Origin of the sequence: Streptomyces sp. R35, from assembly GCF_041053035.1 — a bacterium.
Taxonomy (GTDB): domain Bacteria; phylum Actinomycetota; class Actinomycetes; order Streptomycetales; family Streptomycetaceae; genus Streptomyces; species Streptomyces lutosisoli.
The window spans coordinates 3,014,511-3,070,331 of record NZ_CP163440.1 but is presented as its reverse complement, the minus strand read 5'-3'; the positions used below and the strand labels follow the sequence as shown (position 1 = coordinate 3,070,331).

Sequence of the window (55,821 nt, the reverse complement as noted above, 5' to 3'; positions counted from 1 at the left end):
GGCCGGAGGCGGGCACGTACGGCGTCGGCCAGCCCGTCACGGCCGAACTCAGTGTCCCCGTCAAGGACCAGGCCTCCCGCGCGATCGTCGAACGCGCCCTCAAGGTCGACTCCACACCCTCCGTGGAGGGCGCCTGGCACTGGGTGGACGACAAGACACTGCACTACCGTCCCAAGGAGTACTGGCCGACGGACGCCACCATCGAGGCACACAGCAACCTCGCGGGCATCAAGATCGGCGAGCGCCTCTGGGGCGGCAACGCCAAATCCCTGAAGCTCACCACGGGCGACCAGCTCATCGCCGTCACGGACGCCGCCGCGCACGCCATGACCGTCTACCGCAACGGCCAACAGATCAAGCGGATCCCGGTCACCACCGGCAAGCCCGGCTTCGAGACCCGCAACGGCGTCAAGGTCGTACTGAGCAAGGAGTACCTCGTACGCATGCGCGGCACCACCATCGGCATCGCCGAGGGCAGCTCCGACTCGTACGACCTGCCCGTCTACTACGCCACCCGCGTCACCTGGAGCGGCGAGTACGTGCACGCGGCCCCCTGGTCCGTGGGCAACCAGGGGTACGCCAACGTCAGCCACGGCTGCACAGGGATGAGCACCAGCAACGCCGAGTGGTTCTTCAACAACGTGCGCGCCGGCGACATCGTGAAGGTCCAGAACTCCAACGGCAAGACCATGGACCCCTTCGGCAACGGCTTCGGCGACTGGAACCTCGACTGGACGAAGTGGCGCAACGGCAGCGCCCTGGTAGGCGGCATCCCCGACGGCCCGCCCCCGCAGGACAGGGCCAGACTGCGCCCCGAGTCAGTGTGAGCCGGACGCCCGCTCCCGCGCCCCGTCAGGGGCGCGGGGCTGTGACGTGTGCGGCTCCGCCGCGTGGGCGCGAGCAACCACAACCGGCCCGCGGACGCCGTAGAGCATGGCGCCCCGAGCTCTCAGGCGCCCAAGAGAGCCTTCGTACGCAGCAGAGAGGCCAGAGAGGCGGCAAACTCCACCGGATCCACCGGCAGGGTCACCGCCGCGTCCGCACGGCTCCACGTGGCCAGCCAGGCGTCCTGGGGCCGCCCGATGAGCACCAGCACGGGCGGGCAGTTGAAGATCTCGTCCTTGATCTGCCGGCACACCCCCATGCCCCCCAACGGCACGGCCTCGCCGTCCAGCACGCAGACGTCGATCCCGCCCTTGTCCAGCTCCGTGATGACGGCGGCAGGCGTCGCGCACTCGACGAACTCGACCTGGGGGACATCAGCGGCAGGCCTGCGCCCCGTCGCCAGCCGTACCTGCTCTCGGGTGTTGGAGTCGTCGCTGTAGACCAGCACCGTGGCGGTCGGCTGCATTGTTCCTCCGCGTCTTTGGTCGGGAACTCGTGGTACCGATGGCGCGGATGCTACTCCTCCGGACACCTCGTCAACACCGGTTCGGACACCGCTTCGATGGGCCATACGGGCTGGACACACCCCATCAACACTCCGAACGGCACCCCCCGGGGTGAGGGCGGGATAAGCGACCGACATAATGTCGGTCGTGGCGACAGCAACGACAGTAGAAACCGGGCACGCGCACCCGTCGGTCAATCGGCCGAACCTCACCAGCGTCGGAACCATCATCTGGCTGAGTTCCGAGCTGATGTTCTTCGCGGCCCTCTTCGCGATGTACTTCACCCTGCGATCGGTGACCGGGCCGGAACACTGGAAGGAAATGGCGTCCAGCCTGAACTTCCCGTTCTCCGCGACGAACACCACGATCCTGGTGCTCTCCTCCCTGACCTGCCAGCTCGGCGTGTTCGCCGCCGAGCGCGGGGACGTGAAGAAGCTCAGGATGTGGTTCTCCGTCACCTTCATCATGGGCGCGATCTTCATCGGCGGTCAGGTCTTCGAGTACACCGAGCTGGTCAAGAAGGACGGGCTCTCGCTCTCCTCGGACCCGTACGGCTCGGTGTTCTACCTGACCACCGGCTTCCACGGCCTGCACGTGACGGGCGGCCTCATCGCCTTCCTGCTGGTCCTCGGCCGCACCTACGCGGCCAAGAGGTTCACTCACGAGCAGGCGACCGCGGCCATCGTCGTGTCCTACTACTGGCACTTCGTCGATGTCGTCTGGATCGGCCTCTTCGCCACGATCTACATGATCAAGTAATCGGGCCCACCGCCCGAAACATCCAGAAGCATCGACGCTGAAGATCCTGACACCGGGGTAATCCGTGAAAAAGCTCTCCGCACGACGACGCCATCCGCTGGCGGCGGTCGTCGTCCTACTCCTCGCGCTGGCGGCCACCGGGGGGCTGTACGCCGCGTTCGCACCCGCGAGCAAGGCGCAGGCCGATGACACCGCCCAGTCCCTCGCCATCGACGAGGGCAAGAAGCTCTACGCCGTAGGCTGCGCCAGCTGCCATGGCACCGGCGGTCAGGGCACCTCCGACGGTCCGAGCCTCGTAGGGGTCGGCGCCGCGGCGGTCGACTTCCAGGTCGGCACCGGCCGTATGCCGGCCCAGCAGCCGGGCGCGCAGATCCCGAAGAAGAAGGTCATCTACTCGCAGGACGAGATCGACCTGCTCGCGGGGTACATCGCCTCGCTCGGTGCCGGTCCCTCGGTCCCGACGAAGAGCCAGGTCGACCCCGCGGACGGGGACATCGCCAAGGGTGGCGAGCTCTTCCGCACCAACTGCGCCCAGTGCCACAACTTCACCGGCAAGGGCGGCGCGCTGACGCACGGCAAGTTCGCGCCGGACCTGGAGGGTGTCGACCCGAAGCACATCTACGAGGCCATGCAGACCGGCCCGCAGAACATGCCGTCCTTCCCCGACACCACGCTGTCGGAGAAGAACAAGAAGGACATCATCGCGTACCTCGACGCGGTCAACGGTGACGACACCGAGAACCCCGGCGGTCTCGAACTGGGCGGCCTCGGGCCGGTCACCGAGGGTCTGTTCGCCTGGATCTTCGGGCTCGGCGCCCTGATCGCCGTCGCCGTCTGGGTCGCCGCTCGGACCGCAAAGGCCAAGAAGTCATGAGTAGCCAAGACATTCCAGAAGAGAACGTGCCTGCTGAGCGGGCCACCGACGAAGATGCGCACGGTCAGGGCGCGGTAGCCGTCGCGGACGAGACGAACCCGTTCGCGGACCCCGGTCTGCCGCCCCACGAGCACCGCATCCAGGACATCGACGAGCGGGCCGCCAAGCGGTCCGAGCGCGTGGTCGCCTTCCTGTTCACGCTGTCGATGCTGGCCACCGTCGCCTTCATCGCCTCGTACGTGGCGATCCCGAACGACAAGTCGATCTTTGTCTTCCCGATCGGGCACATCAGCGCGCTGAACTTCGCGCTGGGTCTGACGCTCGGTGTGGCGCTGTTCTCGATCGGCGCGGGCGCGGTCCACTGGGCCCGCACCCTGATGTCCGACGTGGAGATTGCCGACGAGCGTCACGCGATCTCGGCGGAGCCCGAGGTCAAGGCCAAGGTCCTGGCCGACTTCAAGCAGGGCGCCAAGGAGTCCGCGCTCGGCCGCCGCAAGCTGGTCCGCAACACGATGTTCGGCGCGCTGGCCCTGTTCCCGCTCTCCGGCGTCATGCTGCTGCGCGACCTCGGTCCGCTGCCCGGCACGAAGCTGCGCCACACGATCTGGTCCAAGGGCAAGCTGCTCGTCAACATGAACACGAACGAGCCGCTGCGTCCCTCGGACATCGCCGTCGGGTCGCTCACCTTCGTCAAGCCCGAGGGCCTGGAGGAGGACGACGAGGACTTCCAGACGCAGATCGCCAAGGCGGCCACGATGATCGTCCGGCTGCAGCCGGACAACATCAAGGACAAGCAAGAACTCGAGTGGTCCTACCAGGGGATCGTGGCCTACTCGAAGATCTGCACCCACGTCGGTTGCCCGATCTCCCTGTACGAGCAGCAGACGCACCACGTCCTCTGCCCGTGCCACCAGTCCACCTTCGACCTCTCCGACGGTGCCCGAGTCATCTTCGGCCCGGCCGGTCACCCCCTGCCGCAGCTGCGCATCGGTGTGAACGACGAGGGCTACCTCGAGGCGCTCGGCGACTTCGAAGAGCCCGTCGGTCCTGCATTCTGGGAGCGCGGATGAGCACTGCGACCACTTCCGACTCGCGCTCGCGCGAGAAGGCACCCGCCGGTGAGCGGGTAGCCGACTGGGCCGACGGCCGCCTGGGGATCTACTCCCTGGCCAAGTCCAACATGCGCAAGATCTTCCCCGACCACTGGTCGTTCATGTTGGGTGAGGTCTGCCTCTACAGCTTCATCATCATCATCCTCACGGGTGTGTATCTGACGCTGTTCTTCCACCCGTCGATGAACGAGGTGACGTACAACGGCAGCTATGTCCCGCTCCAGGGACAGCTGATGTCGGAGGCGTTCAACTCGACCATGCACATCTCCTTCGATGTGCGCGGTGGTCTGCTGATCCGGCAGATCCACCACTGGGCGGCGCTGATCTTCCTCGCCGGCATGTTCGTGCACATGATGCGCGTGTTCTTCACGGGTGCGTTCCGCAAGCCCCGTGAGGTCAACTGGCTGTTCGGCTTCCTGCTGTTCGTCCTGGGCATGTTCACCGGCTTCACCGGTTACTCGCTCCCGGACGACCTGCTCTCCGGCACCGGTGTCCGCTTCATGGAGGGCGCGGTCCTGTCCGTGCCGATCGTCGGCACGTACCTCTCGTTCTTCCTCTTCGGCGGCGAGTTCCCGGGCGGCGACTTCGTGGCCCGCTTCTACTCGGTCCACATCCTGCTGCTGCCGGGCATCATGCTCGGCCTGGTGGTCGGCCACCTGATCCTGGTCTTCTACCACAAGCACACGCAGTTCGCGGGCCCCGGACGCAGCAACAAGAACGTCGTCGGCATGCCTCTCCTTCCGGTCTACATGGCCAAGGCCGGCGGCTTCTTCTTCCTGGTCTTCGGTGCCATCGCGGCCATCGCGGCCATCGCTCAGATCAACCCGATCTGGGCCATGGGCCCCTACCGGCCGGACCAGGTCTCCACCGGTGCCCAGCCCGACTGGTACATGGGCTTCTCCGAGGGCCTGATCCGCTTCATGCCGGGTTGGGAGATCAACCTCTGGGGCCACACGCTCGTCCTGGGCGTGTTCATCCCGCTGGTGATCTTCCCGCTGGTGCTGGTCGCGATCGCGGTCTACCCGTTCATCGAGGCCTGGGTCACCGGCGACCAGCGCGAGCACCACATCCTGGACCGCCCGCGCAACGCACCGACGCGTACGGGTGTCGGCGTCGCGTGGATCACCCTGTACATGGGGCTGCTGATCGGTGGTGGCAACGACCTCTGGGCCACGCACTTCCACCTCTCGATCAACACGGTCACCTGGTTCGTCCGGATCTTCTTCTTCGTCGGACCGGTCCTCGCGTTCCTCATCACCAAGCGGATCTGCCTCGGCCTCCAGCGCCGCGACCGGGACAAGGTGCTGCACGGTCGTGAGTCGGGCATCATCAAGCGCCTGCCGCACGGTGAGTTCATCGAGGTCCACGAGCCGCTTCCGCAGTCGGCGCTGCACGCCCTCACGGCGCACGAGCAGTACAAGCCGGCCGAGATCGGCCCGACGGTCGACGAGAACGGTGTCGAGCGCAAGGTGCCGGGCACGCAGCGGCTGCGCGCCAAGCTCAGCGAGGGCTTCTACGGGGACGACAACCAGATCCCCAAGCCCACCGTCGAGGAGTACAAGGAGATCACGAGCGGCCACGGCCACCACTGATCCTCTGACCGATCGTCATTGATCGCCACGGCAAGAGCCCTCGTCCAGTGCATGGACGGGGGCTCTTTGCCGTCCCCGGGCCTGGATAGGGTGTTCTCATCCACAAGGAGTCCCACAAGGACCCACACAGAGTCCCTTTCCGGGGACCGACCCAGGAGCGGCTTATGAGCGCTGTGAACCCCGCTGGAGGCGACACCGCGGCGGGCCGTTCCTGGCCCGACGTACTGAGCGCGCTGCTCGCCGGGCAGGACCTGAGCGCCGGTGACACGGCGTGGGCCATGGACCGCATCATGAGCGGTGAGGCCGCGGACGCCCAGATCGCGGGCTTCCTGGTGGCGCTGCGGGCCAAGGGCGAGACGGTCGAGGAGATCACCGGCCTCGTGGAGACCATGTACGCCCACGCGAAGCCGCTGCACATCCCCGGGCCGGCCGTCGACATCGTCGGTACCGGCGGAGACCGGGCCAAGACGGTCAACATCTCGACGATGTCCGCCATCGTGATCGCGGGTGCCGGGGCGAAGGTCGTCAAGCACGGCAACCGGGCGTCGTCCTCGGCGAGCGGCTCGTCCGACGTACTGGAGCGGCTCGGCATCAACCTGGACCTGTCGCCCGAGCGGGTGGCACAGGTGGTGGAGGAGGCCGGGATCACCTTCTGCTTCGCGGCCAAGTTCCATCCCTCGATGCGGTTCGTCGGCGCGGTCCGGCGTGATCTGGGGATTCCGACCTCGTTCAACCTCCTCGGCCCGCTGACCAACCCCGCCCGGGTCACCGCCTCGGCGGTCGGCTGCTTCGACACCCGGATGGCGGGGCTCATCGCCGGCGTACTGGCCGAACGCGGCTCGTCCGCGCTGGTGTTCCGGGGTGACGACGGCCTCGACGAGCTGACGACCACGGCCACCTCCCGGGTGTGGGTCGTCCGCGACGGCAAGGTGACCGAGGAAGCCTTCGACCCGCGGGACGTAGGCCTTGAGATCGTCCCGGTGGAGGCACTGCGGGGCGCCGACCCCGAGTACAACGCGGGGGTCGCCCGACGGCTCCTGGACGGCGAGACGGGCGCGGTGCGGGACGCGGTCCTGCTGAACTCGGCGGCGGCTCTGGTGGCCCTGTCGCCTACCGACGTGCCCCTGGTGGACCAGCTGCGCGCCGGGATGGAGAAGGCGGCGCAGTCGATCGACTCCGGGGCCGCGAAGAGGACTCTTGAGCGGTGGGTGGCGGCCAGCAGCGCCTGAGCCGCCCCGCCGTACGCCGGCTCTTCCGCCGTATGCGATGTGATGCGGGGCGCAGTCCGGATCCTGGACTGCGCCTTGCGCGTCGAAGATCTTCTGGCAAGATGCTGTATCAGGTCATGAGTGACAGTCATGAGGCCCCGGCCGACTGTCCGGCAACCCTCCGTCCGTGGCGGGGTGCCCCGGGTGAAGACCAGGTCGTAGGCAGCGAGGTCTACGGCAAGCGCGGACCCCTCGCCACTCACTTGAGTGGATACAGCCCAGGGGTCCTGGTCGTTCGAGGGAGCCTTCTGTGAGCAAGCGAATGCGATAGGGCGTAGCGCCCCACTTCCGCGTACCCCTTTTCACCTTTTTCGCCTTTCCTGCGCTGAGCCGCCCGTACCCCGGTGTACCCGCTCGCGCAGCGATCCCGCCTGCCTCTCACAGGAGCTCGCCATGTCTGTCTCCATCGCTGCCGCCGACCAGACCGTTTGTGCCCCTCTGCCCGTTCTGGGGCGAGATGTGACCGTCCCGCTCGTCACCGGTGGCGAGGTCACCTACGCCGCGCTCGACTACGCCGCCAGCGCCCCGGCCCTGCAGCGGGTGTGGGACGACGTGGCGGCGTACGCCCCCTACTACGGCAGCGTGCACCGTGGCGCCGGCTACCTCTCGCAGCTGTCCACCGACCTGTTCGAGAACTCCCGCAAGACCGTCGCCGAGTTCCTGGACTGCCGTGAGGGCGACCAGGTCGTCTTCACCCGCTCCACCACCGACTCGCTCAACCTGCTCGCCGCCACTCTTCCGGCCGACTGCCAGGTCTTCGTCTTCGAGACCGAGCACCATGCGTCCCTGCTGCCGTGGAAGGACGCTCGGGTCACCTACCTCAACGCCCCGCGCAGCCCGCGCCAGGCCGTCGAGACGCTGGAGCGCGCCCTCGCCGACCGCGACCCCTACGGCCCGGCCCTCGTCTGCGTCACCGGCGCCTCGAACGTCACCGGTGAGCTGTGGCCGGTGCGCGAGCTGGCCGCCGCCGCACACGCGCACGGCGCCCGTATCGTCCTCGACGCCGCGCAGCTGGCCCCGCACCACCCGGTGTCCGTCCGTGACCTGGACGTCGACTGGGTCGCCTTCTCCGGCCACAAGCTGTACGCGCCCTTCGGCTCCGGTGTGCTCGCCGGCCGCTCCGACTGGCTGCGCGAGGCCGAGCCGTACCTCGCGGGCGGTGGCGCCAGCCGTAAGGTGTCGCGCCGTACGGACGGTGGCGTGGACGTGGAGTGGCACGAGAGCGCCGCCCGGCACGAGGCCGGCTCGCCGAACGTGATCGGCGTCTACTCGATCGCGTCCGCCTGCAAGGCCCTCACCGAGGCCGGCTTCGACACCCTCGTCGCCCGTGAGCAGCACCTGATCGACACGGTCCGCGCGGGTCTCGCCGAGGTCCCCGAGGTGCGCGTCCTCTCCCTCTTCGGTGACGAGGCCCCGCGGGTCGGCGTGATCTCCTTCGTCGTCGAGGGGTGGAACAGCTCGCACTTCGCCGCGGCGCTCTCCGCGGAGTACGGCATCGGGGTGCGCGACGGTCTGTTCTGCGCCCATCCGCTGGTGCGCACCCTCCTCGGCAGCGACCCGCAGACCCAGGGGGAGTGCGGTGCCCCCGAGGCCGCGCCCGGCGAGAAGTCCCTGAACGCCATCCGTGTCAGCTTCGGTGCGGGTACCCCCGACGAGCACGTCGAGCGCTTCGTCACCGCCGTGCGGGAACTCGTCCGCGACGGTGCGAAGTGGCAGTACCGCACGGAGGACGGCCGCTGCGTCCCCGCGGTCTGAGCCATCGGTTGGGTGTCGGCTGGTCTAAAAGATTGCGCAGTTCCCCGCGCCCCTAAAAGGGGCGCGGGGAACTGCGCAATCTTTTCAGCGGGGGTCTGGGGGCGCAGCCCCCAGGGATGGGACGGGTAGGGGCGGCGGGGGCGAGAACTAGTTGTCGAGGCCGATCGCGAACGCCGCCTCGAGGTCGTGCTGGGAGTACGTGCGGAAGGCGACGTGGGTGTCCGTGGCCTCGACACCCGGGATCTTGCTGATCCGGCCGGGGATGACGTCCGCGAGGTCGTCGTGGGCCTTCACCCGGACCATGGCGATCAAGTCGTACGTGCCGGTGACGGAGAAGACCTCGCTGACAGCGTCCAGCGCGGCGATCGACTCGGCGATCTCGGGGATCCGGTCCACGCTGGTCTTGATGAGGACGATCGCGGTGATCACGGCTGGTTCTCTCCCTCGGGGGCGGTCGCTGGGGCCTTCACTCTAGTCGCCCGGCCGAAACGCACCCATGCGTAGACGAACCCCAGCGAGAAGCCCACCAGGTGGGCCAGATAGGCGACCCCGGGGCCGGAGGTGCCGCGGCCCGCCGCCAGCCATTGCAGGGTGACCCAGAAGGGCAGCACCACCCAGGCGGGGAAGCGCAGCGGCAGGAAGAAGAGGAACGGGAAGAGACTGGTCACCCGGGCCTTGGGGAACAGGTACAGGAACGCGCCGAGGACCGCGGAGATCGCCCCGGAGGCGCCGACCAGGGACTGCTGCGAGGCGGCGTTGGCGGCGGCGTAGCCCAGCAGGGCGAGGTAGCCGCAGCCGACGTAGAAGAAGGCGAACTGGATGTGGCCCATGCGTTCCTCGGTCATCGCCCCGAAGACGTAGAAGAAGAGCATGTTGCCGAGGAGGTGGAGCCAGCTGCCATGGATGAACAGGGCTGTGGCGGGGGTCAGGGCTTCGCGCGGGGCTCCGCCGAAGAGCTCGGTGGGCACCACGCCCCAGCGCCGGAAGTAGGCCTGCTGGGCGACCAGCAGCTCGTCCCCGGTGCCGTACGCCGGATTGAGGCCCGACGCCGGGCCGATCACGAAGATCAGGCAGCACAGGGCGATCAGCCCGTATGTCACCGGTGCGGACTGGCTCCGCATCGCCCTGCCGACCGCCGTCATCGCGTTGCTGATCATGGTGCAGAGCATGGCGTAACGGGACCGATGAGCACAGACCGCCTCGCCGCCGTGGACGGCCGAGCGTCGGGTACCCGCCAGGCCTTAGGGTTACGAGCCACACGCACCGGGAGACTGGCGCTGGACGGACACTAGAAGGAAAGCGACTGCCACATGACGGTTCCCCTGCCGGATGCCAAGACTCGCTGGCGCTGCACGCTCTGCGGCAACCTCACGCGGTTCGACGTGACCCGCTCGTCGAAGGTCGTCGAGTATGTGCACCTCGACCTGGCCGGTGAGCCGAAGGTCGAAGAGCGCGAGGTGGTCAGTGAGACCATCGAGTCGGTGCGGTGCCGCTGGTGCAATGCCGTGGATCAGGTGGAACTCGTGGACAGGCCGGGCGCCGGCTCCTGAGGGAGCGGGCCCCGCACGGATATTGGGGTGACGGATGGTGGAGACCACAGGCGGGGAGCCGGACGACGGCACCGCTGAGGTGCTCGACCGTCCGCTGCCCGACGGCGTGCGCCGGCGGGTCGTACAGATCGTCTCCGACGGGTTCGGTGGGCTGACGATCGGTGAACTACCCGCCCAATTGCGGCAGTATGCCCGATTCACCCCCAGTCGGCGGGCCAAGTTCGCCGGTAACGCGATGGCGGCGGCCCTGGAGACGGAGCCTCTCTTCAGACAGCGCATCGCCGAGAAGCTGAGAGAGGCGCAACCGGAACTCACCGGTGCCCTCGACTCGGGCGCGCCGCCCCCGGCCGCGGATCCGCTGGACGTGGCGGCCGCGGCCTATGTGCTGCGCCCCACGGGCTGGGTGAAGCTGGTCGCCGCCGCGGGCGAGGAGGCCCTGCGGGCGGACGCCGAGCGTGCCGACGAGGAGAGCCGGGCCGAGCTGGAGCGGCTGCGCGAGGAGCTCGCCGAGGCGCGCGGACAGATCAAGGCCGAAACCGAGCGCATGCGCACGGAGTTGGAGGCCGCGAAGAAGGAAGCGGAATCGCTTCACCGCAAGCTGCGCGGGGCCCTCAGCGACGTCAAGCGCGGCGAGGCGGCCCTGCGTAAGCTCCAGGGCGAGATGGACACCGGCCGGGCGGAGGGGCAGGCCCAGGTGTCCGCCGCCGAGAGCGAGACCCGGCGGCTCAAGGCGCGGCTCGCGGAGGCCGAGGCGGCCCTGGAGGCCACCCGCAAGGCGGCGCGCGAGGGGCGCAGTGTCGAGGACATGCGTGTACGGCTGCTGCTCGACACCGTGCTGGAGGCGACCCAAGGGCTGCGGCGGGAGCTGGCGTTGCCGCCCGTGTCCGTGCGCCCCGCGGAGACCGTGGATGCGGTCGAACCGGGACGGATGACGCCAAAAGACATCGCCGCCCGGGCGTTGTCCGAAAACGATCCCGCGATCCTCGACCAACTGCTCGCGCTGCCACAGGCGCATCTGGTCGTCGACGGCTACAACGTCACCAAGACCGGCTATCCGCAGATGCCGCTCGAAAAGCAGCGGCTGCGGCTCCTCGGGCAGCTCTCGCAGCTCGCCGCGCAGACCGGCGCCGAGGTGACCTGTGTCTTCGACGGGGCCGAGCTGGCCGCGCCCGTGCTGCTCGCGCCGCCGCGCGGGGTGCGGGTGCTGTTCTCCAAGCCCGGCGTCACCGCGGACGAGTTGATCCGCCAGCTGGTGCGCGCCGAGCCGCCCGGGCGGCCGGTGATCGTCGTCTCCACCGACCGTGAGGTGGCCGACGGCATCGCCAAGGCGGGTGCGCGACCGGTCGCTTCGGTGGTGCTTCTCAAGCGCTTTTCGCGCGGCTGAACAGCGGCTTCCCATCTGGGCCGTAAGCCTCATAGGCAACGTAAGTCCCATGCGTAACGTCCAGGCGCAATGCCCGAATTGAGCCGACCTTCACGCAACGTAGTGTCAAACGCGCATTACTGCATGTGAGTTGTCGGCAAAGAATGCGCTCGGTGACCGAGATTTTTCCTATGAGGATTTGAACTGATCACAAGAAGGTCACTAGGGTCAGGCCTCGAACCTCCGCTCGGGTGATCACTCATTGGGAGTGACGGCGAAGGGGCACCGCCCGCTGGCGCATTCGGCAGGCGGCTGAAGGAAGAAGGAGCTCGCCTTCGTGGCGTCCCACCGTCGACCCAAGCAGCCGAGCCGCACCCGTGTGACCGTGCTCACCACCGCCGCCGCCGCTGCCGTGGCCCTCAGCGCGAATGCGGCCAACGCCGCGCCGAGCGAGAAGCTGAGCAAGAACGAGGTCAAGGCCAAGGTCGACAAGCTCTACGAGGAGGCCGAGCAGGCCACCGAGAAGCTCGATGGGGCCAAGGAGAAGCAGGACAAGCTGCAGAAGCAGATCAGCACCCTGCAGGACAACGTCGCCCGCGGCCAGGAAGAGCTCAACGAGCTGCGCGACGGCCTGGGTTCGATGGCCAGCGCCCAGTACCGCACCGGCGGCATCGACCCCTCCGTGGCGCTCTTCCTCTCCTCCGACCCGGACAACTACCTCGACCAGGCGTCCACGATGGACCAGCTGAGCGCTCAGCAGGTCGAGGCGCTGAAGAAGGTCCAGGAGAAGCAGCGTTCGCTCGCGCAGCAGCGCAAGGAAGCCGCCGACAAGCTCAAGGACCTCGCCGACACCCGGGCGGAGCTCGCCAAGAAGAAGAAGGAAGTCCAGAACAAGCTCGGTTCGGCGCAGAAGCTCCTCAACACGCTGACCGCCAAGGAGAAGGCGGCTCTCGCGGCCGCCGAGCAGGAGCGCTCCACCCGGGCCAGCGAGCGAGTCGACCTCGGCAACAGCTCGTCCGCCTCCGGCCGCGCCGCCGCCGCGTTCTCCGCCGCACAGACCAAGCTCGGCTCGCCCTACGTCTACGGCGCCTCCGGCCCCTCCTCCTTCGACTGCTCGGGCCTGACGTCCTGGGCCTACGCCCAGGCCGGTGTCACCATCCCGCGCACCTCGCAGGCGCAGGCCAACGCCGGTACGCGCATCTACTCGCAGAGCGACCTCAAGGTCGGCGACCTGGTCATCTTCTACGGCGACTACCACCACGTCGGCCTCTACGCGGGCAACGGCCAGGTGCTGCACGCCCCGCGCACCGGCACGGTCGTGCGCTACGAGGCGATCAGCAACATGACGTTCGAGTTCGGCGTCCGCATCTGACGGTTCCGGCCTCCGGATCTGACGTATGCCCCCTTGAAGCGACCCTTGCCACGCCGCCCAAACGGGCGAATTGCGGTAACTCCCGCTGACCCCACGCCCCGTCGGTGACCTGCGTCTCCGGCGGGGCGTCACTTTGTGTGCCCGCGGACGTCTTTGGCCGGTGTGTAGTCGCACGGCTACTGTCTGGCGCGTTTCCCCCGATTCCGGGGGACCGTCAGCGGAAGGGAGAGCGGCTACTCGTGGGGTCCCATCGCCGCCTTGCACCGTCCGGCTTCGACCGGGGCGCCGGCGTCGCCGGTATCGCGGTCTGCGTGATGTCCGCCGCGCTCGCGGCGCTCGCCGCGCTGCCGGCAGCCGCAGCACCGCAGGACGACACCCGGGCCGAGGTGGACCGCCTCTACGCGCAGGCGGAGAAGGCCACCGAGGCGTACAACAAGGCCGACGAGCGCGCCGACTCGCTGCGCGATGACGTCACCACGGCGCAGGACGAGATCGCCCGCCAGCAGGAGCGCATCAACACCATGCGGGACGCGCTCGGTTCGCTCGCCGGGGCCCAGTACCGGTCCGGCGGCCTCGACCCCTCGCTCGCGCTGCTGTTCTCCGACAACCCGGACGACTACCTCGCCAAGGCCGCCGCCCTCGACCGGATCACCGCCCACCAGGCCGGCGAACTCAAGGACCTCCAGCTCGCCATGCGCGACCTCGCCCAGAAACGCGAGGAGGCCACCGGCAAACTCGCCGAACTGGAGCACAGTCGCAAGGTCGTCGCCCAGAACAAGCGCACCGTCGAGCGAAAACTGGCCAAGGCGCAGGAGCTGCTCAACTCCCTGCCGTACGCAGAGCGCGCCGCCTACGACCGGGCGTCGCGTTCCGCGCGCGGCGACATGCCCGACCTCGGGGGCGCGGTTCCGTCCTCGGCGCGTGCGGCCGCCGCCGTTGCCGCGGCACGCTCGGCGCTCGGCCGCCCTTATGTGTGGGGTGCCACCGGGCCGAGCGGCTTCGACTGTTCGGGCCTGATGCAGTGGTCGTACGCGCGGGCCGGAGTCGGTCTGCCGCGCACCTCACAGGAACAGCGGTACGCCGGACGGCAGGTGCCGCTCTCCCAGGCGCGGCCGGGTGACCTGGTCACCTACCGCTCGGACGCCAGCCACGTCGGGATGTATGTGGGCAACGGCCAGGTGATCCACGCGCCCTACCCGGGCGCCCCGGTGCGCTACGACCCGGTGGGCATGATGCCGATCTCGTCCGTGACACGGGTCTGACCACCGGGCGAACCCGCCGTACGATCGGCAACATGGCTGGTCGAAGGCGTGCGTCGCGAGCGGGGCTCTCCCTGGTGCTGCTGCTTGCCGTGCTCGTCGGCTGTGGCGGGCGGGCGCCGTCGGACACGGCGGCGGCCGCGGTGCAGCGGGTGCTCGACCGGCGGGCGGTGGCGGTCCTCGACCGGGACGAGCCGGCGTACCGGGCAACGGATCAATCGGCCGCCGGGACCGCCGAGTTCGCGAACCTGGGTGCTGTCCCGCTGACGGCCTGGTCGTATCACCTGACCGCCCTCCACCGCTCCGGCGACCGGGCCACGGCCGACGCCGAGCTGCGCTACCGGATCAAGGGGTACGACACCGCGCCCGTCACCGCCGCCCGCACACTGAGCCTGACCCGCACCGACGGCACCTGGCGGGTCGCCTCCGACGAGCCCGCGAAGAAGTCGGGCGAGCAGCTGTGGGAGCAGGGGGCCGTGACGGTCGTACGGGGCGCGCACAGCCTCGTCCTCGGGGTCGGGCAGACCGGCGAGCGGCTGCGCGCGTACGCGGACCTCGCGGACCATGCCGTGCCCGCCGTGTCCCAGGCGTGGGGAACCGACTGGTCGCGGCACGTCGTCGTGCTCGTACCGAAGTCACTGGAGGGGATGGCGGGGCTGCTCGGCGCCCCGGCGTCCGGGTACCGGGGGATCGCGGCGGTGACCACCGGCGAGGCGGGGGGCTCGGCGAAGGCGCCCGCGGACCGGATCATCGTCAACCCCGACGCGTACGGCATCCTCGGCGGCTTCGGCAAACAGGTCGTGCTCACCCACGAGACGACGCACGTGGCCACCCGCGCCCACACCACGGCCGCCACGCCCCTGTGGCTCTCCGAGGGCTACGCGGACTGGGTCGGCTACCGCGGCAGCGGGCGGACGGCCATGCAGGTCGCGCCGGAGCTGGAGCGGGCCGTGCGGGAGGGGCGTGTCCCGGCCGCGCTGCCGGTCGACAAGGACTTCGGGTTCTCCGGGGACGCGGCGAAGCTGGCGCAGGCGTACGAGGGCGGCTGGATGGCCTGCCGGCTGATCGCCGACCACTGGGGCGAGGTCCGGCTGAACGACTTCTACCGGGCGGTGGGCGACCACGGGAAGCGGGCCGGGGCGGTCGAGGGCGCGCTGCGGGATGTACTGCATACGACGCCGGAGAAGTTCACGGAGCAGTGGCGGGCCTACCTCAGGGCTCAACTCGGCTGACGCAGCAGGGAGATCGCCTCGGTGAGCCATGCGCGTTCCGCTTCCCCGGTGGCTCGTGCCACCCGCAGGATGCCCTGGCGGAACAGGTCGTCCGTCTCCTCCGCGCGTACGGGTTCTCCGTCGCGGTAGAAGAAGCTCGCGGGGGTGGTGAGGAAGTCCAGACGGCGCTGCAGAACGGCCGCCTGCTCCCGGGGGTCCGGCAGGTGCCGCAGGAAGGCCAGGACCGTGTTGAAGCGCACCTGGTCGGTGATCTCGGCCTGCTTGGGACGGCGCAGCCGCTCCAGGAGGTCCTCGCGGCCCTGGCCGGTGAGCGACAGCATGCGGCGCGGGGCCGCGCTGCTGCCCGGCTCCGTGTGCTGACCGAGTTTGCCCGCCGTGACCAGCCGTGTGATCGCGGGGTAGAGCGCGCCGTCGCTCACCGGGCGGACATGTCCGTTGAGCGCTTTGATGCGCTCCTTCAACTCGTAGCCGTGCAACGGCTCTTCGGCGAGAAAGCCCAGGATCGACAGCTCCAGCATCCGGCTCCGCCCCTTCTTGAAGTCATCGTACGGGCATGGTACCTCTTATCGAGCTACCTCTAAACGAGGTAGCTCGATGCGAGATGGCTCGTATCGAGATCGCTTGCCCATCGAGGGAGCCCCTGTGAACGCCCATCGCAAGCAGCTCGTAGCGCTCGCCCACCCCGTCTACCTCTCGCTGCTCGCCTCCGTCGCCGCCGGGATCATCAACACCGTCTGGGTCTCCCGGCTCGGCGGCGCCGCCGTGGCCGCCGTCGCCGTCGCCACCAACACCGAGAACGTGCTGCTCGGCGTCGCCCTGGTCTTCGCCTCCGGGACGACCGTCCTGGTCTCGCACGCCAGAGGCGCACGGGATCCGGGAGCGGTCCGGGCGGCCGTACGCGGCGGATGGGCACTGTGCGCGGTGGTCACGCCGGTGGTCGCCGTGGGCGGATATCTGCTGCGGGAGCCGCTGGCCCGGCTGGTGCTGGGCGGCGACGGGCGCGCCCTGTCACTCGCCGTCGGGTACTTCGCGATCTCCCTGCCCGGCATCGCCGTCTTCTTCGCGCAGAACCTCGTCGACGGCATCCTGAAGGGCACCGGCGACACCCGCACCCCGATGCGGCTCGCCCTGCTGGCCAACGGTCTGATCCTCGGCCTCGACCCGCTGCTCATCCAGGCGTACGGCGTCCAGGGCGCCGCCGCCTCCACGGTGCTGTGCCGCTGCGTGGCCCTGGCCGTCGGGCTGCTCGCCCTGCGCAGGAACGCGCTCCTGCGCCAGGCGGCGGCCGTCCGGCCCGCGGAGGCCACCGGTGCCGCCCTGCGCAGGACCCTGACCACCGGCCTGCCGATGTCCGCCGACTTCACCGTCCGGCAGGGCGGGGCGCTGGTCCTGGTCGCCATCGTGGCCAGGCTCGGGGTGACGGCCGTGGCCGCGTACTCGATCGCCTACAAGGTCATGTACATCGCGACCATGGCGTTCTACTCGGTCCGGCAGGCCGCCTCGATCCACACCGCGCACACGCGGGGCGCGGGCGGGGACGAGCGGGGTGCCATCGGACGCCAGGCCGTGCTCGTCTCGGGAACGGTGGGCGTGCTCGCCGCTTCCCTGCTCGCTCTGCTCGCCCCCTGGATCATGCGGGCCTTCGGCGCCGGACCCGCGGTCGCGCACGACGGGGTCCTCTTCCTGCGCTGTATCGGCCCCTACCTGCTGCTGATGGCCTGCTTCATCGCGCTCGGCGGGGTCTTCGAGGGCAGCGGGGGAGCGCCGCTGCTGCTCCGGGTGACGCTGACCGGGACGGCGGTCCAGCTCCCGCTCGCCTATGCGCTGTCGGGGCTCGGGCTGCCCGGGATCTGCCTCGCACTGGCACTGTCCATGACGGTGCAGTGCGCCGTGCTGTTCGTGTGGGTCGGGCGGCGCCGTCAGGAGGACGCGAGGGTCTCCTTGGTGCGGGCGGCCTGAGAGGGGACCGTCGGGGCCGGCTCGGACACCGTGCTCCGCCACAGTTCCAGGGCGGCGAGCAGCGTGGCGATCACCAGCAGGCCGTTGCGGGCGAACAGCAGGGTGATGCCGAGCCGGTCGCTGGAGACCACGTGCGAGAACCAGACCGGGAACTCCAGCACGGTCACGAAGCACGCGGCCAGCACCAGACCGACCGGCAGCGCCATGCGGCTGCCGCGGAAGCACAGGCAGACGGCTGCGAGCCCGACCAGCCAGACCATGTACTGCGGGCTGATGACCCGGCTGGTGGTCGTGAACATCAGCACGGCCACGAACGCGGCGTCGGCCAGTGTGTGCGTCAGGAACCGCTTGGCGCACAGCCGCCACAGCAGCAGCCAGCCGAAGGCGACCGCGGTGAGCACCAGGGCCGCCGTGCTGACGACGTCGACGTACGGGCCGAGGAACTCCACGGAGCCGTAGTTGAGCAGTACCTGGCCGTCCCAGCCGTACTGCCGGGCCACATGGAAGACGAGGGAGCCGAGCGACTCGACCTCGGTGCCGCGGTCGCGCTGGAAGGTCAGGAAGGAGAAGGCGCCGGGCATCGCCACGGCGAACAGCACCGCGATCCCACCGGCGGACACCGCCGCCGCGGCCCACGCCCGGCGCCGGACGGCCCCGACGAGCAGCAGCACCGGCCACACCTTCACCAGCGCGCCGAAGCCCACGAGCATCCCCATCACCCGCGGATGGCGCGCACCGGCGAGCAGCGCCGCGACCGCGACCGCCGTCACCATCACGTCGTAGCGGGCGTACACGGTCGGCCCGAGCAGCGGTACGCCGACCACCCACACCCAGGCGCCGCGCAGACTCTTGCCGGAGCGCAGGCCCGCGTACTGGAGCAGCCCGAACACCACGAAGTCGGCGAGGAACGCCAGCACGAAGAAGGCCTGCGCGTAGTCGAGGAAGGGCAGCAGCGCGGGGGAGAGGATCGCGAGCGCGGCGGCCGGCGGGTACTGCCAGGTGACGTCGTCGAGTGGGAAGGTGCCGTGCTTGAGGACCTCGTACCAGCCCTGGTAGATCACCGAGACATCGCTCGTGACGTCCGGGCCCGGGAAGACGTACACCTTGAACACGAAGAGGAGCAGCATCAGCCTGGTCAGGCCCCAGGTTCCCACCAGTCCGAGCACTCCGAACGGGAACCTCTCCCCCCTAGAGCCCGTCATGCCCACCTGGCCTTTGTCCGTCCGGATGTCCGTCCGGAACTCATGTGCTGTGCCGCTTTCGATTTCGCGGTGCCATGATGTCGCGTAGCCCTGTGCGCGAGCCATCAAGCGCGGCCGTGCGGAGCTGTGAGTATAGGTTCGGTACTGTCGAACACGATGCACAAGACCCTGATCGTGACGAACGACTTCCCGCCCCGCCCCGGCGGCATCCAGGCGTTCCTGCACAACATGGCGCTGCGCCTGGACCCCGAGCAGCTCGTCGTCTACGCCTCCACATGGAAGCGCGGCCGTGAGGGCGCCGAGGCGACCGCCGCCTTCGACGCCGAGCAGCCCTTCACCGTCGTACGGGACCGGACGACCATGCTGCTGCCGACCCCGGGCGCCACCCGCCGTGCCGTGGGACTGCTGCGCGAACACGGCTGTACGTCGGTGTGGTTCGGGGCGGCGGCACCGCTCGGCCTGATGGCGCCCGCGCTGCGCAGGGCGGGCGCGCGACGGATCGTGGCGACCACGCACGGCCATGAGGCCGGCTGGGCACAGCTGCCCGCCGCGCGTCAGCTGCTCCGCCGTATCGGCGAGTCCACGGACACCCTCACCTACCTCGGCGAGTACACGCGCTCGCGGATCGCCTCCGCGCTGACCCCCGAGGCCGCCGCGCGGATGGTCCAACTGCCGCCCGGCGTCGACGAGAAGACCTTCCACCCCGGCTCGGGCGGCGACGTGGTCCGGGCCCGGCTCGGCCTGACCGACCGCCCGGTGGTGGTCTGCGTCTCCCGTCTGGTCCCGCGCAAGGGCCAGGACACCCTCATCCTCGCCATGCCGCACATCCTGGCCAAGGAGCCGGACGCGGTCCTGCTGATCGTCGGCGGCGGACCGTACGAGCGGGACCTGCGCAAACTGGCCTACGACACCGGGGTCGCCGACGCGGTCCGCTTCACCGGCGCGGTGCCCTGGTCGGAACTGCCCGCCCACTACGGCGCGGGGGACGTCTTCGCCATGCCATGCCGGACCCGCCGGGGCGGGCTGGATGTCGAAGGGCTCGGCATCGTCTACCTGGAGGCCTCCGCTACGGGCCTTCCCGTGGTCGCCGGCGACTCCGGCGGGGCGCCTGACGCCGTACTCGACGGCGAGACCGGCTGGGTCGTCCGCGGTGCCTCTGCCGAGGAGAGCGCCGACCGCCTTGTCACCCTCCTCGGCGACTCGGAGCTGCGCCGGCGGATGGGGGAGCGGGGGCGGGCGTGGGTCGAGGAGAAGTGGCGCTGGGACCTGCTGGCCGAGCGCTTGCGGGAGCTGTTGTAGCGCCTGATGGGGTGCCGCTTGGGGGCCTTTGGCGACTGCGGGTGAGTGGGGGCTGGTCGCGCCCACGCGGCGGAGCCGCATGATGTCACTGCCCCGCGCCCCTTTGGGGGCGCGGGGAACTGCGCGAGCAACCAGCCACGGACGGTCAGTCGCCCGAACGCCCCACGCCCCTACGGCGAGAAGGCGCCCCAGCCCAGCCCTAGCCCCGGTAAATCGCCTCGATCTCGTCGGCGTAATCCTTCGCCACCACATTCCGCTTGAGCTTCAGCGACGGCGTGAGGTGCCCCGACTCCTCGGTGAACTGCGAGGGCAGGATGCGGAACTTGCGCACCGACTCCGCCTTGGACACCGCCGCGTTGCCGTCGTCGATCGCGTCCTGGATCGCGGCGACCAGATCCGGGTCCTCGCGGAGCGACACCGCGGTCGAGCCGGCAGGCTTCCCGTGCTCCGCGGCCCAGCGGCCCAGGAACTCCTCGTCGACGGTGACCAGCGCGCCGACGAACGGGCGCCCGTCGCCGACCACCATGCACTCCGCGACCAGCGCGTGCGCACGGATGCGGTCCTCGATCACGGCCGGGGCGACGTTCTTGCCGCCCGCGGTGACGATGATCTCCTTCTTGCGGCCGGTGATACGGAGGTAGCCGTCCTCGTCGAGGGTGCCGATGTCACCGGTGTGGAACCAGCCGTCGGCCAGCGCCTCGGCGGTCGCGGCCTCGTTGTTCCAGTACCCCTGGAACAGGTGCTCGCCGTGCAGCAGTACCTCGCCGTCGTCGGCGATGCGGATCACGGAACCCGGCAGCGGCTGGCCGACCGTACCGATCTTCGTACGGTCCCAGGGGTTGAAGGCGGTGGCCGCGCAGGACTCGGTCAGGCCGTAGCCCTCAAGGACCGTGAAGCCGATGCCGCGGAAGAAGTGCCCGAGGCGCTCGCCGAGCGGGGCGCCGCCGGAGATGGCGTACTCGCCACGACCACCCAGTACGGCGCGCAGCTTGCTGTAGACGAGTTTGTCGAACGTCTTGTACTTGATCTTCAGGCCGATGGACGGGCCCGAGGGGGTGTCCAGGGCGCGGCTGTACGCGATCGCCGTGTCCGCCGCCTTGTCGAAGATCTTGCCCTTGCCGTCCGCCTGCGCCTTGGCGCGCGCCGAGTTGTAGACCTTCTCGAAGACGCGCGGCACACCGAGGATCAACGTCGGCCGGAACGCGGCCAGTTCATCGGTGAGGTTCTTGATGTCCGGGACGCAGCCGAGCTTGATCGGCGCCATCATCGGCGCGACCTGCACGAGCCGCCCGAAGACGTGCGCGAGGGGCAGGAAGAGGAGCACCGAACACTCGCCCGTACGGAACAGGGGGCGCAGCCGCTCCACGATGTTGCCGCACTCCGCGAAGAAGGCGCGGTGGGTGAGGACGCATCCCTTGGGCCGGCCCGTCGTGCCGCTCGTGTAGACGATGGTCGCCGGGTCGTCGGCCTTGGCGAGTGAGCTGCGCTCCTCGACGGTGGCGTCGCTGACGTCCTTGCCGAGGCGGCCGAGCTCGTCCACCCCGCCGCCCTCGATCTGCCAGACGTGCTGGAGAGCGGGCAGCCGGTCGCGCACCGACTCCACGGTGGCCACGTGCGTGTCCAGCTCGACGATGCAGGCGGTCGCGCCCGAGTCGCCGAGGATCCACTGCACCTGCTCCGGCGAGCTGGTCTCGTACACCGGCACGGTGACCGCGCCGGCGCTCCAGATCGCGAAGTCGAGCAGCGTCCACTCGTAGCGGGTACGGGACATCAGGCCGACCCGGTCGCCCGGCTGGACGCCGGAGGCGATCAGGCCCTTGGCGGCGGCACGTACCTCGTCGAGGAAGGTGGTGGCCGTGACATCCGTCCACGTGCCGCCCACCTTGCGGGCGATGACGGCTACGTCGGGATGCTGCGCGGCGTTTCTGCGGACGATGTCGGTCAGATTGCCGTCCGCAGGGACCTCGTACAAAGCCGGAAGGCTGAACTCGCGCAAGACTGCTGCTCCTCATAGGGCGCCGACGCCACGACTCTGTGTGATGCGACGGTGCGGTCCAAGGCTCGGGCAGGTACTCAGGACATCACTTGTTGAAATCCTGAGTACGACTGGACTGCCCGGACGTTACCCACCGGTACGGCCATTTAGATAGGGGGTCCCGGCGAGATGTTCCCTGCGTCACACAGGTTGGCGTTCCTTCGCGCAGAGTAGTCCACACGGTTACTGACTAGCCAGTAACCGCAGGTCCGACCGCCTCTATTCACGTTTGCCCCACAGGCTTACGCTTGATCGTCATGGCACCCACACCGGCCGGAAACCCGAGGACGCGCATTCATGTGGTCAGTGACGTGCACGGCAACGTCCGGGACCTGGCCAGAGCCGGCGACGGCGCGGACGCCCTGATCTGCCTCGGTGACCTGGTCCTCTTCATCGACTACGCCGACCACTCGCGCGGCATCTTCCCGGACCTGTTCGGCGAGGAGAACGCGGACCGCATCGTCGAACTGCGTACCGCCCGCCGTTTCGAGGAGGCCCGCGCGCTCGGCGCCCGGCTGTGGTCCGGCATCGGCACCGACCGGGGCGCCGCCATCGAGAAGGCGGTGCGCAAGCAGTACGCCGAGATGTTCGCCGCGTTCCCGACACCGACGTACGCGACCTACGGCAATGTCGACATGCCGACCCTGTGGCCGGAGTACGCCGGGCCCGGCACGACCGTGCTCGACGGCGAGCGGGTGGAAATCGGCGGCCGGGTCTTCGGGTTCGTCGGCGGGGGACTCCAGACGCCCATGCGGACGCCGTACGAGATCAGCGACGAGGAGTACGCGGCGAAGATCGAGGCGGTCGGCGAGGTCGACGTGCTGTGCACGCACATCCCGCCGGAGGTGCCGGAGCTGGTGTACGACACCGTGGCGCGCCGTTTCGAGCGCGGCAGCCGGGCCCTGCTGGACGCGATCCGCCGCACCCGCCCGCGGTACTCGCTCTTCGGCCATATCCACCAGCCGCTCGCCCCCCGGATGCGGATCGGGGCGACGGAATGCGTGAATGTGGGGCACTTCGCGGGGTCGGGCCGGCCGTGGGCCCTGGAGTGGTGAGCCGTCGTCCGCGGTGAACCCCAGGTGGGGTGATAGCGCCCGTGGCTGTGCGCGGTAGCCTTCACGCTGCACACACGTGCGCACCACCCTCCCTCACCGGACCGCATCTGGAGGAGCCACCGCGATGGCGGAACACACCAGCTCGAGCATCACGATCGAGGCGGCACCGGCTGACGTCATGGCGGTCATCGCCGACTTCGCCCGCTACCCGGACTGGACCGGCGAGGTGAAGGAGGCGGAGGTACTCGCCACGGACGAGCAGGGCCGCGCCGAGCAGGTGCGCCTCGTCATGGACGCCGGCGCCATCAAGGACGACCAGACCCTCGGCTACACCTGGACCGGCGACCACGAGGTCTCCTGGACCCTGGTCAAGTCCCAGATGCTCCGCTCGCTGGACGGCTCGTACATCCTCAAGCCCGCGGGTGCCGGTGCCACCGAGGTCACCTACCAGCTGACCGTCGACGTCAAGATCCCCATGCTCGGCATGATCAAGCGCAAGGCCGAGAAGGTCATCATCGACCGGGCGCTGGCGGGCCTGAAGAAGCGCGTGGAGTCGGGCGACGCCTGACCCTCCGGGGTGACGGCAGGCTCCGGTGGTGCGTCGGCTGCGGGCCGGTGGGGGCTGGTCGCGCAGTTCCCCGCGCCCCCGAAAAGCAGCGGAGCTGCGCCCCGGGTTCTTTCAGGGGCGCGAGGAACTGCGCGACCAGCCCCCACTCACCCGCAGCCGACGCACAACCGAACGGGGCCCATGGCGGAGCCCCAGGTACCGTTCACCCTCATGCGCACCATCCTGATCACCGGGCCCGGCGGCACAGGCCGTACCACCGTCGCGGCCGCCACGGCGTTGCAGGCCGCCCGCCAGGGCACCCGCACCCTGGTGCTCAGCGCCGACCGCACGGACACCCTGGGTGCCGTCCTCGGCGTACCCACCGGCACAAAGCCCATCGAGGCCGAGCCGAACCTCACCGCCTGGCGCCCCGACGCGGCGGAACGCTTCCGCGAAGATCTCACCGCCTTCCAGCAGCGCGCCACCACCGCCCTGGACCTGCTCGGCGCCTCCCGCCTGGACGCCGAGGAGGTCACCCCCCTCCCCGGCGCCGAGGAACTCGCCCTCCTGCGCGCCCTGCGCGACGCGGCGACATCGGAGACGTACGACCTCCTGGTCGTGGACCTCCCCCCGGCCCCCCAGGCCCTCGCCCTCCTCGCCCTCCCCGAGGAACTCCGCCGTTACCTGCGCCGCCTGCTCCCGCCGGAGCGCCAGGCGGCCCGCGCCCTGCGCCCCGTCCTCGGCCGGCTCGCGGGCGTCCCGATGCCCGCGGAGTGGCTGTACGAGACGGCGGCCCGCTGGGACCTGGAGCTGGCCGCCGTGGAGGCCGTCGTCGGGGACCGTGCCACGACCGTACGGCTGGTCGCCGAGCCGGGCCCGGCCGGTTCCGACGCCGTACGCACCGCCACCACCGCCTTCGCCCTGCGCGGTCTGTCCGTCGACGCGCTGGTCGCCAGCCGTGTCCTGCCCGGCGCCACGAACGACACCTGGCTGGCCGCCCTCGCCGCCCAGCAGCGCAAGGCGCTGGACGAGTGGGGGGAGACCTACGACCTGCACGAGGTCCCGCACCTCGGACACGACCCGCGCGGCACCGGCGACCTCGCCGCGCTCCCCGTGCCCGGCGTCAACAAGACGCCACCCCCGGTCGAGTGGCCCGTCGTCGACCAGCTGGCCGACGACGGCGTGCTCGTCTGGCACATCCCGCTCCCCGGCGCGATACGCGAGGAACTGGACCTCGTGCGGCGTGGCGACGAACTCGTCGTCACGGCCGGACAGTTCCGCCGGATCGTGCCACTGCCGTCGGCCCTGCGCCGCTGCACGGTGGCCGGCGCGGCGCTCCGCGAGGGCGAGCTGAGGATCCGTTTCGCGCCGGATCCCGGTCTGTGGCCGCGCACGACGTGACCGAGTCGCCCCCTCTGTGGCGGCGGACACGGTGAACGGTGTACCCCCGTTCGGGTAACGTCGAAGGCACGAAACGTAGGCAGGAGTCCGCCATGAGCGAAGAGCGCCCCACGTCCGACGCCGCTCAGGAGGACGTGGCTGACGAGGTGCGTGCCGAAGAGGCGCGCGCGACCGACGCCGACGCCTGGGCGAAGGCCTGTGCCGAGGATCTCGCGGCGGAGAAGGCCCGCCGCCGCGCCCAGCACGGCACACCGCCGGGCACGGCGGCCGAGGAACTGCGCAAGCTCGTCGACGCCGTCGCCGACAAGCTGTCCGGACTGAACTCGCCGCTCTTCGGCGCGGTCGCCTCCGGCACGGCCCAGCAGATGGTCAACCAGGTCGTGCAGCAGGCCAAGGCCGCCGTCGAGCCCGTGATAGAGCGCAACCCCGACGTGTTCGACCACCTCGCGGCCGCGGGCTCCGAGCTGCTCGCCGCCTACCGCTCGGCCGTCGAGGCCCAGGAACGGCGCTGGACGACCCGGGACACGGGCCCTCGTGACGAGGGGACCGGTCCAGGGGAACACATCGACTTGGACTAATGGCCCCTCGGGTACGGTTGGCCGTAGCGGGGCTCGACCGAAACTGAGGGATTCATGGGACTCACCATCGGCGTCGATATCGGCGGCACGAAGATCGCGGCCGGTGTGGTCGACGAGGAAGGCAACATCCTTTCGACGCACAAGGTGCCGACCCCCAGCACGCCGCAGGCCATCGTGGATGCCATCGCCTCCGCCGTGGAGGGCGCGCGCGCCGGTCACGACATCGTTGGCGTGGGCATCGGTGCCGCCGGATATGTGAACCGCCAGCGCTCGACGGTCTACTTCGCGCCGAACATCGACTGGCGGCAGGAGCCCCTCAAGGCCGAGGTCGAGGCCCGGGTGGGCCTGCCGGTCGTCGTCGAGAACGACGCGAACGCGGCGGCGTGGGGCGAGTACAAGTTCGGCGCGGGCAAGGGCCACCGCAACGTCATCTGCATCACCCTGGGCACGGGCCTCGGCGGCGGCATCATCATCGGCAACAAGCTGCGCCGCGGGCACTTCGGAGTGGCCGCCGAGTTCGGCCACATCCGCATGGTGCCGGACGGCCTGCTGTGCGGCTGCGGCTCGCAGGGCTGCTGGGAGCAGTACGCCTCCGGGCGCGCCCTCGTCCGCTACGCCAAGCAGCGCGCCAACGCGACCCCCGAGAGCGCGGAGATCCTGCTCGCCCTCGGCAACGGCACGCCCGACGGCATCGAGGGCAAGCACATCTCGGTGGCCGCCCGCCAGGGCGACCCGGTCGCGGTGGACTCCTACCGCGAGCTGGCCCGCTGGGCCGGCGCCGGTCTCGCCGACCTGGCCTCGCTCTTCGACCCCTCCGCCTTCATCGTCGGCGGCGGCCTCTCGGACGAGGGCGAGCTCGTCCTCGACCCCATCCGTAAGTCGTACAAGCGCTGGCTCGTCGGCGGCAACTGGCGCCCGGTGGCCGACGTGATCGCCGCCCAGCTGGGCAACAAGGCGGGCCTGGTGGGCGCGGCGGACCTGGCCCGGGAGCCCGACCCCATCATGTAAACGTCGGTGCGATGGACCCCGCGCCCCTTTGGGGGCGCGGGGAACTGCGCGACCAGCCCCCACCGGCCCGCAGTGAACCGACGACCTGATACCGCTCTCCCTGCGGAGCGCTACCGCGTATCTTGATCGCCATGCCGACCAGCCCTTCCGCCAGTCCGCTACCAGCGCCCCGCACCGAACCCGACGGTTCAGCCGTCATCCGGGTCCTCAGCTACAACATCCGCTCCATGCGCGACGACACCGCCGCACTCGCCCGCATCATCCGCGCCTGCGAACCGGACCTCGTCCTGATCCAAGAGGCCCCCCGCTTCTTCCGCTGGCGCAAGAAACTGGCAAGACTCGCGGCCGCCTCCGGCCAAGTCATCCTCTCCGGCGGCGCCACGGCGGCCGGCCCCGCCCTCCTCTGCTCCCTGCGCGCCACGGTCGAGCGCACCGAGGACGTCCTGCTCCCGCTCACCCCCGGCCAGCACCGCCGCGGCTTCGCCACCGCGGTCGTCCGCTTCGGGGGCGCCCGCCTCGGCGTCCTGAGCTGCCACCTCTCACTGCGGCAGGACGAGCGGTACGAGCAGGGCGGCATGCTCCTCGACCGCCTCGCGGGCCTCGGCACCCGGTACGCCGTCGCGGGCGGCGACCTCAACGACCGCCCCGACGGGCGTACCTTCAAGCGCCTCGCCGCCGCCCTCCAGGACGGCTGGGCGACCCACCCGTGGGGCGCGGAGAACACCTCCGCGCACACCCATCCCCACCAGCGCATCGACGCCATCTTCGCGACTCCGGGCGTGGAGGTCCTGGGGTGCGGGGTGCCGGTGGGTCTTCCCGGCGTGACGGAGACAGACCTGAGGGCGGCCACGGACCACCTGCCGGTCCTGGCCGCCCTCAGAGTGCCCGCGTCCTGAGGCGGAGGGTCAGACCACCGCGCCGCGCCCCGGATCGTCCCCGTCCTCGTCGTCGGTCTTCATACGTGCCACCAGCGTGGCGAAGCCGCCGACGAAGCCGCCGATGCTGACGGTGGCGAGCCACCAGGTCATCTCCCAGCCGAGGAGGACGGACAGCAGGAGCAGGATGGGTCCGCCGATGACGCCGAGCCAGGCGAACTTGGCGGTGGTGTCGGCCTCCGGCAGCGGCGGCGGCTCGGGCGGCACGAAGTGGCCCTCGTCGTCCTCGTCGAAGTCGTCCTCGGTGGGCTCGGGCGCCTGGTAGTCGCGCGGGCCCCCGACACCGGGCGCGAAGGCGATCGAGCTGCCGAGGGGCTTGCCCCCGGATCCGGACTCGGAGCCGGAGCTGGAACCGGCGTCGGATCCGTCCCCGGACTCGGCAGCGTCCTTGTCGCCCTTGCTGTCCCCGCCGCCGCTGTTGCCGCCGTCGCCCCTGCCGCTCTTATTGCCGCGGCCGGTCCCGTTGCCGCCGCGGTCGGTCCCGTCGTTCGTCTCCGGGTCGAGGAGGGCCAGGTCCTCGATCGACTTGAACGGTTTCGCTCCGGGCGGGTCCGGCGGCTCCTCGCCGTACCCGGCGACGATCGCCTGCCACGCGGCGTCCTCGTCGAAGGGCACGCTCTGCTCCTCCCCGAGAGTCGCGTCGAGAGGCGCGTCCAGAGCCGCGTCGAGAGGCTCACCGAGAGTCCCGTCGACGGACCCGTCGAGGGGCTCGCCGAGAGGTACGCCCTTCTCCTCGGAGTCGCCGCGCTCCGCGTCGTGCTCAGCCACCGGTGGCCGTCCCTTCCTGCTGACCCACCTGACCCGCGTCGGACTCCTTGCCGACACTGGGCGCGAGCCGGGCGATGAACGCGTAGCTCTCCTCGAAGATCCGGTCCGCGTCGTGGTCCAACGTCGCGACGTGGTAGCTCTGTTCCAGCAGGATCTCCGTCACGTCCGTGGACGACACCCGGCTGAGGACGCGCGCCGAGTCGGCGGGGGACACCACATGGTCCTGGAGGCTGTGCAGCAGCAATATCGGCTGGGTGACCTGCGGCAGTTCGGCGTCGACGAGCCGGCAGAGGTTCCGCATCGAGTGCGCGGCGTGCAGCGGCACGCGGTCGTACCCGACCTCGTCCGCACCCTCCTTCGCGATGTCGCTCACGATCCCCTTGGCCGACCGCACGAAGTGCCGGAGCACCGGGAGGGCGTGCGCGACCGGACCATGCACCTTGTTCAGCGGGTTGACGACGACGATGCCGCCGACCTCGTCACCGTGCTTGGCCGCCAGCCGCAGGGTCAGCGCGGCGCCCATGGAGAGCCCGAAGACGAACACCTGAGTGCAGCGGTCCCGCAGGGCGCGAAGCTCGCGGTCCAGCTCCGCGTACCAGTCCTGCCAGCCGGTGAGCTGCATGTCCTCCCAGCGCGTGCCGTGTCCCGGCAGCAGCGGCAGCGCCACGGTCAGGCCGCGCTCGGCGAGATACTCCGCCCAGGGTCGCAGCGACTGCGGGGACCCGGTGAAACCGTGGCAGAGAAGGACGCCGACCTGTCCGCCCTCGTGGCGGAACGGCTCGGCTCCCGGAAGGACCGGCACCTTCGGTCTCCTGTTCATGAGGCGGACAGAACGGAACCCCCGAGGCTTCGAGGCGTACTTCACCGTACGCGACCGCACTGACACCGACCAGGGTCGTCGGGTCCTTTGACGGTGCTCCGGGTTAAGGTCTGACCGACGACACAGGAGGCACTCGGTTGATCTACGGCGCTATGAAGTTTTCCATCGGAGGGCCACTGAAGCTCGCCTTCAGGCCCTGGGTGGAAGGCCTCGAGAACATCCCCGCCGAGGGCCCCGCCATTCTGGCGAGCAATCACCTGTCGTTCTCGGACTCCTTCTTCCTGCCCGCGGTCCTCGACCGCAAGGTGACCTTCATCGCGAAGGCCGAGTACTTCACGACGCCCGGCATCAAGGGCCGGATGACCGCCGCCTTCTTCAAGGGTGTCGGCCAGCTCCCGGTGGACCGCTCCGGCGCGCGTGGTGCGGGCGAGGCGGCGATCAAGAGCGGCATCGACGTCATCGAGCGCGGTGAGCTGTTCGGCATCTACCCGGAGGGCACGCGCTCACCCGACGGCCGCCTCTACCGCGGCAAGCCCGGCGGCCTCGCGCGCGTGGCGCTCGCCACCGGTGCGCCCGTCATCCCGGTCGCGATGATCGACACCGAGAAGATCCAGCCTCCGGGCAAGGTGATGCCCAAGCTGATGCGCCCGGGCATCCGCATCGGCAAGCCGCTGGACTTCAGCCGCTACAACGGCATGGAGCACGACCGTTTCGTGCTGCGCGCGGTGACCGACGAGGTCATGTACGAGATCATGAAGCTCTCCGGCCAGGAGTACGTCGACATGTACGCGACCGCCGCCAAGCGGCAGATCGCGGAGGCGGCGAAGGCCGACAAGGACGCGGAGAAGGCGGCGAAGGCCGCGCTCGCGCAAGCCGAGAAGCAAGCCGCCAAGGAAGCCGAGCAGGCGGAGAAGGAACGGTCCGGCTCCTAGGCGCGTCCGTCTGGACGTGCGGGAGTGGACGGGGCGGGGGAGCGCCCCGGAGGCGAACGAGCCATAAGAGGGGGGACATGGCGAAGCGCGAAAGAGTCATGAGGATGTCGGTCGAGCAGCCGCTGTGGCGTGCGCTCACCGCGTACCGCGTCCTGACCATGCTGTACGCGATCGGCCTGTTCGCCACCGCGTACGACAAGTTCACCCGCCCCTGGGTGGCGATCGCGTTCTACGCACTGCTGTTCGTGTGGACCCTGGCGACTCTGCCCAGGGTCGCGAACGCGGCCAGCTGCACCAAGCGGTTCCTCACCGCGGACCTCACCATCGCGCTGGCCGGCATCCTGCTCACCCGGGTCGCCGACGCCTCCTCGCGGATAGAGGCCGGCGGCCCGACCCTGCCGTCGATATGGACCGCCGGCTCCGTCCTGGCCTTCGCGATCAAGGGCGGCTGGCGCTGGGCCGCCTTCGCCTCCACGCTCGTCGCCGCCGTCAACATCGTCGAGCGCGGTGCCCCGACCCGCGACACCGTGCACAACGTGATCCTCGTCTGGGTCGCCTCCATCGCCATCGGATACGTGGTCGAGGTCGCCCGCGCTTCCGAGCTCACCCTCGCCCGCGCCCTGGAGATCGAGGCCGCCACCCGCGAACGGGAGCGCCTGGCCCGTGACATCCATGACGGCGTACTCCAGGTCCTCGCCATGGTGCAGCGGCGCGCCTCCGCGCTCGGCGGCGAGGCGGCGGAGCTGGGCCGGATGGCCGGTGAGCAGGAGGTGGCGCTGCGCACGCTGGTCTCGGGCGGCCTGGTGCCCGTCTCCCGGGTGTCCGAGGACGCCGCGCTCGGCGCCGTCGTACGAGCGGTGGAGGAGCCGGACGACGACGAGGGCTCGGCGGGCCCCGTCGACCTGCGCGCCCTGCTCGCCCCGTACGCCACGGCGCGCGTGACCTTCTCCGAGCCGGGCTCCCCCGTCCCGCTTCCCCCGGCCGCCGCACGGGAGTTGGCCGCCGCCGTCGGTGCCGCCCTGGACAATGTCCGCAAGCACGTCGGCGAGGACGCCCGGGCCTGGATCCTGGTCGAGGACGAGCCGGACGAGGTGGTGGTGACCGTCCGCGACGACGGCCCCGGTATCCCGGAGGGCCGGCTCGTCCAGGCCGAGGGCGAGGGACGGCTCGGGGTGGCTCTGTCGATCCGCGGCCGGCTGCGCGACCTGGGCGGCACGGCGGAGCTGATCTCGGTCCCGGGCCAGGGCACGGAGGTCGAGCTGAAGGTACCGAAGGTTTCCCGGGGGAAGGCGGAACGGCGATGAAGAAGACGGTGGAACGGCGATGACGGAGGTCAAGGACGTGGCTGGGCAGGCCCCGATCAAGGTCATGGTGGTCGACGACCACCCCATGTGGCGCGACGCCGTAGCGCGCGACCTGGCCGAGGCCGGCTTCGACGTGGTCGCCACCGCGGGGGACGGCGAGCAGGCGGTGCGCCGCGCCCAGGCCGCCGCGCCCGATGTCCTCGTGCTCGACCTGAACCTGCCCGCCAAGCCCGGCGTCCAGGTCTGCAAGGAACTGGTCGGCGCCAACCCGGCCCTCCGTGTCCTGGTCCTGTCGGCCAGCGGCGAGCACGCGGACGTCCTGGAGGCGGTGAAGTCCGGTGCGACGGGCTACCTCCTCAAGTCGGCGTCCACGGAGGAGCTGATCGACGCGGTCCGCCGCACAGCCGTCGGCGACCCGGTCTTCACGCCGGGCCTCGCGGGCCTGGTCCTCGGCGAGTACCGCCGGCTGGCCTCCGAACCCGCCCCCGCCACGGGCACCGACGAGCCCAGGGCCCCTCAACTCACCGACCGTGAGACCGAGGTGCTCCGGCTGGTCGCCAAGGGCCTGAGCTACAAGCAGATAGCCGAGCGCCTGGTCATCTCCCACCGCACGGTCCAGAACCATGTGCAGAACACCCTGGGCAAGCTGCAACTCCACAACCGCGTCGAGCTGGTGCGCTACGCCATAGAACGCGGCCTTGACGAGGCGTAAACCTCACGCACCCCTCGTTCGAGTGAAGCCTCAGGCGAGGACGACTGATCAACGCCCGCACAATTCACCGGAATTGACCTTCCGCACCATGCCGAAGTGACCTGGATCACTATTAGCGTGAGTTCCATCAGGCAACCGCGGCGAAGGGACTTTTCCATGCGGGTCGGAGTACTGACCGGAGGCGGCGACTGCCCCGGACTCAACGCCGTCATCCGGGGCATCGTCCGCAAGGGCGTGCAGGAGTACGGATACGACTTCGTCGGCTTCCGGGACGGCTGGCGCGGACCGCTCGAGAACGACACAGTCCGGCTGGACATCCCCGCCGTGCGCGGCATCCTGCCGCGCGGCGGCACCATCCTCGGCTCCTCGCGCACCAACCCCTTGAAGCAGGAGAACGGCATCCGCCGCATCAAGGAGAACCTCGCCAAGCAGGAGGTCGAGGCGCTCATCGCGATCGGCGGCGAAGACACGCTCGGCGTCGCCGCGCGCCTCACCGACGAGTACGGCGTGCCCGTGGTCGGCGTACCGAAGACCATCGACAACGACCTGTCCGCCACCGACTACACCTTCGGCTTCGACACCGCCGTAGGCATCGCCACCGAGGCGATCGACCGCCTGCACACCACGGCCGAGTCGCACATGCGCGTCCTCGTCTGCGAGGTGATGGGTCGCCACGCGGGCTGGATCGCCATCCACTCGGGCCTGGCCGGCGGCGCCAACGTCATCCTCATCCCCGAGCAGCGCTTCGACGTCGACCAGGTGTGTGCCTATGTGACCTCGCGGTTCAAGGCCTCGTACGCCCCGATCGTGGTCATCGCCGAGGGGGCGATGCCCAAGGACGGCCAGATGGTCCTCAAGGACGAGTCCCTCGACTCCTTCGGCCATGTACGCCTCTCCGGGGTCGGCGAGTGGCTGGCCAAGGAGATCGAGAAGCGCACCGGCAAGGAAGCCCGTACGACGGTCCTGGGCCACATCCAGCGCGGCGGCACCCCCAGCGCCTTCGACCGCTGGCTCGCCACCCGCTTCGGCCTGCACGCCATCGAGGCCGTCCGCGACGGCGACTTCGGCAAGATGGTCGCCCTGCGCGGCACGGACATCATCCGCGTCCCCATCGCGGAGGCCACGGCCAAGCTGAAGACGGTCGACCCGAAGCTCTACGAGGAGGTAGGCGTCTTCTTCGGCTGACACGCAAGCCCCCGACGACGGTCAGCCGCACACGGCGGCAAGGGGCCGGGTCGGGGGTGTCCGCCCGCAGCGGCTGGCGCGTCAACGCCGGTTCCTCGGAACCCAACCGATTCCGCGCCAGACCGAGGACGGATACCCCCGACCCGGCCCCGCCCCCCAACGATCCGCAGGCGAACAACCCCCAACCCCCCGTATATTCACCGGCACCAGACATTTCCGGCACAACCCCCGGAGGGCCCCGTGGAGATTCTCGCCTTCGGCGTCCAGTCCGACGAGAAGCCCCTGATCGAGCGGGCCTTCGCAGGACACCACGAGGTCCGCAGCCACCGGTGCCTCGATGTATTCCTCAACGAGGACACCGCTCCCATCGCAGCCGGCTACGAGGCCATCTCCACCAGCGTCAACTGCGGCCTGGGCCACCGCGTCCTGCAGACCCTGGCAGCCGGTGGCACCCAGCTGATCGCCCAGCGCTCCACCGGCTTCAACAACATCGACCTCAACGTCGCCGAGCGCGTCGGCATGACGGTCGCCCGGGTCTCGTACTACTCGCCCTACTCGGTCGCCGAGTTCGCCTGGACCCTCGGCATGGCCGTCAACCGCCGTATCGTGCGTGCCGCCACCCGCACCCGCGACTTCGACTTCCGGCTCGACGGCCTGATGGGACGCGACATGCACGGCCGCACCGCCGGCGTCCTCGGCACCGGCAAGATCGGCGAGGCGTTCACCCGGATCGCCCACGGCTTCGGTATGAACCTGCTCGGCTGGGACATCGCCGAGAACCCGGCCTGCGTAGAACTCGGCATGAAGTACGTCCCCAAGGAGCGGCTCCTCGCCGAGTCCGACCTGATCACCCTGCACGTTCCCCTGCTGCCGCAGACCGAGCGCCTCATCGACGCCGCCGCCCTGCGCGCGATGAAGGACGACGCGATCCTGGTGAACTCCAGCCGCGGCGGCCTCATCGACACCCAGGCCCTCGTCGCCGAGCTGCGCGAGGGCCGCTTCACGGGCGTCGGCCTCGACGTGTACGAGGCGGAAGCCGGGCTCTTCTTCCTCGACAAGTCGCTGGAGGCCATCGAGGACGACACCCTGGCCCGCCTCGTCACCTTCCCGAACGTGCTGGTCACGTCCCACCAGGCGTACTACACCGAGGACGCCGTGGGCCAGATCATCGACGCCACGGTCAAGAACGTCCTCGACTACACGGCGGGCCGCCGCTCGGAGAACGTGCTCGTCCCGCGCAGCTGACCCACCAGCTCCCGTACGATCGCCGCCCCGTTCAGCGTCAGTACCGACTCGGGGTGGAACTGCACCCCGGCAAACCCCGGCCCGCGCAGCGCGTGCACCTCCCCGGACCCGCTCCGGCTCACCTCGACACCGTGCGCGCCCAGCTCCCGGAACGCCTCGTCGTCGCAGCGCGCCACGAAGCTGTTGTAGAAGCCGACGGTCTCGGCCCGCCCGAACAGGTCGACCGTCGTCTGCGCCCCCTGGTACGGAACCTCCTTCCGTACGATCTCCAGGCCCAGCTCGCCCGCGATCAGCTCGTGCCCGAGGCAGACGCCGAGGACGCCGTGCCGGTTCTCCCGGATGACCTCGGCGGTCAGCGCTCGCAGGAACCGCATCTTCGCGTCGCCCGCGTCGGAGGGGTCCCCCGGCCCCGGGCCCAGCACCACAGGACCCTCGTGCGCGAGCACTGCCTCCCGCAGCCCCTCCTCGTCGTAGCGCCGAACGGTCACATCGAGCCCACTCGACCGCAGGACGTGCGCGAGCATCGCCGTGAAGGTGTCCTCGCCGTCCACGACGAGCGCGTGCCCCGTGAGCTCCGCGGCGCGCTCCTGCATCCGCAGCCAGAACGGCGCCAGCGAGGCCCGCCGCCCATCCAGCGCCGCCTGCACCCGCGGGTCGTCGCCCAGCTTCGGCCGTACGCCCTCCGCGCGCGGCCTGCCGGGACGCACCCCCAGGGCCGCCAGCACCCCTGCCGCCTTCGCATGCGTCTCGGCGACCTCGCTCGCCGGATCCGAACCCCGTACGAGCGTGGCACCCACCGGCACCCGCAGCCGCCCGTCCGCGTCGATGTCGGCGGTGCGGATCAGAATGGGGGAGTCGAGGGTCTGGGCCCCGCCCGAATCCCGCCCGACCAGGGCCAGCGCCCCCGCGTAATAGCCCCGCCCGCCGACCTCGTGGCGCTCGATGACCCGGCAGGCGTTCTGCACCGGTGAGCCGGTGACGGTCGCCGCGAACATGGTCTCCTTCAGCACCTCCCGCACATCCAGCGAGGACCGGCCCCGCAACTCGTACTCGGTGTGCGCGAGATGGGCCATCTCCTTGAGCCGCGGCCCGATCACCACCCCGCCCATGTCGCCGACGGTGCACATCATCTTGAGCTCCTCGTCGACGACCATCGACAGCTCCTCGATCTCCTTGCCGTCGGCGAGAAAGGCGAGCAGGTCCTCGGGCGTCGGCCCCCCGTCCGGATAGCGGTACGTCCCGCTGATCGGGTTCATCACGACGGTCCCGCCGGACATCCGGACATGCACCTCAGGGCTCGCCCCGACCAGCGTCCGCTCACCGGTGTGCACGACGAACGTCCAGTACGCGCCCCGCTCACCCACCAGCAGCCGCCGGAACAGCGCCAGCGCGTCGGCCTTCCCGAACCCCGGGATCTCACCCTCGTACGTACGCCGGATCACGAAGTTCGCGCCCTCGCCCCGCCCGATCTCCTCGCGCAGCACCCGCCCGACGATCTCCGCGTACTCCTCGTCGGCGACGTCGAAACCGCCGCCCTCGACGCGTACATCGTGCGTGGGGAGCTGCGCGAGGGCCTCGGCCAGCGGGATCTCGTACGACTCCTCGGGCGTCAGCACCGCCAGCGGCGTGCCGTCGTCGCGGACGTCGAAGCCGCGCTCGCGGATCTGGCGGAAGGGGACGAGGGCGAGGCCCTCGTCGGGGATGTCGGCGAGACGGTCGTACGTGCCGACCGGGCCGCGCAGCACTTCGACGACCTCCTGGTCATGACCGGGTGTGCGGCGGCGCAGCAGGGCGAACGGGCGGTCCTCGTCGAGCAGTTGGGTCAGGTCCATCGTTCCTCTTCCTCGGAGATCGGATCGGAGAGGAACGGCCGGCGCCCGGAAACACCGAAGGCCGCCCCTCGGGGCGGCCTTCGCGAAGTCTTGCGTACGCGCAGTCAGTGGGCCGCCGGATGAGCGGTCCACCACCAGTTCTGGATCGAGTGCGCGAACATGCGCCGCACCTTACCCGACGCGTGGGGCCCGGCAACAGCGTGAACCGTTCGCGTACCGGGTTCGGACCCCTCGGGCACCGGCCATTGATGGCCAGGAAGCCCGACCGACCCGACCGAGGAGAGAGTCATTCACGCAGTTCGTTCATTCATGCCTCGCCGGAGCGGCCCCCGCGCGCTCATGGCGTTCGCCGCGGCCACCGCCCTTGCCGCCGGCCTGTCCGGCGTCGCCCAGTCGGCCCCCCGCGTCACCGACGAGACCATCCGGGTCGGCTACCGCGGCCACGTGTTCACCGTGCCCGCCTCCTGGCAGGTCGTGGACCTGGAGCGGAACCCGGACGCCTGCGTCCGCTTCGACCGGCACGCCGTGTACCTCGGCACGCCGGGCGCCCGGCAGAACTGTCCCGCACGCGTGCGAGGACGTACCGAAGCGCTCCTGATCCAGCCCGCCGCCGAGAGCTCCGTGACCGCCGCCGGGAGCCCCCACGCCGGCACCGGCTCCGTCACCGAGAACCCCACGGCCGGCACCTACCGGATCACCGCGGGCAGCGTCTCCGTGACCGCCGCGTACGGGGACGACCGCGGGCGCATTCAGGACGTCCTGCGCAGCGCCGGTCTGCCCGTCGCCGCGCAGACCGCCGAGACGCCCGCCGCGGCGCCCCTCCCCGCGAACGCGACGTCCTTCCGGGGCGAGGGCTTCGACGCCTGCACCGCGCCGAGCCGGTCGGCGATGGACGCCTGGGGCGAGGCATCCGATTACGGCGCCATCGGCATCTACATCGGCGGGATCAACCGCGCCTGCGCCCAGCCGAACCTCACCGCCCAGTGGGTGCGGACGCAGTACGCCAACGGCTGGCGCTTCATCCCGCTGTACGTCGGCCGCCAGCCCTCCACCGACGGCGGCAGCTGCCAGGGCGGCTGCGCGGCGATCACCGACCCGGTGCCCCAGGGCCGTGCGGCCGCCGACGACGCGGCACGGCAGGCCGCCGCGCTGGGGCTCGGCAAGGGAACGGTGATCTACGACGACCTGGAGCACTACGACCCCGGAGACACTGTGACCGACCAGGTCCTCGCCTACCTCAACGCCTGGACCGAGCGCCTGCACAAGCTGGGCTACCGCTCCGGCGCGTACGGCGGGGCCTCGTCCCTGATGAGCGACCTGGTGGACGCCAGGGACGACATCACCCTGCCCGACGTGATCCACTTCGCCCGCTGGAACTACGAGTCGACCACATGGGACCCGATGGTCCCCGCCGACATGTGGGACAAGCAGCGCATCCACCAGTACATCGGCGACACGACCGAGACGCACGGCGGCGTGAAGATCGCCATCGACCGCGACCGGCTCAACGTGGACTAGGAACGTGCCTGCTCCGGGCAGCCGCGCGGACCCGCCGTACGGCCGCCCGGAGCACCCCCGATCGAGCGCGGCCCGTCTCAATTGATGAGCACATGAATGGACGCCCGACACGACCCCGTAATGTTGTGGAGGTGACCGTGAACGCTAAGTCCAGCGCAAGCGCTGGCAACACCTGGCGAAACCTGCCCGCGGCGCAGCAGCCCGAGTACCCCGATGCCGAGGCTCTGCGCGATGTGATCGCGGACCTCGAGTCGTATCCGCCGCTCGTCTTCGCGGGCGAGTGCGACCAGCTGCGCGCCCGGATGGCGGCCGTCGCCAAGGGAGAGGCGTTCCTGCTCCAGGGCGGCGACTGCGCCGAGGCCTTCGATGCCGTGTCGGCCGACCACATCCGTCAAAAGCTCAAGACCCTGCTCCAGATGGGCGCCGTGCTGACGTACGCCGCCTCGGTGCCGGTCGTGAAGGTCGGCCGCATCGCCGGCCAGTACTCCAAGCCGCGCTCCAAGGGCACCGAGACCCGCGACGGCGTGACCCTGCCGACCTACCGCGGCGACTCGGTCAACGGCTTCGACTTCAACGAGAAGGCCCGCATCCCGGACCCCGAGCGCCTGAAGCGGATGTACAACGCCTCCGCCTCCACGCTCAACCTGGTGCGCGCCTTCACCACCGGCGGTTACGCCGACCTGCGCCAGGTGCACGCCTGGAACCAGGACTTCGTGAAGTCGTCCCCGTCCGGTCAGCGCTACGAGCAGCTGGCGCGCGAGATCGACAACGCGCTGAACTTCATGCGGGCCTGCGGGACCGACCCGGAGGAGTTCAAGACCGTCGAGTTCTACGCCTCCCACGAGGCGCTGCTCCTCGACTACGAGTCGGCGCTGACCAGGGTCGACTCGCGTACGGGCCACCTGTACGACGTCTCGGGCCACATGGTGTGGATCGGTGAGCGCACCCGTCAGCTGGACGGCGCGCACATCGAGTTCGCCTCGAAGATCCGCAACCCGATCGGCATCAAGCTGGGCCCGACGACGACGGCTGAGGAAGCGCTGCAGTACATCGAGCGCCTCGACCCCGACCGTGAGCCGGGCCGTCTGACCTTCATCGTGCGGATGGGCGCGGACAAGGTCCGCGACAAGCTGCCCGAGCTGGTCGAGAAGGTCACCGCCTCCGGTGCGACCGTGGCCTGGGTGACCGACCCGATGCACGGCAACACCTTCGAGGCGGCCTCGGGCCACAAGACCCGCCGCTTCGACGACGTGCTCGACGAGGTCAAGGGCTTCTTCGAGGTCCACAAGGGTCTGGGCACGCACCCGGGCGGCATCCATGTCGAGCTCACCGGTGACGACGTCACCGAGTGCGTGGGCGGTGGCGACGAGATCTTCGTCGACGATCTGCACCAGCGCTACGAGACGGCCTGCGACCCGCGTCTGAACCGCAGCCAGTCCCTTGACCTGGCCTTCCTGGTCGCCGAGATGTACCGGGACCAGTAGGAGATCAGCAGGGATTTCGCCTGTTACCGGCATGTGAAGTGGGGCGCGGATCACATACGATCCGCGCCCCACCCCACTTTTACGACAGCTGTGTGCCGGGTAAGGTTAGGTAAGCCTCACCGATCATCGGGATGGCACGACTGACTCTTCGATCCCGTCGGGAGGTGACCCGCGTGTACGTCTGCAACTGCTTCGGCGTGACCGAGGCGCAGGTCAAGAAGCACGCGGATGGCGGTGCCTGCACCCCCCGGCAGATAGCGTCGGCCTGCAAGGCGGGTACGGACTGCGGGTCGTGCGTACGCCGTATCCAGGCGCTGCTGGGCAGGGATGCCTGCCCGCGCCGTGAGCTGGCCGACCGGGGCAAGCCGGTCCTCGCCGAACTGGCCGAACTGGAAGACGCGGCCTAGTTCCGGCCTAGCTGGGCTGCTCGATCTGCTGCGCGATGTAGAGCGCCTCGCCGAGCTTCTCGATGAGCTCCAGCTGCGTGTCCAGGTAGTCGATGTGGTGCTCCTCGTCCTCGAGGATCGACTCGAAGATGTTCGCGGACGTGATGTCGCTCTTCGCGCGCATCACCTCGATACCGCGCTTGAGGCGGTCGATCGCCTCGACCTCCACCTGCCGGTCGGCCTGGAACATCTCCGTGAGGGTCTGCCCAACCCGCACATGGAACAGCCGCTGGTAGTTCGGCAGACCGTCCAGCATGAGGATGCGTTCGGTGATCTTGTCCGCGTGCTTCATCTCATCGATGGACTCTTCACGCGTGTACTTGGCGAGCTTCGTCCAGCCGTTGTTGTCCTGGATGCGGTAGTGCAGCCAGTACTGGTTGATCGCCGTCAGCTCGCCGGTCAGCTGCTCGTTGAGGAATTCGATGACCTCGGGGTCGCCCTGCATCGCAGAGGCTCCTTCCAAGCGGGGGGACTGGGCAGGTTGCGCCGCATCTTTGCACCGGCGTACAAGGTCGTCCAGTAAGTGCATGCTTAGTAGGAGTTGCCCGAATACGACCTCGGCTGGTCATGGGCACTGTCCCCGGTCTGTCAGGATGGAGTCATGGGTCAGCCGGTGGAGCGTGAATCTGGAGAAGCGGCGCAGCCGGAGCTTCCGCCGGGGCAGCGACTTCAGCGCGGCTGGCCGGTCACGCACTACGGTCCCGTCCCCAAGTTCCGCCCCGAACGCTGGGAGTTCAGGGTCTTCGGGGCCACCGCCGACGGCGAGAAACACTGCTGGACCCACGAGGAGTTCACGGCCCTGCCGTACGCCTCCGTCGTGGCCGATCTGCACTGCGTCACGAAGTTCAGCATGCTCGGGGCCGAATGGGGTGGCATCCCCGCCCGTACGATCCTGGAGATCGCCCCGCCCGCGCCCACCGTCACTCATGTGATGGTCTGGGCCGAATACGGATTCAGCTCGAACCTGCGCCTGGCGGACTTCGCCTCCGACCGCACGATCTTCGCCACCCACAAGGACGGCGAACTGCTGACAGCGGAACACGGTTTCCCGCTCCGCCTCGTCGTCCCTCATCTGTACGCCTGGAAGGGCCCCAAGTGGGTCCGCGGCGTCGAGTACATGACGGCCGACCGCCGTGGCTTCTGGGAGGAGCGCGGCTACCACAACGTCGGCGACCCCTGGCGCGAGCAGCGCTACTCGTACCAGGAGGAGCCCGGGGACGGCCCCGAGCTCTGACTCCTGCTTCGTTTTCCGGCCGGCTGAACTCCGGAATTCAGTGGTGGTGCTGGTGCACGACCGCGTGCCCCTTGCCGCGGCCGATCATCCACTTGTTGACCGGCGTGGTGACCACGAAGGCGATCACAAGTGAGATGGCCAGCGAGAACCAGAACAATGCGTCCGCCAGGCCCGCGTCCATCGCGTCCGGCCACAGCACGATCACGCCGTTGTCGATCAGCTCCATCACGGCGATGGACACGGTGTCCGCGGCGAGCGCGACCCGGAACGCCGTCCGGAAGTCGACGCCGGCCTTGAGCACTCCGCGCAGCGTGAGCGAGTAGCCGAAGGCAAAGGCGAGGACGATCGCCAGGACCATCGTCGGTACGTTGCCCCAGCCGAACGCGGTACCGATCACCATGCCGAGCACCTCGCCGATGGCGCAGCCGGTGAGGCAGTGCAGGGTCGCCTGCGCGGCCATGGACCAGCTGGCCCCGCCCATGTCGTGAGCGTGCGTCTCGTGGTGAGCGTGGGTCTCGTGGTGCGAGTGCTCGGCGTGCTCGGTGTGTGCGTCGTGCTGCATGAGAAGCCCCCAACGTCAGGTAACGGTTCCTGCATCAGGCAGGAACCGTATACCCCCAGGGGGTATTCCTCAATGGTCTCGAAAAGTGGCCGCGATGGTGGCCTCGGCCGATGGCTCAGCCGTCGCGCAGCTTCTTCAGCCGCTCCACGTCCGCCGCGTGCCCTTCCTTGCCGCCGGGCGTCTCGATGATCAGGGGTACGCCCTCGGTGGCGGGGTGGGTCATCAGGGCGCGGAACGGGTCCTCACCGATGTGGCCGGAGCCGATGTTCTCGTGGCGGTCCTTGTGCGCGCCGACGACGTCCTTGGAGTCGTTGGCGTGGATCAGCTTGAGTCGGCCCTCGCCGACCGTGTCCACGAGAAGGTCGAGGGTCTGGTGCATCCCGCTCGGCCCCGTCAGGTCGTGGCCGGCCGCGAAGATGTGGCAGGTGTCGAGACAGACGCCCAGCTTGGGGTGGGCGTCGAGCGCCTCGAAGTACGGCCCGAAGTCCCAGGTGCGGGAGCAGAGGGAGGAGCCCTGACCGGCGGTCGACTCCAGCAGGAGGAACGGGTCGTCGTCGTGCGTCAGCTCGTCCAGCAGCGGCAACAGGTACTCACGTACCTGCTTGAGGGCGACGGCCCGGTCCCGCCCGCCGGTGGCGCTTCCGGTGTGCACGACCACGCCCAGGGCGCCGATCTCCCGCCCGCGCCGCAACGAGTGCCGCAGCGACTCCACCGACTTCTCGACCGTCGCCTCGGTGTGCGAGCCGAAGTTGATCAGATACGGGGCATGGACGTACGCGGGGATCGACTCGGCGGCGCAGGCCGCGCGGAACGCCTCGTCCTGCTTCGGGTTTCCTGGGGGCGTGGCCCAGCCGCGCGGGTTGGCGACGAAGACCTGGACGGTCTCGGCCAACAGGTCGCGGGCGTAGGTCAGGCCGACGGAGTCAAGGCCGCCGGCCACGGGGACATGGCCGCCGACGGGGTTGCGGAGCTGCTTGCTGGTCACGCTCTTCAGGGTGTCACGTGCTCCGGGGTGTCCCGTCGGCGGTCCTCAAGGCGGTGAAGCCCGCCCCCGGCTCAGCGGATCTCGATGGTGATCGTCGATCCCTTGGGCGCCGTCTCGCCACCGTCCACCGACTGGCTCTTGACCTTGTCCCCGAAGAGCCCGAGCAGTCCACGGTCCTCGTCGACCTTGAACCCGGCATCCTCCAGCGCCTTCTTCGCGTCGTCCACGCTGTCGCCCACGACGTCCGGGACCTGGACCATCTCGGGGCCCTTGGAGATCGTCAGCGTTACCGTGTCACCGGCGGCGAGCTCGCGGCCCGCGCCCGGCGACTGCTCGGCGACCTGGCCCTTGTCGAACTCCGAATTGACCTTCCCGGAGGCGATCTTCACCTTCAGGCCGGAGGATTCGAGCTCCGAGGTGGCGTCCTCCACGGACGCGCCCGTGACCTCGGGCACCTCCACGGGGCTGCCCTTGCTGACGGTGATCGCGATGGCCGAACCGGCGTGCCGCTTGGTGCCCGCCGACGGATCCGTGCTGATCACGAAGCCCTTGGCGACGTCCTCGCTGAACTCCCGGGTGACCATGCCCGCGGCGAGTCCGTCGTCCTTGAGGACTTCCTTCGCCTTGAACAGCGCGAAGCCCTTCAAGTCGGGCACCTTCACCGTCTCGGGACCGTTGGAGATGGTCAGCGTCACCGCGTCGTTGTCGCGGATGCGGGCGCCGATCTCCGGGTCGGTGGTGATGACGGAGCCGCGCTTCACGGTGTCGCTGTACGCGTGCTTGACCTTGGCGTCGAGCCCGGCGTTGGCCAGCTGGTCCTTGGCTTGCTTCTCGGTCTTCGACAGGACCGGCGGGACCTTGGTGAACTGGCCGGAGTTGATGTACCAGACGCCGGCGCCGAGGCCGAGCACCAGCAGGATGGCGGCGACGACGGCGATCAGGCCGCGCCGGGGCCCCCGAGGGGCGCGCCGCGAGGGAGCGACCGGTGCGGTCTCGAAGCGGCTGGTCCGCTCGAACCGGCTGGTCCGGTCGAGGGCGGAGGTGTCGTCCTCGTCCTCGTTCACGGGCAGCAGACGGGGAACCGACAGCGAGCGCGGGATCACGCTCGTACGGTCGCCGGCGTTGTCGTGGCCCGTGGCGAGCGCCTGCGGCGGTATGGCGTCGAGCTGTTCGGCGGTGAGCCCGGCCCGCGCCTCCAGCACCCGGCCGAGCAGCGCCACCGCGTCGTGCGGGCGCACCTCGGGATTACGGGCGGTCGCCGTGCCGACCAGCTCGTCGAGCTCGTACGGCAGTCCCGGCACGACGGCCGACGGCGGCGGCACGTCCGCGTGGAGGTGCTGGTAGAGAACCTGGGCGGGGGAGTCCCCGGAGTGCGGCTTGTCGCCGGTGAGCATCTCGTAGAGGACGACCCCGCACGCGTAGACGTCGACGCGGGTGTCGGCGGTGCCGTGCTCGATCTGTTCGGGGGCGAGGTACGAGACAGTGCCGAGAACGGACCCCGTCGTGTTGGTGACCGTGTCCACGGCCCGTACGAGACCGAAGTCGGCCACTTTGACCCGGCCGTCGTCCCCTATGAGGACGTTCTCCGGCTTCATGTCGCGGTGCACGAACCCGGCGCGGTGCGCGGCGCCGAGCGCGGCGAGCACCGGCTCCAGGATGTCGAGCGCGGCTCGCGGCTGCAGGGCACCACGGTCGCGCAGCACGTCGCGCAGCGTGCACCCGGCGATGTACTCCATGGCCAGATAGACGTACGACCCGTCCGTCCCCTGGTCGAAGACCTGCACCACATTGGGGTGGGCGAGCCGGGCCACCGACTTGGCCTCACGGATGAAGCGCTCGACGAACGAGCCGTCGGCGGCCAGCGTCGGGTGCATCACCTTGAGCGCGAGCACGCGGTCGAGGCGGGTGTCCAGGGCCCTGTAGACCGTGGCCATCCCGCCGACCGCGATCCGTGAGTCAACGCGATAACGGCCATCGAGCACGCGCCCGACAAGCGGGTCCTGAAGGGTCGTATCCACGCAGGTGAGTGTACGAGCCGCCACTGTCACGACAGCCCGTTCCCCCGATACCGCAGCGCGACTGCAGCCGACCTGTGACGCACACCGCACGCAACGAGCCGTTTGCAGGGTCAGCCGCCAACGGCGGGAACCCCCACAGGAGACGCGCACTTCCCAGCAGGCTGGAAACGGGCGGTGCGCGAGCCCGGAACTTCTGTGACAGTAACCACCCACGAGGCACAGCCAAGGTCAGAAGGCCGGCCGCTCCGGATCCAGCACCGCCAAGCCCTCCGCAGGAGACGACGCCTGCGCGAAGTGCCGCCGAGGAATCCGCCCCGCCCGATACGCCAGCCGCCCCGCCTCCACCGCGTGCCGCATCCCCTCAGCCATCAGCACCGGCTCCTGCGCCCGCGTCACCGCCGAGGCAAGCATCACCCCCGCACACCCCAGCTCCATGGCCAGCGCGGCATCCGACGCGGTACCGGCCCCCGCGTCCAGAATGACCGGCACGCGCGCGTGCTCCACGATCAACTGGAAGTTGTGCGGATTCCGGATCCCGAGCCCGGACCCGATCGGCGACCCGAGCGGCATGATCGCCGCACAGCCGACGTCCTCCAGCTTCCGCGCCAATACAGGGTCGTCATTGGTGTACGGCAGCACGGTGAACCCGTCGTCCACCAGCGTCTCCGCCGCGTCGAGCAGCTCGATCGGGTCGGGCAGCAGCGTCCGCTCGTCGGCGATGACCTCCAGCTTGATCAGCTGCGTACCCAGCGCCTCCCGCGCGAGCCGGGCGGTCAGCACGGCCTCACCCGCGGTGAAACACCCCGCCGTGTTCGGCAGCACGCGGATGCCCAGCTTGTCGAGGACGGACAGCACCGAACCGTGCACGGAGGCGTTCACGCGCCGCATCGCGACCGTCGTCAGCTCCGTGCCGGACGCCACGAGCGAGCGTTCCAGGACGTCGAGGCTGGGCGCACCGCCCGTACCCATGATCAGCCGGGACGAGAAGGACGTACCACCGAGGACGAAGGGATCGTCTGCCATGGGTCAGCCTCCCTGGACGGCGGTGAGGACTTCGACGCGGTCTCCCTCGGAGAGGGCGGTGGACGACCACTGCCCGCGCGGGACGACGGTTTCGTTGAGCGCGGCGGCCACGCCGGAGGGTGCGACGGTGAGGGCCGCGACGAGCGAGTCGAGAGCGGTCCCGGCGGCGATCCGCTGCCGTTCTCCATTGACGAAGATGTTCATGCGGGCTGCTCCGTGAGGGCGGCGGCGCTGAAACGCCTGGGGGTGAAGGGGCGGGCCTCGTCGGGGAGTTCACCGGTGGTCAGGGCGTGGGCCATCGCGTCACCGGTGACGGGCGTGAGCAGGACGCCGTTGCGGTAGTGCCCGGTGGCCAGCAGCAGGCCGTCGAGTTCGGTCGGGCCGAGCAGCGGCGCGTTGTCGGGCGAACCCGGGCGCAGTCCCGCGCGGGTCTCCGTGAGCGGCAGCTCGGTGATCCCGGGAACGAGCTCATGGGCGTCGCGCAGCAGCTCGTACACGCCGCCCGCGGTCACCGTCGTGTCCCAGCCCAGCTCCTCGCTGGTGGCGCCGACGACGAGCTCGCCGTTCTCGCGCGGCACCAGGTAGACCTGGCTGCCGCGCACCACGGCCCGCACGGTGCGGCTCAGGAAGGGCGCGTACCGCTTCGGCACGGTCAGCCGCAGCACCTGCCCCTTCACGGGGCGCACGGGTGGCAGGACGCCGTCGGGAACGCCCGCCAGACGCCCGCTGAGGCTGCCCCCGGCGAGCACCACCTGACCCGCCGCGAGCTCGGTGCCGTCCGTGGTGACGACTCCGGTGGCCCGGTCCCGTACGACGGTCAGCCGTTCGGCCCACGTCCGGTGGAACACCACTCCGGCCCGCTCGCACGCGGTGACCAGGGCCCTCGCGAGCCGGCGCGGATCGACCTGGTGGTCGCCGTCGACCCGCAGACCGCCGCGTACCCCGGGTGCCAGCATCGGCTCCAGACGGCGGCACTCGCGTCCGCTCAGCCACTCCGAGTCGAGTCCCGACTGGCGTTGCAGGGCGTGCAGTTCGCGCAGATGGGCGCGGTCGTCGGCGTCCAGCGCGACGGCCAGCGTGCCGCACTGGCGGTAGCCGAGGTCCTGGCCGGTCGCCTCGGTGAGCTCGGCGGCGAACTCCGGATAGCGGCGCGCGGAGGCGAGATTGAGACCCAGCAGGGTCTGCTCGCCGTAGTGCAGTTCGGTGACGGCGGCGAGCATTCCGGCGGCCACCTGGGCCGCTCCGCCGCCGGGCTCGGGGTCCACGAGGGCGGTGGTGAACCCGCGCTGCGCGGCCCGCCAGGCCGTCACGAGCCCGATGATTCCGCCCCCGATGACGAGGACGTCTGACGTACGTGTAGGCGACATGGGCGTCCAGCCCCTCCCTTCGCCGGCATGACCCGGATCAGGTTCGTACGGTCGGAGGCCGTCCCAGCCTCCCTCTCAGCCCAGTACGTCCGGGCTCCCGCGAGTGCTTTACGTTGGCCACCCTAGCCCGCCGCCACCTGTCTCAGTAAGGGAGCCTCCGCCCATGGCGCGTTCGCTCGACGGCCTTGTCCTCGCCCCTGTCGCCGACCAGGCGCCCGGCCAGGTGGGCACCCGCACCCGCTTCACATACCACGAGAAGGACGGCGAGATCTGGGCCGAATACGCGGGCGGCGATGTCATAAGAGGCCACCTTCTGGGTACCCGCCAAGACGACCGGCTCGACTTCCGGTACGTACAGCTGAAGCGCGACGGCAGCACCTCGTCGGGGCACTGCGTGTCCCTCGTGGTCGAGCTGCCCGACGGGCGCGTACGCCTGGAGGAGACCTGGGAATGGGAGTCGCAGACGGGCAGCGGGACGAGCGTCGTGGAACAGATCGGCGGACAGGTCGGCGAGGATTGTGGAACAGGTCACTGAACGCGTCCGCTGACTGACGAATTGTCAGTTGTCTATGGTGATCAGGTGAGCGAGCAGACGCAGGCACAGTCGCAGGGGCGTACGGCACGGCGGGTCGTCGTCGTAGGCGCGGGCATGGCCGGTGTGCAGACCGCGGTCGCCCTGCGCGAACAGGGTTTCAAGGGCAGCGTGACGCTGATCGGCGCGGAGCCCCATCAGCCGTACGACCGGCCGCCGCTGTCCAAGGCGGTGCTGCTCGGAAAGGCCGAGGGCTCCGCCTTCGACGTCGACTTCGAGGCACTGGACATCGATCTGCAGCTCGGGCGCGAGGCGCTCGGTGTACGGCCTCTGGAGCATGAGCTGGACACCGCCACCGGGCCCGAGCCGTACGACGTCCTGGTCATCGCGACCGGTGCGGAGCCGATTCAGCTGCCGGGCGCGGAGGGTGTGCCCGGGGTCCATCTGCTGCGCACCCTGGACGACGCCGAGCGGCTGCGTCCCGTCCTCGCCCAGCAGCACGACATCGTGGTCGTCGGGGCGGGCTGGATCGGCGCCGAGTTCGCCACGGCGGCGCGCGAGGCGGGGTGCGCGGTGACCGTCGTCGAGGCCGCCGACCGGCCGCTCGCCGGGGCGCTGCCCGCCGAGGTGGCCGCACGGATGGCGTCCTGGTACGCGGACAGCGGGGCCTCGTTGCGTACCCACGCGCGCGTGGAGCGCATCGAGCAGGGTGCCGTGGTCCTCGACGACGGCACCCGGGTGCCCGCGGACGCCGTCGTCGTCGGCATCGGGGCCCGCCCCGCGACGGCCTGGCTCGCTGGCTCCGGGATCGAACTCGGCGCCCACCGCGAGATCGTGGCCGACGACCATCTGCGCACCTCCGTACCGGACGTGTACGCGGTCGGCGACTGTGCCTCCTTCCCTTCGGGAAGGTATGAGGACCGCCTCCTCGTCCACCACTGGGACAACGCCCTCCAGGGCCCCCGTACGGTCGCCGCGAACATCATCGGCGAGGCCCCGGCGGCGTACGACCCGGTCCCGTACTTCTGGTCCGAGCAGTTCGGCCGCTTCGTCCAGTACGTCGGCCACCATGCCCCGGCCGATGCCACGGTGTGGCGCGGCGACCCCGCGGGCGCCTCCTGGTCGGTCTGCTGGCTGCGCGAGAACCGCCTCGTCGCCCTTTTGGCCGTGGGCCGCCCGAGGGACCTGGCCCAGGGGCGCAGACTCATCGAGGCGGGCACGCCGATGGACCCGGAAGCGCTGGCGGACCCGTCGAGGCCTCTGAAGGCGGCCATGGCCTAATCCGTTACCCCAGGTCGGACGGCCTTGGCTTCCGACTGTCAGTCCGGGATGGCAGGCTTGTCCCGTGACCGAGATTGACGCAAAGATTGATGCTCTCGTCCCCGCCTGGCTCACCCTCCCCGACATCGCCGAAATGTTCGACGTCGAGGTGACTCGTGTGCGGCAGCATGTCAAGGAAGGCCTGCTGATCGCCGTACGACGTGGTGAGAACAGGGCGCTGCACGTGCCCGCCGCCTTCATCGACGGTGACGCCGAGCAGGGATACCGGATCGTCAAGGGCCTGTCCGGGACCCTGACGCTCCTGCGGGACGACGGCTTCTCCGACGAAGAGATGCTTGAGTGGCTCTTCACCCCCGACCCGACCCTGCCCGGCACCCCCGCGCAGGCTCTGAGCGAGAATCGCGGCACGGAGGTGAAGCGCCGCGCCCAGGCGCTCGCCGTCTGACCCGAACAGACCGTCCGGCGTACGGACCACGGCGGGTCAGGGCCACCCCGGCCGCCGTGGTCCGTACGCACCGACAACGGGGGATATACGCATGCCCGAGAACGCTGCCGACACCGCGCGCGCCCAGCTCGCCGACGCCCGCGTCTACCTGTGCACGGACGCCCGTAAGCGCCAGGGCGACCTCGCCGGGTTCCTCGACGCGGTCCTGGCGGGCGGCGTGGACATCGTGCAGCTGCGCGACAAGGGCATGGAGGCGGCCGAGGAGCTGGAGCACCTCCAGGTCTTCGCGGACGCCTGCGCACGCCACGGCAAGCTCCTCGCGGTCAACGACCGGGCGGACGTGGCCCACGCCATCGGCGCCGACGTCCTGCACCTGGGCCAGGGCGACCTCCCGGTCCCCGCGGCCCGCGCCGTCCTCGGCGACGACGTCCTGATAGGCCGCTCCACCCACGCCGAGTCCGAGGTCGCCGCCGCCGCCGTCCAGGAGGGCGTGGACTACTTCTGCACCGGCCCCTGCTGGCCCACCCCCACCAAGCCCGGCCGCCACGCACCCGGCCTCGACCTGGTCCGTTACACGGCCTCGCTGGGCAGCGACCGCCCCTGGTTCGCCATCGGCGGCATCGATCTCGGCAACCTCGACGAGGTCCTGGAGGCGGGCGCCCGCCGTGTCGTCGTCGTTCGGGCGATCACCGAGGCGGATGATCCGGGAGCGGCGGCGGGAGAGTTCGCGAAGCGGCTGCGTCACGCGTAGTCACCTGGTGACTGTTCCGGCCGGTTGTCCGATTAGTTGTCCGGTAAGTGTCCGAGGGGTGGACAAGAAGTCGGCAAATCGGACAATTCCCCTCGGTTCGGTTGGGGGACCGGCGGCCCCTGGCTAACCTGCCGGTATGGCCCTCGGATCTGCTTCCACCAGGACTGATCGCGCACGCACCGTGCGCGACATGCTCGCGACCGGCAAGACGACGTACTCGTTCGAGTTCTCCGCGCCGAAGACCCCCAAGGGCGAGCGGAACCTGTGGAACGCCCTCCGCCGGGTCGAGGCCGTCGCGCCCGACTTCGTCTCCGTGACCTACGGCGCCGGCGGTTCCACCCGCGCCGGCACGGTCAAGGAGACCGAGCAGATCGTCGCCGACACGACGCTCACCCCGGTGGCCCACCTCACCGCGGTCAACCACTCCATCGCGGAACTGCGCAACATCATCGGCCAGTACGCGGACGCCGGAATCCGCAACATCCTCGCGGTCCGCGGCGACCCGCCCGGCGACCCCATGGGCGAATGGGTGCCGCACCCGCGGGGTCTGACCTACGCGGCCGAACTTGTTCAGCTCATCAAGGAGTCCGGCGATTTCTGCGTCGGCGTCGCGGCCTTCCCGGAGATGCACCCGCGCTCCGCGGACTGGGACCTGGACGTCGCGCACTTCGTCGACAAGTGCCGTGCCGGCGCCGACTACGCGATCACGCAGATGTTCTTCCAGCCGGATTCCTACCTGCGCCTGCGCGACCGTGTCGCGGCGGCCGGCTGCGAGACCCCGGTCATTCCGGAGGTCATGCCGGTGACGAGTGTGAAGATGCTGGAGCGGCTCCCGAAGCTCAGTAACGCCTCGTTCCCGGACGCCCTGAAAGAGCGGATCCTCACAGCCAAAGACGATGCGGCGGCTGTACGCTCCATTGGAATTGAGTTCGCGACGGAGTTCTGCGCGAGGCTGCTGGCCGAGGGAGTCCCCGGACTGCACTTCATTACGCTCAACAACTCCACGGCGACGCTGGAAATCTACGAGAATCTGGGCCTGCACCACCCACAGCAGGCCTAGACCGGTCGCACCCGCGTACGACAGACTGCGGTAGCGGCCACTGGGAGAGGGGCGTACATGGGCTGGACGGTCCTCTATATCGCGTTCGGCATTGTCGCGCTGTGGCTGCTCGGCGAGGTGCTGCTGCAGTACAAGGCGCGACTGCGCTACCGGCTGCTCGCCTTCGTCGGCTTCGTCGGCGTGGTCCTCGGTGTGCTGATGCCCTCCGTGGTCGTCATCGGCCTGGGTGCGGCCGCCTTCGCGGTCGGCCAGACATACGTCACCCTGTCGTTCCGCCGCGGCTTCGCCGAGGGCTGGGCCCTCAACGGCCGTTCCGCGTCCGGTAAGCCCGCCAAGCCCAGCAAGCGCCGCCGCGGCGAGCCGGACCACCAGGACCCGACGCTGGAGGTCTCCGACCTCGAAGCGACCGACGCCCCGGCCTACGCGCAGGACGACGAATACGCCGGCGAGGACGACGTCTTCACGCCCGCGCAGTCGGACCGGTTCATGCCCCCGGGCTCCGGCGAGCCCGCGGCCGCCGAGACCACCGCCGTGTACGAGCCGCAGCCCCTGCCCGAGGACACCGGTTCGTACGGCATCTACAGCGACAACGCGTACGCTGCGGCCGGCGACCAGTCCTACGCCGGCGCCGCCCAGTCCCAGGACCAGCAGGCCTACGCGGCGGCCGGGCAGCCCCAGGACCAGCAGGCGTACGCGTACGACGGCTACTCCGGGTACGACCAGCAGCAGTACGGCTACGACAACGGCCAGCAGCAGTACGCCGCCTACTCCGACCCGTACATCGGCACGCAGACGTACACCGGTGCCTCGTACGACACGACGTACGGCGGCGAACAGCAGCAGTACATGCAGCAGGGCTACGGCCAGGACCAGTACGCCACCGGCACCGGCACCTACGGCGGCGAGACCCCGTCCGGCGGCGTCTGGGTGCCGCAGCAGCGCACCGACGAGTACGGCGGCGAACTCCCGCCCGAGCAGCCGTATCCGTACCAGGGGAACGGCAACGGCACCGGGTACGACGAGCAGTACCGCTACTGAAGGCCGCCCCCAGCAGCCTTCAGTCCACCGGCGTGCTCACTGCGAGCCCCGGAACTCCGGCCCCTCCACGATCAGTCCGGCCACCAGCGCGCCCGACATGCCCGCGTGCGGAAGCCCGCCGCCGGGGTGGGCCCAGCCGCCCGCGGCGAACAGCCCCGGCACACGGGTGCCGTTCGACGGGTGCAGCAGTCGGCCGTCCGCGGCCGCGAGCGCCGGGGCCGGAACAGCGCCGCCGTCCGCACCCGTCGCCTCCGCGATGTCGGCCGGGGTGCGGACCTCGTGCCACAGAAGGCGGTCACGGAGGCCGGGCAGAGCGGGCTCGGCGACGCCGAGAACCCGGTCCACGTCCGACTCGGACACCTTCAGGCCCGACGGCACCGTGACGGTCAGCGTGACCGCCTCGTGCTCCGGGTCCGGCACCAGCGCCGTGTCGTCGGGGCGTGACACCGTGACGGTGGGCGTGGCCGGGAGTCCCGGGTGCTCTCCGAAGAGCCGGCCCAACTCCTCCTCGCGGTCGGTCGTGTGCACCACCGTCCGATGCGCCACCCCCTCCGGCCGCCCACCGCGCAGTGCCAGCAGCACGGTCAGCCGGCTCGGCGCCCCGCGCTGCGCCGCGACCTCGCCGTCACCCCGTATCGCCGTCCCGGCGACGAGGCGGTCCAGCATGCCGGGCGCGACACCCGCGACCACGAAGTCCGCGTCCGCGACCGTGCCGTCGATGAGCTCGACGCCCGCCGCCCGACCGTCCTTCTCGACGATCCGCTCGACGGAGGCCCCGAAGCGGAACTCCACCCTGCGGGCCACACACCGCTCGTACACCGCGCGCGCCAACTCCCGTATGCCTCCGCGCACATACCAGGTGCCGAAGGCGTGCTCCATGTAGGGCAGCACGGCGGCGCTCGCCGGGGCGACGCGCGGGTCGAGCCCGTACGCGAGGGCGTGGCTCTCCAGGAGGGCCGTGAGGCGCGGATCGCGCAGTTCCCAGGCGGCGACCTCGGCGAGGGTGGTGGCCCGGCGGGTGCGCAGCAGCTTCTTGTGCGGCACCGACGGGTAGGGCTCACGATCGGCGAGCACTGACCAGTTGGGCCACAGCGGCTCCTCCAGGAGCGGCCTGCGGGTGCGGTCCCACGCCTCGCGGGCCCGGATCAGGAAGTCGCCCCAGCGGTCGCCCGCGCCCGACCCGAGCGCCTCGTCCAGCGCGGTGACGACGCCCGCGCGCGAGGCGTTCGGCAGGGAGACCTCCGTGCCGTCGGCGAAGAGGTGCCGTGACGACGGGTCCACCTGGACCAGCTCGACGCACTCCTCCAGCGGCTGCTTGCCCGTCTTGACGAACAGGTCGCGGTAGACCGCGGGCAGCGGGAGCAGTCCCGGGCCCGTGTCGAAGGCGAAGCCGTCGCGCTCGAAGCGGCGCACCGCACCGCCGTACGTCTCCGCTCGCTCGTACACCACCACCCGGTGGCCCGCGACGGCCAGCCGGGCGGCGGTCGCCATCGCGCCCATCCCGGCGCCGATCACCGCAATCCGTCCCATGCCAGCGACTTTATCGGCCACCACTGACAGCCCGTTCCGCGGCGGTCAGTCGGGCGGCTGCTCCGCCCGTTCCGCCACCGGTTCCGCCAGCCGTCTCTCCTCCCGGCGTTGTGCCCTGCGACGCAGAAAGCGCCGGATCCGCGAGACGAGGAAGAAGAGCACCACCAGCCCGGCGAGGAGGAGAACGCCCGCGATGATCGCCGCGGCCTCGGGACGGAACATCGCGAAGGTGAGGATCCCGGCGACCCCGAGATCCTCGGCGGTGCTCATGAAGATGTTGCTGAACGGCTCCGGCGAGGTGTTGATCGCCATCCGCGTCCCGGCCTTGACCGTGTGGCTCGCCAGCGCCGTCGAACCGCCGATCGCGCCCGCCGCCAGATCCGAGAGCGAACCGCTCTGCCCGGCGAGCAGCGCCCCGACCCACGCGCCCGCCGCCGGCCGGATCACGGTGTGCACCGAGTCCCACACCGAGTCCACGTACGGGATCTTGTCGGCGACCGCCTCGCAGAGGAAGAGAACGCCTGCTGTGACGAGGATCTCAGGGCGCTGGAGGGACTCCGGGACGCCGTCGCTCAGGCCGGTCGCGCCGAAGACGCCGAGGAGCAGCACCACCGCGTACGCGTTGATGCCGCTGGCCCAGCCGCTGGTGCTGTGCCTTCTGGGGGACGAACCCCCAGGCCCCCGGCCAGGGGGAGTACGGACACGGACGCGATCGTAACCAGTCGGCAACGGTGCCTCCTGGGCATGAGTGCGCAGGTCTGAGTACGCGTACCTAGGGAGTGAGATGAGTACGCGCGCGGATGGGCCCGACCTGCGCGAACGGGAGAGTGGAGGCACGGAAAGGGGCGCGGCTCCGGTACCGCCGACACGGGGCGGCGGAACGGATCTCGCGCCCTTGGCCGCTCCTTCCGCCGACGTGGTCGGCGGGAGCGAGGCACGGGGGAACCCGGGGGACGACCGAACGGGGACCCAACGGGGGAACACGGGGAGTACGGGGGAGCACGGCGAAGCGCCGGTTCGGGTGGCCCGCGGGGGACGCGGCCACATCGGACCGGCGCTTTCGTGTGTGCCGGGCGGCCTCAGGCCCGGTGGGGGGCTACCGGCTGCCGCTCACGCGCCCCTGGAGCAGCCGGGACAGCGCCGCGTGGACGTCGTCCAGCGAGCGTTCCGGCTGGAAGGCCTGCCAGTCCAGGGCGGCCACCAGGACCATGCCGACCAGTGCGGCCGCCGTCAGCGGGATGTCGATCTCGTCGCTGAGCTCGCCGTTCGCCACACCGTCGCGCAGGACGCCCTCGACGACCGCGACGGCTTCCTGCCGGACGACCATCAGCGTGGACTGCCAGGCCCGGTTGGTGCGCCACAGTTCGGCCACGTACAGCTGGGTGAAGGCCGGGTAGCGGTCGATGAAGACGAGTCCGGCCCGGATCATCGCGTCCAGCGCGTCGACCTTGCTGCCGCCGTCCCGCGCGGTCTTCTCGGCCGCCTCCCGAAGGGAGGCGGTGAGGAGTCCCACGCCATGTCGCAGCAGCTCTTCGAAAAGGACCGATTTGCTTGCGAAGTTGTAGTAGACCGTGCCCTTCGCGACCCCGGCGCGCTCGGCGATCTCGTCCACCGTGGTGGCGGAGAAACCCTGTTCGGCGATCAGGGTGACGGCCGCCTCGTAGAGCTTTTGCCGGGTTGCCTCGCGCCGGCCGCCGCCGCCCGCCGTGGTGCTGCTGCTTTCCATGGCCCCGATTGTCACAGGAGCGGTTGTGCGCGTGCTCACAGGCTCAGCTCCGGGTGCAGCCGGTCGAGGGTCCACACCTGCTTGCGGCGCGCCGACAGGGCGGTGAGCGCGAGGGCGCCCGCCGTGAAGGCCACCAGGACGGCACAGGCCTGCCAGACCGGGCCCAGGCCGCCGCCCGTGATGAGCCTCCTGAGGGCCTCGACGACGTAACTCATCGGCAAGAAGGGGTGGATCGCGTTGAAGAAGCCCGGACTGGTCTGGACGGGGTACGTGCCGCCCGCCGACGTCAGCTGGAGCATCAGGAAGGCGAGGACGAGGATCCGGCCCGCCGCCCCGAAGCGCGCGTTCAGCCACTGCACGATCGCCGCGAAGCACGCTGTCACCAGGAACAGGAAGCCCACCGTCCCGGCCGCCCGCGCCATCTCCAGGCCGATCGCCCAGTGCAGCACGGACATCAGGGCCGCCGTCTGCAGCACG

Annotated in this window: 56 protein-coding genes and 2 riboswitches (2 of these 58 running past the window's edge); of the genes, 35 read left to right on the top strand and 21 right to left on the bottom strand. The window is 70.2% G+C overall.

Translation table 11 applies throughout. From position 1 onward, the window contains the following. Positions 1-827, top strand: partial view of an Ig-like domain-containing protein gene (locus tag AB5J50_RS14230; protein WP_369258058.1) — the 3' portion only. Its footprint begins 445 nt before the window's first position; only the last 827 of its 1,272 coding nucleotides appear in the window; its start codon lies beyond the left edge, outside the window; its stop codon occupies positions 825-827. 122 nt (positions 828-949) lie between these two features. Here AB5J50_RS14230 and AB5J50_RS14225 read toward each other — a convergent pair whose 3' ends face one another. Beyond that, the gene (locus AB5J50_RS14225; RefSeq protein ID WP_369258056.1) at positions 950-1,351 is read right to left on the bottom strand and encodes a hypothetical protein; all 402 of its coding nucleotides are present in this window, start codon (positions 1,349-1,351) and stop codon (positions 950-952) included. 178 nt (positions 1,352-1,529) lie between these two features. Between AB5J50_RS14225 and AB5J50_RS14220 the strand changes: the two genes are divergently transcribed. The 6 genes from AB5J50_RS14220 (at position 1,530) to AB5J50_RS14195 (ending at position 8,751) form a co-directional block, all read left to right on the top strand. Next, the gene (locus AB5J50_RS14220; RefSeq protein ID WP_327428107.1) at positions 1,530-2,150 is read left to right on the top strand and encodes a heme-copper oxidase subunit III; all 621 of its coding nucleotides are present in this window, start codon (positions 1,530-1,532) and stop codon (positions 2,148-2,150) included. 64 nt (positions 2,151-2,214) lie between these two features. Continuing rightward, a complete protein-coding gene (locus tag AB5J50_RS14215) occupies positions 2,215-3,024 on the top strand; it encodes a c-type cytochrome (protein WP_369258053.1) in 810 nt (269 codons plus the stop codon). Further along, positions 3,021-4,094, top strand: a complete 1,074-nt coding sequence (locus AB5J50_RS14210; protein ID WP_369258051.1) for a Rieske 2Fe-2S domain-containing protein — start codon at positions 3,021-3,023, stop codon at positions 4,092-4,094. The genes AB5J50_RS14215 and AB5J50_RS14210 overlap by 4 nt, the downstream gene beginning before the upstream one ends. Further along, positions 4,091-5,728: a cytochrome bc complex cytochrome b subunit gene (locus tag AB5J50_RS14205; protein WP_369258049.1), complete on the top strand. Its 1,638-nt coding sequence runs from the start codon at positions 4,091-4,093 to the stop codon at positions 5,726-5,728. Before AB5J50_RS14210 ends, AB5J50_RS14205 begins: the two co-directional genes overlap by 4 nt. 164 nt (positions 5,729-5,892) lie before the next feature. Continuing rightward, positions 5,893-6,957, top strand: coding sequence for an anthranilate phosphoribosyltransferase (trpD, locus tag AB5J50_RS14200; RefSeq protein ID WP_327428103.1), 1,065 nt, complete (start codon positions 5,893-5,895; stop codon positions 6,955-6,957). Positions 6,958-7,069: 112 nt separating this feature from the next. After that, a riboswitch (SAM riboswitch) is annotated at positions 7,070-7,186 on the top strand. Between the two features lie 203 nt (positions 7,187-7,389). Beyond that, positions 7,390-8,751 carry an aminotransferase class V-fold PLP-dependent enzyme gene (locus tag AB5J50_RS14195; RefSeq protein WP_369258047.1) on the top strand — a complete coding sequence of 454 codons (1,362 nt, stop codon included), beginning with the start codon at positions 7,390-7,392 and terminating at the stop codon, positions 8,749-8,751. Between the two features lie 147 nt (positions 8,752-8,898). Here the strand turns inward: AB5J50_RS14195 and AB5J50_RS14190 are convergent, their stop codons facing one another. Beyond that, positions 8,899-9,180, bottom strand: a complete 282-nt coding sequence (locus AB5J50_RS14190) for an Lrp/AsnC ligand binding domain-containing protein (protein WP_327428101.1) — start codon at positions 9,178-9,180, stop codon at positions 8,899-8,901. Then, positions 9,177-9,908, bottom strand: coding sequence for a rhomboid family intramembrane serine protease (locus AB5J50_RS14185; RefSeq protein WP_369258045.1), 732 nt, complete (start codon positions 9,906-9,908; stop codon positions 9,177-9,179). Before AB5J50_RS14185 ends, AB5J50_RS14190 begins: the two co-directional genes overlap by 4 nt. A gap of 153 nt (positions 9,909-10,061) precedes the next feature. Here AB5J50_RS14185 and AB5J50_RS14180 point away from each other — a divergent pair, with 153 nt between their 5' ends. The 5 genes from AB5J50_RS14180 to AB5J50_RS14160 all read left to right on the top strand — a co-directional run bounded on the left by AB5J50_RS14180 (position 10,062) and on the right by AB5J50_RS14160 (position 15,527). Then, positions 10,062-10,301 (top strand): hypothetical protein, encoded by a 240-nt coding sequence (locus AB5J50_RS14180; protein ID WP_037624014.1) that lies wholly within the window; start codon positions 10,062-10,064, stop codon positions 10,299-10,301. Positions 10,302-10,335: 34 nt separating this feature from the next. Beyond that, complete coding sequence (locus tag AB5J50_RS14175) at positions 10,336-11,685, top strand: NYN domain-containing protein (protein ID WP_369258043.1); 1,350 nt, start codon at positions 10,336-10,338, stop codon at positions 11,683-11,685. A gap of 316 nt (positions 11,686-12,001) precedes the next feature. Next, positions 12,002-13,036, top strand: a complete 1,035-nt coding sequence (locus AB5J50_RS14170) for an NlpC/P60 family protein (protein WP_369258041.1) — start codon at positions 12,002-12,004, stop codon at positions 13,034-13,036. 239 nt (positions 13,037-13,275) lie between these two features. Continuing rightward, positions 13,276-14,298: an NlpC/P60 family protein gene (locus tag AB5J50_RS14165; protein ID WP_369258039.1), complete on the top strand. Its 1,023-nt coding sequence runs from the start codon at positions 13,276-13,278 to the stop codon at positions 14,296-14,298. 32 nt (positions 14,299-14,330) lie between these two features. Next, the gene (locus AB5J50_RS14160) at positions 14,331-15,527 is read left to right on the top strand and encodes a hypothetical protein (protein WP_369258037.1); all 1,197 of its coding nucleotides are present in this window, start codon (positions 14,331-14,333) and stop codon (positions 15,525-15,527) included. On the opposite strand, the gene AB5J50_RS14155 is transcribed toward AB5J50_RS14160, so the two are convergent. Then, entirely contained in the window at positions 15,515-16,045 is a 531-nt protein-coding gene (locus AB5J50_RS14155) for a PadR family transcriptional regulator (RefSeq protein WP_369258035.1), read from the bottom strand. The genes AB5J50_RS14160 and AB5J50_RS14155 overlap by 13 nt on opposite strands. A 124-nt stretch (positions 16,046-16,169) precedes the next feature. Between AB5J50_RS14155 and AB5J50_RS14150 the strand changes: the two genes are divergently transcribed. After that, positions 16,170-17,486: an MATE family efflux transporter gene (locus AB5J50_RS14150; RefSeq protein ID WP_369258033.1), complete on the top strand. Its 1,317-nt coding sequence runs from the start codon at positions 16,170-16,172 to the stop codon at positions 17,484-17,486. On the opposite strand, the gene AB5J50_RS14145 is transcribed toward AB5J50_RS14150, so the two are convergent. Further along, positions 17,447-18,688: a glycosyltransferase 87 family protein gene (locus tag AB5J50_RS14145; protein WP_369258031.1), complete on the bottom strand. Its 1,242-nt coding sequence runs from the start codon at positions 18,686-18,688 to the stop codon at positions 17,447-17,449. The two genes, AB5J50_RS14150 and AB5J50_RS14145, sit on opposite strands and share 40 nt — an antisense overlap. A 156-nt stretch (positions 18,689-18,844) precedes the next feature. On the opposite strand from AB5J50_RS14145, the gene AB5J50_RS14140 reads away from it, so the two are divergent. After that, positions 18,845-19,987, top strand: a complete 1,143-nt coding sequence (locus tag AB5J50_RS14140; protein ID WP_369258029.1) for a glycosyltransferase family 4 protein — start codon at positions 18,845-18,847, stop codon at positions 19,985-19,987. A gap of 199 nt (positions 19,988-20,186) precedes the next feature. On the opposite strand, the gene AB5J50_RS14135 is transcribed toward AB5J50_RS14140, so the two are convergent. After that, positions 20,187-21,983, bottom strand: coding sequence for a long-chain fatty acid--CoA ligase (locus AB5J50_RS14135; RefSeq protein WP_369258027.1), 1,797 nt, complete (start codon positions 21,981-21,983; stop codon positions 20,187-20,189). 296 nt (positions 21,984-22,279) lie between these two features. Between AB5J50_RS14135 and AB5J50_RS14130 the strand changes: the two genes are divergently transcribed. The 6 genes from AB5J50_RS14130 to AB5J50_RS14105 all read left to right on the top strand — a co-directional run bounded on the left by AB5J50_RS14130 (position 22,280) and on the right by AB5J50_RS14105 (position 27,507). Continuing rightward, positions 22,280-23,077: a metallophosphoesterase gene (locus tag AB5J50_RS14130; protein WP_369258025.1), complete on the top strand. Its 798-nt coding sequence runs from the start codon at positions 22,280-22,282 to the stop codon at positions 23,075-23,077. A 124-nt stretch (positions 23,078-23,201) separates the two neighbouring features. Further along, positions 23,202-23,645 carry an SRPBCC family protein gene (locus AB5J50_RS14125; RefSeq protein ID WP_327428089.1) on the top strand — a complete coding sequence of 148 codons (444 nt, stop codon included), beginning with the start codon at positions 23,202-23,204 and terminating at the stop codon, positions 23,643-23,645. A gap of 210 nt (positions 23,646-23,855) precedes the next feature. Further along, a complete protein-coding gene (locus tag AB5J50_RS14120; protein WP_369258023.1) occupies positions 23,856-25,025 on the top strand; it encodes an ArsA family ATPase in 1,170 nt (389 codons plus the stop codon). Between the two features lie 92 nt (positions 25,026-25,117). Continuing rightward, entirely contained in the window at positions 25,118-25,603 is a 486-nt protein-coding gene (locus tag AB5J50_RS14115) for a DUF5304 domain-containing protein (RefSeq protein ID WP_327428087.1), read from the top strand. Between the two features lie 54 nt (positions 25,604-25,657). Next, a complete protein-coding gene (locus AB5J50_RS14110) occupies positions 25,658-26,611 on the top strand; it encodes an ROK family glucokinase (protein WP_327428086.1) in 954 nt (317 codons plus the stop codon). Positions 26,612-26,742: 131 nt separating this feature from the next. Next, entirely contained in the window at positions 26,743-27,507 is a 765-nt protein-coding gene (locus tag AB5J50_RS14105) for an endonuclease/exonuclease/phosphatase family protein (RefSeq protein ID WP_369258020.1), read from the top strand. A gap of 9 nt (positions 27,508-27,516) precedes the next feature. Here AB5J50_RS14105 and AB5J50_RS14100 read toward each other — a convergent pair whose 3' ends face one another. Both AB5J50_RS14100 and AB5J50_RS14095 read right to left on the bottom strand, forming a co-directional pair. Then, positions 27,517-28,203 (bottom strand): hypothetical protein, encoded by a 687-nt coding sequence (locus AB5J50_RS14100; RefSeq protein WP_369265390.1) that lies wholly within the window; start codon positions 28,201-28,203, stop codon positions 27,517-27,519. A gap of 103 nt (positions 28,204-28,306) precedes the next feature. Then, positions 28,307-29,116, bottom strand: a complete 810-nt coding sequence (locus AB5J50_RS14095) for an alpha/beta hydrolase (protein WP_369265389.1) — start codon at positions 29,114-29,116, stop codon at positions 28,307-28,309. 170 nt (positions 29,117-29,286) lie between these two features. Between AB5J50_RS14095 and AB5J50_RS14090 the strand changes: the two genes are divergently transcribed. From AB5J50_RS14090 to AB5J50_RS14070, 5 genes are all read left to right on the top strand, one after another. Next, positions 29,287-30,066, top strand: a complete 780-nt coding sequence (locus AB5J50_RS14090; RefSeq protein ID WP_327428084.1) for a lysophospholipid acyltransferase family protein — start codon at positions 29,287-29,289, stop codon at positions 30,064-30,066. Positions 30,067-30,143: 77 nt separating this feature from the next. Further along, positions 30,144-31,370 carry a MacS family sensor histidine kinase gene (macS, locus tag AB5J50_RS14085; protein ID WP_369258018.1) on the top strand — a complete coding sequence of 409 codons (1,227 nt, stop codon included), beginning with the start codon at positions 30,144-30,146 and terminating at the stop codon, positions 31,368-31,370. A 19-nt stretch (positions 31,371-31,389) separates the two neighbouring features. After that, positions 31,390-32,082 carry a response regulator transcription factor gene (locus tag AB5J50_RS14080; protein WP_327428082.1) on the top strand — a complete coding sequence of 231 codons (693 nt, stop codon included), beginning with the start codon at positions 31,390-31,392 and terminating at the stop codon, positions 32,080-32,082. 156 nt (positions 32,083-32,238) lie between these two features. After that, entirely contained in the window at positions 32,239-33,267 is a 1,029-nt protein-coding gene (locus AB5J50_RS14075; protein ID WP_327428081.1) for a 6-phosphofructokinase, read from the top strand. Between the two features lie 240 nt (positions 33,268-33,507). Then, positions 33,508-34,512, top strand: coding sequence for a 2-hydroxyacid dehydrogenase (locus AB5J50_RS14070; protein WP_369258015.1), 1,005 nt, complete (start codon positions 33,508-33,510; stop codon positions 34,510-34,512). Here the strand turns inward: AB5J50_RS14070 and AB5J50_RS14065 are convergent. Both AB5J50_RS14065 and AB5J50_RS14060 read right to left on the bottom strand, forming a co-directional pair. Then, positions 34,464-36,344 carry an anthranilate synthase family protein gene (locus tag AB5J50_RS14065; RefSeq protein ID WP_369258013.1) on the bottom strand — a complete coding sequence of 627 codons (1,881 nt, stop codon included), beginning with the start codon at positions 36,342-36,344 and terminating at the stop codon, positions 34,464-34,466. The genes AB5J50_RS14070 and AB5J50_RS14065 overlap by 49 nt on opposite strands. A 104-nt stretch (positions 36,345-36,448) precedes the next feature. Further along, on the bottom strand, positions 36,449-36,505 hold the full coding sequence (locus AB5J50_RS14060; RefSeq protein ID WP_076973970.1) for a trp operon leader peptide: 57 nt from the start codon (positions 36,503-36,505) through the stop codon (positions 36,449-36,451). 148 nt (positions 36,506-36,653) lie between these two features. On the opposite strand from AB5J50_RS14060, the gene AB5J50_RS14055 reads away from it, so the two are divergent. From AB5J50_RS14055 to AB5J50_RS14045, 3 genes are all read left to right on the top strand, one after another. Further along, positions 36,654-37,862 carry a glycoside hydrolase domain-containing protein gene (locus AB5J50_RS14055; RefSeq protein ID WP_369258011.1) on the top strand — a complete coding sequence of 403 codons (1,209 nt, stop codon included), beginning with the start codon at positions 36,654-36,656 and terminating at the stop codon, positions 37,860-37,862. 131 nt (positions 37,863-37,993) lie between these two features. Then, positions 37,994-39,346 carry a class II 3-deoxy-7-phosphoheptulonate synthase gene (locus AB5J50_RS14050; protein WP_369258009.1) on the top strand — a complete coding sequence of 451 codons (1,353 nt, stop codon included), beginning with the start codon at positions 37,994-37,996 and terminating at the stop codon, positions 39,344-39,346. Between the two features lie 164 nt (positions 39,347-39,510). Further along, entirely contained in the window at positions 39,511-39,753 is a 243-nt protein-coding gene (locus AB5J50_RS14045) for a (2Fe-2S)-binding protein (RefSeq protein ID WP_327428076.1), read from the top strand. A 7-nt stretch (positions 39,754-39,760) separates the two neighbouring features. Here AB5J50_RS14045 and bfr read toward each other — a convergent pair whose 3' ends face one another. Beyond that, on the bottom strand, positions 39,761-40,237 hold the full coding sequence (gene bfr / locus AB5J50_RS14040; protein ID WP_327428075.1) for a bacterioferritin: 477 nt from the start codon (positions 40,235-40,237) through the stop codon (positions 39,761-39,763). Between the two features lie 156 nt (positions 40,238-40,393). Between bfr and AB5J50_RS14035 the strand changes: the two genes are divergently transcribed. After that, positions 40,394-41,026, top strand: coding sequence for a sulfite oxidase-like oxidoreductase (locus AB5J50_RS14035; protein WP_369258006.1), 633 nt, complete (start codon positions 40,394-40,396; stop codon positions 41,024-41,026). A gap of 37 nt (positions 41,027-41,063) precedes the next feature. Here the strand turns inward: AB5J50_RS14035 and AB5J50_RS14030 are convergent, their stop codons facing one another. From AB5J50_RS14030 to thiO, 6 genes are all read right to left on the bottom strand, one after another. After that, complete coding sequence (locus AB5J50_RS14030) at positions 41,064-41,588, bottom strand: DUF4396 domain-containing protein (protein WP_369258004.1); 525 nt, start codon at positions 41,586-41,588, stop codon at positions 41,064-41,066. 115 nt (positions 41,589-41,703) lie between these two features. After that, the gene (locus tag AB5J50_RS14025) at positions 41,704-42,573 is read right to left on the bottom strand and encodes a deoxyribonuclease IV (RefSeq protein ID WP_369258002.1); all 870 of its coding nucleotides are present in this window, start codon (positions 42,571-42,573) and stop codon (positions 41,704-41,706) included. Positions 42,574-42,644: 71 nt separating this feature from the next. After that, positions 42,645-44,591 carry a Stk1 family PASTA domain-containing Ser/Thr kinase gene (gene pknB / locus AB5J50_RS14020; RefSeq protein WP_369258000.1) on the bottom strand — a complete coding sequence of 649 codons (1,947 nt, stop codon included), beginning with the start codon at positions 44,589-44,591 and terminating at the stop codon, positions 42,645-42,647. A gap of 228 nt (positions 44,592-44,819) precedes the next feature. Beyond that, positions 44,820-45,614, bottom strand: a complete 795-nt coding sequence (locus tag AB5J50_RS14015) for a thiazole synthase (protein WP_369257998.1) — start codon at positions 45,612-45,614, stop codon at positions 44,820-44,822. A gap of 3 nt (positions 45,615-45,617) precedes the next feature. Further along, on the bottom strand, positions 45,618-45,818 hold the full coding sequence (gene thiS, locus AB5J50_RS14010) for a sulfur carrier protein ThiS (RefSeq protein WP_327428069.1): 201 nt from the start codon (positions 45,816-45,818) through the stop codon (positions 45,618-45,620). Further along, positions 45,815-46,981, bottom strand: coding sequence for a glycine oxidase ThiO (gene thiO / locus AB5J50_RS14005; protein WP_369257995.1), 1,167 nt, complete (start codon positions 46,979-46,981; stop codon positions 45,815-45,817). The genes thiS and thiO overlap by 4 nt, the downstream gene beginning before the upstream one ends. Beyond that, positions 46,979-47,092: riboswitch (TPP riboswitch) on the bottom strand. (Overlaps the previous gene by 3 nt.) A 52-nt stretch (positions 47,093-47,144) precedes the next feature. On the opposite strand from thiO, the gene AB5J50_RS14000 reads away from it, so the two are divergent. From AB5J50_RS14000 to AB5J50_RS13975, 6 genes are all read left to right on the top strand, one after another. Beyond that, positions 47,145-47,516: a hypothetical protein gene (locus AB5J50_RS14000; RefSeq protein WP_369257993.1), complete on the top strand. Its 372-nt coding sequence runs from the start codon at positions 47,145-47,147 to the stop codon at positions 47,514-47,516. A 45-nt stretch (positions 47,517-47,561) separates the two neighbouring features. Then, complete coding sequence (locus AB5J50_RS13995; RefSeq protein ID WP_369257991.1) at positions 47,562-48,794, top strand: NAD(P)/FAD-dependent oxidoreductase; 1,233 nt, start codon at positions 47,562-47,564, stop codon at positions 48,792-48,794. Between the two features lie 64 nt (positions 48,795-48,858). Beyond that, entirely contained in the window at positions 48,859-49,239 is a 381-nt protein-coding gene (locus AB5J50_RS13990) for an Rv2175c family DNA-binding protein (RefSeq protein ID WP_327428066.1), read from the top strand. Positions 49,240-49,330: 91 nt separating this feature from the next. After that, entirely contained in the window at positions 49,331-49,990 is a 660-nt protein-coding gene (gene thiE / locus AB5J50_RS13985; protein WP_330303944.1) for a thiamine phosphate synthase, read from the top strand. A 136-nt stretch (positions 49,991-50,126) separates the two neighbouring features. Further along, complete coding sequence (gene metF, locus AB5J50_RS13980) at positions 50,127-51,050, top strand: methylenetetrahydrofolate reductase [NAD(P)H] (protein WP_327428064.1); 924 nt, start codon at positions 50,127-50,129, stop codon at positions 51,048-51,050. A 57-nt stretch (positions 51,051-51,107) separates the two neighbouring features. Beyond that, positions 51,108-52,088: a hypothetical protein gene (locus AB5J50_RS13975; RefSeq protein ID WP_369257988.1), complete on the top strand. Its 981-nt coding sequence runs from the start codon at positions 51,108-51,110 to the stop codon at positions 52,086-52,088. A 36-nt stretch (positions 52,089-52,124) separates the two neighbouring features. On the opposite strand, the gene AB5J50_RS13970 is transcribed toward AB5J50_RS13975, so the two are convergent. The 4 genes from AB5J50_RS13970 to AB5J50_RS13955 all read right to left on the bottom strand — a co-directional run. After that, the gene (locus tag AB5J50_RS13970; RefSeq protein ID WP_369257986.1) at positions 52,125-53,618 is read right to left on the bottom strand and encodes a phytoene desaturase family protein; all 1,494 of its coding nucleotides are present in this window, start codon (positions 53,616-53,618) and stop codon (positions 52,125-52,127) included. 45 nt (positions 53,619-53,663) lie between these two features. Then, positions 53,664-54,245 carry a DUF4126 domain-containing protein gene (locus AB5J50_RS13965; protein WP_369265388.1) on the bottom strand — a complete coding sequence of 194 codons (582 nt, stop codon included), beginning with the start codon at positions 54,243-54,245 and terminating at the stop codon, positions 53,664-53,666. A gap of 469 nt (positions 54,246-54,714) precedes the next feature. Next, on the bottom strand, positions 54,715-55,344 hold the full coding sequence (locus AB5J50_RS13960) for a TetR/AcrR family transcriptional regulator (protein ID WP_327428060.1): 630 nt from the start codon (positions 55,342-55,344) through the stop codon (positions 54,715-54,717). Positions 55,345-55,379: 35 nt separating this feature from the next. Further along, a protein-coding gene (locus AB5J50_RS13955; RefSeq protein WP_369257983.1) for a YhgE/Pip family protein crosses the window boundary here: on the bottom strand, positions 55,380-55,821 show its final stretch. It continues 1,643 nt past the right edge of the window; the window shows 442 of its 2,085 coding nt (coding positions 1,644-2,085); its start codon lies beyond the right edge, outside the window — the gene reads right to left on this strand; it ends in the stop codon at positions 55,380-55,382.

Bases quoted from the DNA above. Each gene is read 5' to 3' on its own strand.
- AB5J50_RS14225 (WP_369258056.1), bottom strand. From the start codon at position 1,351: ATGCAGCCGACCGCCACGGTGCTGGTCTACAGCGACGACTCCAACACC.
- AB5J50_RS14220 (WP_327428107.1), top strand. From the start codon at position 1,530: ATGTCGGTCGTGGCGACAGCAACGACAGTAGAAACCGGGCACGCGCAC.
- AB5J50_RS14210 (WP_369258051.1), top strand. From the start codon at position 3,021: ATGAGTAGCCAAGACATTCCAGAAGAGAACGTGCCTGCTGAGCGGGCC.
- AB5J50_RS14205 (WP_369258049.1), top strand. From the start codon at position 4,091: ATGAGCACTGCGACCACTTCCGACTCGCGCTCGCGCGAGAAGGCACCC.
- trpD (WP_327428103.1), top strand. From the start codon at position 5,893: ATGAGCGCTGTGAACCCCGCTGGAGGCGACACCGCGGCGGGCCGTTCC.
- AB5J50_RS14195 (WP_369258047.1), top strand. From the start codon at position 7,390: ATGTCTGTCTCCATCGCTGCCGCCGACCAGACCGTTTGTGCCCCTCTG.
- AB5J50_RS14185 (WP_369258045.1), bottom strand. From the start codon at position 9,908: ATGATCAGCAACGCGATGACGGCGGTCGGCAGGGCGATGCGGAGCCAG.
- AB5J50_RS14180 (WP_037624014.1), top strand. From the start codon at position 10,062: ATGACGGTTCCCCTGCCGGATGCCAAGACTCGCTGGCGCTGCACGCTC.
- AB5J50_RS14175 (WP_369258043.1), top strand. From the start codon at position 10,336: ATGGTGGAGACCACAGGCGGGGAGCCGGACGACGGCACCGCTGAGGTG.
- AB5J50_RS14160 (WP_369258037.1), top strand. From the start codon at position 14,331: ATGGCTGGTCGAAGGCGTGCGTCGCGAGCGGGGCTCTCCCTGGTGCTG.
- AB5J50_RS14155 (WP_369258035.1), bottom strand. From the start codon at position 16,045: ATGCTGGAGCTGTCGATCCTGGGCTTTCTCGCCGAAGAGCCGTTGCAC.
- AB5J50_RS14145 (WP_369258031.1), bottom strand. From the start codon at position 18,688: ATGACGGGCTCTAGGGGGGAGAGGTTCCCGTTCGGAGTGCTCGGACTG.
- AB5J50_RS14140 (WP_369258029.1), top strand. From the start codon at position 18,845: ATGCACAAGACCCTGATCGTGACGAACGACTTCCCGCCCCGCCCCGGC.
- AB5J50_RS14130 (WP_369258025.1), top strand. From the start codon at position 22,280: ATGGCACCCACACCGGCCGGAAACCCGAGGACGCGCATTCATGTGGTC.
- AB5J50_RS14125 (WP_327428089.1), top strand. From the start codon at position 23,202: ATGGCGGAACACACCAGCTCGAGCATCACGATCGAGGCGGCACCGGCT.
- AB5J50_RS14120 (WP_369258023.1), top strand. From the start codon at position 23,856: ATGCGCACCATCCTGATCACCGGGCCCGGCGGCACAGGCCGTACCACC.
- AB5J50_RS14115 (WP_327428087.1), top strand. From the start codon at position 25,118: ATGAGCGAAGAGCGCCCCACGTCCGACGCCGCTCAGGAGGACGTGGCT.
- AB5J50_RS14110 (WP_327428086.1), top strand. From the start codon at position 25,658: ATGGGACTCACCATCGGCGTCGATATCGGCGGCACGAAGATCGCGGCC.
- AB5J50_RS14105 (WP_369258020.1), top strand. From the start codon at position 26,743: ATGCCGACCAGCCCTTCCGCCAGTCCGCTACCAGCGCCCCGCACCGAA.
- AB5J50_RS14090 (WP_327428084.1), top strand. From the start codon at position 29,287: ATGAAGTTTTCCATCGGAGGGCCACTGAAGCTCGCCTTCAGGCCCTGG.
- macS (WP_369258018.1), top strand. From the start codon at position 30,144: ATGGCGAAGCGCGAAAGAGTCATGAGGATGTCGGTCGAGCAGCCGCTG.
- AB5J50_RS14080 (WP_327428082.1), top strand. From the start codon at position 31,390: ATGACGGAGGTCAAGGACGTGGCTGGGCAGGCCCCGATCAAGGTCATG.
- AB5J50_RS14075 (WP_327428081.1), top strand. From the start codon at position 32,239: ATGCGGGTCGGAGTACTGACCGGAGGCGGCGACTGCCCCGGACTCAAC.
- AB5J50_RS14065 (WP_369258013.1), bottom strand. From the start codon at position 36,344: ATGGACCTGACCCAACTGCTCGACGAGGACCGCCCGTTCGCCCTGCTG.
- AB5J50_RS14055 (WP_369258011.1), top strand. From the start codon at position 36,654: ATGCCTCGCCGGAGCGGCCCCCGCGCGCTCATGGCGTTCGCCGCGGCC.
- bfr (WP_327428075.1), bottom strand. From the start codon at position 40,237: ATGCAGGGCGACCCCGAGGTCATCGAATTCCTCAACGAGCAGCTGACC.
- AB5J50_RS14035 (WP_369258006.1), top strand. From the start codon at position 40,394: ATGGGTCAGCCGGTGGAGCGTGAATCTGGAGAAGCGGCGCAGCCGGAG.
- AB5J50_RS14030 (WP_369258004.1), bottom strand. From the start codon at position 41,588: ATGCAGCACGACGCACACACCGAGCACGCCGAGCACTCGCACCACGAG.
- AB5J50_RS14015 (WP_369257998.1), bottom strand. From the start codon at position 45,614: ATGGCAGACGATCCCTTCGTCCTCGGTGGTACGTCCTTCTCGTCCCGG.
- thiS (WP_327428069.1), bottom strand. From the start codon at position 45,818: ATGAACATCTTCGTCAATGGAGAACGGCAGCGGATCGCCGCCGGGACC.
- thiO (WP_369257995.1), bottom strand. From the start codon at position 46,981: ATGTCGCCTACACGTACGTCAGACGTCCTCGTCATCGGGGGCGGAATC.
- AB5J50_RS14000 (WP_369257993.1), top strand. From the start codon at position 47,145: ATGGCGCGTTCGCTCGACGGCCTTGTCCTCGCCCCTGTCGCCGACCAG.
- thiE (WP_330303944.1), top strand. From the start codon at position 49,331: ATGCCCGAGAACGCTGCCGACACCGCGCGCGCCCAGCTCGCCGACGCC.
- metF (WP_327428064.1), top strand. From the start codon at position 50,127: ATGGCCCTCGGATCTGCTTCCACCAGGACTGATCGCGCACGCACCGTG.
- AB5J50_RS13975 (WP_369257988.1), top strand. From the start codon at position 51,108: ATGGGCTGGACGGTCCTCTATATCGCGTTCGGCATTGTCGCGCTGTGG.
- AB5J50_RS13970 (WP_369257986.1), bottom strand. From the start codon at position 53,618: ATGGGACGGATTGCGGTGATCGGCGCCGGGATGGGCGCGATGGCGACC.
- AB5J50_RS13960 (WP_327428060.1), bottom strand. From the start codon at position 55,344: ATGGAAAGCAGCAGCACCACGGCGGGCGGCGGCGGCCGGCGCGAGGCA.